The organism is Mesorhizobium sp. Root102 (genome assembly GCF_001425625.1).
GTDB lineage: Bacteria > Pseudomonadota > Alphaproteobacteria > Rhizobiales > Rhizobiaceae > Mesorhizobium.
The window spans coordinates 219,492-275,033 of record NZ_LMCP01000047.1; the positions used below are offsets into that span (position 1 = coordinate 219,492).

General features: G+C 62.2%; 53 protein-coding genes, 1 tRNA gene and 3 pseudogenes (2 of these 57 running past the window's edge). 39 read left to right on the forward strand and 18 right to left on the reverse strand.

Annotation, left to right across the window (positions count from 1 at the left end; translation table 11 throughout):
- From ASD12_RS30845 to ASD12_RS30855, 3 genes are all read left to right on the forward strand, one after another.
- Positions 1–685, forward strand: the 3' portion of a protein-coding gene (locus tag ASD12_RS30845) for a DUF6638 family protein (RefSeq protein ID WP_056595786.1). The gene continues 620 nt to the left of window position 1, outside the view; 685 of the gene's 1,305 nt are visible here — the last part of the coding sequence; the start codon falls outside the window, past its left edge; its stop codon occupies positions 683–685.
- Between the two features lie 105 nt (positions 686–790).
- Complete coding sequence (locus ASD12_RS30850) at positions 791–1,915, forward strand: DUF2333 family protein (RefSeq protein ID WP_056595789.1); 1,125 nt, start codon at positions 791–793, stop codon at positions 1,913–1,915.
- A 390-nt stretch (positions 1,916–2,305) separates the two neighbouring features.
- The gene (locus ASD12_RS30855) at positions 2,306–3,985 is read left to right on the forward strand and encodes a formate--tetrahydrofolate ligase (protein ID WP_056595792.1); all 1,680 of its coding nucleotides are present in this window, start codon (positions 2,306–2,308) and stop codon (positions 3,983–3,985) included.
- A 66-nt stretch (positions 3,986–4,051) separates the two neighbouring features.
- Here the strand turns inward: ASD12_RS30855 and ASD12_RS30860 are convergent, their stop codons facing one another.
- Complete coding sequence (locus tag ASD12_RS30860) at positions 4,052–4,696, reverse strand: cysteine hydrolase family protein (RefSeq protein ID WP_056595796.1); 645 nt, start codon at positions 4,694–4,696, stop codon at positions 4,052–4,054.
- A gap of 127 nt (positions 4,697–4,823) precedes the next feature.
- Here ASD12_RS30860 and ASD12_RS30865 point away from each other — a divergent pair, with 127 nt between their 5' ends.
- Complete coding sequence (locus ASD12_RS30865; RefSeq protein ID WP_056595799.1) at positions 4,824–5,813, forward strand: helix-turn-helix domain-containing protein; 990 nt, start codon at positions 4,824–4,826, stop codon at positions 5,811–5,813.
- Between the two features lie 4 nt (positions 5,814–5,817).
- Here the strand turns inward: ASD12_RS30865 and ASD12_RS30870 are convergent, their stop codons facing one another.
- The gene (locus tag ASD12_RS30870) at positions 5,818–6,375 is read right to left on the reverse strand and encodes a sugar O-acetyltransferase (protein ID WP_056595802.1); all 558 of its coding nucleotides are present in this window, start codon (positions 6,373–6,375) and stop codon (positions 5,818–5,820) included.
- Positions 6,376–6,559: 184 nt separating this feature from the next.
- Here ASD12_RS30870 and ASD12_RS30875 point away from each other — a divergent pair, with 184 nt between their 5' ends.
- The 4 genes from ASD12_RS30875 (at position 6,560) to ASD12_RS30890 (ending at position 10,834) form a co-directional block, all read left to right on the forward strand.
- On the forward strand, positions 6,560–7,021 hold the full coding sequence (locus ASD12_RS30875) for a hypothetical protein (protein WP_056595805.1): 462 nt from the start codon (positions 6,560–6,562) through the stop codon (positions 7,019–7,021).
- Positions 7,018–8,394 (forward strand): FAD-containing oxidoreductase, encoded by a 1,377-nt coding sequence (locus tag ASD12_RS30880; protein WP_056595808.1) that lies wholly within the window; start codon positions 7,018–7,020, stop codon positions 8,392–8,394. The genes ASD12_RS30875 and ASD12_RS30880 overlap by 4 nt, the downstream gene beginning before the upstream one ends.
- 121 nt (positions 8,395–8,515) lie before the next feature.
- Positions 8,516–9,694, forward strand: coding sequence for an MFS transporter (locus ASD12_RS30885; protein ID WP_056595811.1), 1,179 nt, complete (start codon positions 8,516–8,518; stop codon positions 9,692–9,694).
- Positions 9,695–9,778: 84 nt separating this feature from the next.
- Positions 9,779–10,834, forward strand: coding sequence for a succinylglutamate desuccinylase/aspartoacylase family protein (locus ASD12_RS30890; protein WP_056595814.1), 1,056 nt, complete (start codon positions 9,779–9,781; stop codon positions 10,832–10,834).
- Between the two features lie 7 nt (positions 10,835–10,841).
- Here ASD12_RS30890 and ASD12_RS30895 read toward each other — a convergent pair whose 3' ends face one another.
- The gene (locus tag ASD12_RS30895) at positions 10,842–11,612 is read right to left on the reverse strand and encodes an isocitrate lyase/phosphoenolpyruvate mutase family protein (protein ID WP_056595817.1); all 771 of its coding nucleotides are present in this window, start codon (positions 11,610–11,612) and stop codon (positions 10,842–10,844) included.
- 317 nt (positions 11,613–11,929) lie between these two features.
- On the opposite strand from ASD12_RS30895, the gene ASD12_RS30900 reads away from it, so the two are divergent.
- Together ASD12_RS30900 and ASD12_RS30905 are read left to right on the forward strand one after the other, a co-directional pair.
- Positions 11,930–14,119 (forward strand): anthranilate synthase, encoded by a 2,190-nt coding sequence (locus tag ASD12_RS30900; protein WP_056595820.1) that lies wholly within the window; start codon positions 11,930–11,932, stop codon positions 14,117–14,119.
- Between the two features lie 5 nt (positions 14,120–14,124).
- A complete protein-coding gene (locus tag ASD12_RS30905) occupies positions 14,125–15,072 on the forward strand; it encodes a cation diffusion facilitator family transporter (protein ID WP_056595824.1) in 948 nt (315 codons plus the stop codon).
- A 156-nt stretch (positions 15,073–15,228) separates the two neighbouring features.
- On the opposite strand, the gene ASD12_RS30910 is transcribed toward ASD12_RS30905, so the two are convergent.
- Positions 15,229–16,332: a hypothetical protein gene (locus ASD12_RS30910; protein ID WP_056595827.1), complete on the reverse strand. Its 1,104-nt coding sequence runs from the start codon at positions 16,330–16,332 to the stop codon at positions 15,229–15,231.
- A 102-nt stretch (positions 16,333–16,434) separates the two neighbouring features.
- Between ASD12_RS30910 and ASD12_RS30915 the strand changes: the two genes are divergently transcribed.
- The 6 genes from ASD12_RS30915 (at position 16,435) to ASD12_RS30940 (ending at position 20,071) form a co-directional block, all read left to right on the forward strand.
- Positions 16,435–16,872: a DsrE family protein gene (locus ASD12_RS30915; RefSeq protein ID WP_056595829.1), complete on the forward strand. Its 438-nt coding sequence runs from the start codon at positions 16,435–16,437 to the stop codon at positions 16,870–16,872.
- A gap of 62 nt (positions 16,873–16,934) precedes the next feature.
- Positions 16,935–17,714: an SDR family oxidoreductase gene (locus ASD12_RS30920; RefSeq protein WP_056595832.1), complete on the forward strand. Its 780-nt coding sequence runs from the start codon at positions 16,935–16,937 to the stop codon at positions 17,712–17,714.
- Positions 17,715–17,776: 62 nt separating this feature from the next.
- Positions 17,777–18,085: a putative quinol monooxygenase gene (locus tag ASD12_RS30925; protein WP_056595835.1), complete on the forward strand. Its 309-nt coding sequence runs from the start codon at positions 17,777–17,779 to the stop codon at positions 18,083–18,085.
- Between the two features lie 161 nt (positions 18,086–18,246).
- Positions 18,247–18,492, forward strand: a complete 246-nt coding sequence (locus ASD12_RS30930) for a type II toxin-antitoxin system prevent-host-death family antitoxin (RefSeq protein ID WP_056595839.1) — start codon at positions 18,247–18,249, stop codon at positions 18,490–18,492.
- Positions 18,489–18,875: a type II toxin-antitoxin system VapC family toxin gene (locus ASD12_RS30935; protein ID WP_056595841.1), complete on the forward strand. Its 387-nt coding sequence runs from the start codon at positions 18,489–18,491 to the stop codon at positions 18,873–18,875. The genes ASD12_RS30930 and ASD12_RS30935 overlap by 4 nt, the downstream gene beginning before the upstream one ends.
- Before the next feature lie 95 nt (positions 18,876–18,970).
- Positions 18,971–20,071 carry an AbrB family transcriptional regulator gene (locus ASD12_RS30940; RefSeq protein WP_056595844.1) on the forward strand — a complete coding sequence of 367 codons (1,101 nt, stop codon included), beginning with the start codon at positions 18,971–18,973 and terminating at the stop codon, positions 20,069–20,071.
- Between the two features lie 320 nt (positions 20,072–20,391).
- Here the strand turns inward: ASD12_RS30940 and ASD12_RS30945 are convergent, their stop codons facing one another.
- On the reverse strand, positions 20,392–21,168 hold the full coding sequence (locus ASD12_RS30945; RefSeq protein WP_056595849.1) for an esterase family protein: 777 nt from the start codon (positions 21,166–21,168) through the stop codon (positions 20,392–20,394).
- A gap of 4 nt (positions 21,169–21,172) precedes the next feature.
- Positions 21,173–22,339, reverse strand: a complete 1,167-nt coding sequence (locus ASD12_RS30950; protein WP_056595852.1) for an ATP-grasp domain-containing protein — start codon at positions 22,337–22,339, stop codon at positions 21,173–21,175.
- 424 nt (positions 22,340–22,763) lie between these two features.
- Between ASD12_RS30950 and leuA the strand changes: the two genes are divergently transcribed.
- The 4 genes from leuA to ASD12_RS30970 all read left to right on the forward strand — a co-directional run bounded on the left by leuA (position 22,764) and on the right by ASD12_RS30970 (position 28,165).
- Positions 22,764–24,503, forward strand: coding sequence for a 2-isopropylmalate synthase (gene leuA / locus ASD12_RS30955; RefSeq protein ID WP_056595855.1), 1,740 nt, complete (start codon positions 22,764–22,766; stop codon positions 24,501–24,503).
- 184 nt (positions 24,504–24,687) lie between these two features.
- Positions 24,688–26,439, forward strand: coding sequence for a hypothetical protein (locus ASD12_RS30960; protein WP_056595857.1), 1,752 nt, complete (start codon positions 24,688–24,690; stop codon positions 26,437–26,439).
- Positions 26,440–26,634: 195 nt separating this feature from the next.
- Positions 26,635–27,438: an alpha/beta fold hydrolase gene (locus ASD12_RS30965; RefSeq protein WP_056595861.1), complete on the forward strand. Its 804-nt coding sequence runs from the start codon at positions 26,635–26,637 to the stop codon at positions 27,436–27,438.
- Positions 27,439–27,547: 109 nt separating this feature from the next.
- Positions 27,548–28,165, forward strand: coding sequence for a hypothetical protein (locus ASD12_RS30970; RefSeq protein ID WP_056595864.1), 618 nt, complete (start codon positions 27,548–27,550; stop codon positions 28,163–28,165).
- Here ASD12_RS30970 and ASD12_RS30975 read toward each other — a convergent pair.
- Positions 28,149–29,072, reverse strand: a complete 924-nt coding sequence (locus ASD12_RS30975) for a metallophosphoesterase (RefSeq protein WP_082525775.1) — start codon at positions 29,070–29,072, stop codon at positions 28,149–28,151. The genes ASD12_RS30970 and ASD12_RS30975 overlap by 17 nt on opposite strands.
- Before the next feature lie 71 nt (positions 29,073–29,143).
- Between ASD12_RS30975 and ASD12_RS30980 the strand changes: the two genes are divergently transcribed.
- Complete coding sequence (locus ASD12_RS30980) at positions 29,144–29,641, forward strand: NUDIX domain-containing protein (RefSeq protein ID WP_056595870.1); 498 nt, start codon at positions 29,144–29,146, stop codon at positions 29,639–29,641.
- Between the two features lies 1 nt (position 29,642).
- On the opposite strand, the gene ASD12_RS30985 is transcribed toward ASD12_RS30980, so the two are convergent.
- On the reverse strand, positions 29,643–30,635 hold the full coding sequence (locus ASD12_RS30985; protein ID WP_056595873.1) for a glutathione S-transferase family protein: 993 nt from the start codon (positions 30,633–30,635) through the stop codon (positions 29,643–29,645).
- A 272-nt stretch (positions 30,636–30,907) separates the two neighbouring features.
- Here ASD12_RS30985 and ASD12_RS30990 point away from each other — a divergent pair, with 272 nt between their 5' ends.
- From ASD12_RS30990 to ASD12_RS31015, 6 genes are all read left to right on the forward strand, one after another.
- Complete coding sequence (locus ASD12_RS30990) at positions 30,908–31,444, forward strand: N-acetyltransferase (RefSeq protein ID WP_056595876.1); 537 nt, start codon at positions 30,908–30,910, stop codon at positions 31,442–31,444.
- Positions 31,445–31,505: 61 nt separating this feature from the next.
- A complete protein-coding gene (locus ASD12_RS30995; RefSeq protein WP_056595879.1) occupies positions 31,506–32,267 on the forward strand; it encodes a 3-hydroxyacyl-CoA dehydrogenase in 762 nt (253 codons plus the stop codon).
- A 6-nt stretch (positions 32,268–32,273) separates the two neighbouring features.
- Complete coding sequence (locus ASD12_RS31000) at positions 32,274–33,449, forward strand: CaiB/BaiF CoA-transferase family protein (protein WP_056595882.1); 1,176 nt, start codon at positions 32,274–32,276, stop codon at positions 33,447–33,449.
- 30 nt (positions 33,450–33,479) lie between these two features.
- Positions 33,480–34,268: a HugZ family protein gene (locus ASD12_RS31005; protein ID WP_056595884.1), complete on the forward strand. Its 789-nt coding sequence runs from the start codon at positions 33,480–33,482 to the stop codon at positions 34,266–34,268.
- Between the two features lie 145 nt (positions 34,269–34,413).
- Positions 34,414–34,758, forward strand: a complete 345-nt coding sequence (locus ASD12_RS31010) for a metalloregulator ArsR/SmtB family transcription factor (protein WP_056595887.1) — start codon at positions 34,414–34,416, stop codon at positions 34,756–34,758.
- Between the two features lie 313 nt (positions 34,759–35,071).
- Positions 35,072–35,875, forward strand: coding sequence for an RNA methyltransferase (locus ASD12_RS31015; protein WP_056596018.1), 804 nt, complete (start codon positions 35,072–35,074; stop codon positions 35,873–35,875).
- A gap of 2 nt (positions 35,876–35,877) precedes the next feature.
- Here the strand turns inward: ASD12_RS31015 and ASD12_RS31020 are convergent, their stop codons facing one another.
- Together ASD12_RS31020 and ASD12_RS31025 are read right to left on the reverse strand one after the other, a co-directional pair.
- Positions 35,878–37,008 (reverse strand): hypothetical protein, encoded by a 1,131-nt coding sequence (locus ASD12_RS31020; protein ID WP_056595891.1) that lies wholly within the window; start codon positions 37,006–37,008, stop codon positions 35,878–35,880.
- 251 nt (positions 37,009–37,259) lie between these two features.
- Entirely contained in the window at positions 37,260–37,796 is a 537-nt protein-coding gene (locus ASD12_RS31025; protein WP_244483028.1) for an EipA family protein, read from the reverse strand.
- 389 nt (positions 37,797–38,185) lie between these two features.
- On the opposite strand from ASD12_RS31025, the gene ASD12_RS31030 reads away from it, so the two are divergent.
- Positions 38,186–38,815: a histidine phosphotransferase family protein gene (locus tag ASD12_RS31030; RefSeq protein ID WP_056595897.1), complete on the forward strand. Its 630-nt coding sequence runs from the start codon at positions 38,186–38,188 to the stop codon at positions 38,813–38,815.
- A gap of 237 nt (positions 38,816–39,052) precedes the next feature.
- The gene (locus tag ASD12_RS31035; RefSeq protein ID WP_056595900.1) at positions 39,053–39,457 is read left to right on the forward strand and encodes a response regulator; all 405 of its coding nucleotides are present in this window, start codon (positions 39,053–39,055) and stop codon (positions 39,455–39,457) included.
- A gap of 108 nt (positions 39,458–39,565) precedes the next feature.
- Here ASD12_RS31035 and ctrA read toward each other — a convergent pair whose 3' ends face one another.
- Complete coding sequence (gene ctrA / locus ASD12_RS31040; protein WP_006203583.1) at positions 39,566–40,261, reverse strand: cell cycle two-component system response regulator CtrA; 696 nt, start codon at positions 40,259–40,261, stop codon at positions 39,566–39,568.
- Positions 40,262–40,712: 451 nt separating this feature from the next.
- Between ctrA and ASD12_RS31045 the strand changes: the two genes are divergently transcribed.
- Positions 40,713–41,090, forward strand: a complete 378-nt coding sequence (locus ASD12_RS31045) for a hypothetical protein (RefSeq protein ID WP_056595903.1) — start codon at positions 40,713–40,715, stop codon at positions 41,088–41,090.
- Positions 41,091–41,184: 94 nt separating this feature from the next.
- On the opposite strand, the gene ASD12_RS31050 is transcribed toward ASD12_RS31045, so the two are convergent.
- Positions 41,185–41,583 carry a helix-turn-helix domain-containing protein gene (locus ASD12_RS31050; RefSeq protein ID WP_023809911.1) on the reverse strand — a complete coding sequence of 133 codons (399 nt, stop codon included), beginning with the start codon at positions 41,581–41,583 and terminating at the stop codon, positions 41,185–41,187.
- 91 nt (positions 41,584–41,674) lie between these two features.
- Between ASD12_RS31050 and ASD12_RS31055 the strand changes: the two genes are divergently transcribed.
- Complete coding sequence (locus tag ASD12_RS31055; RefSeq protein WP_056595907.1) at positions 41,675–42,601, forward strand: NADP-dependent oxidoreductase; 927 nt, start codon at positions 41,675–41,677, stop codon at positions 42,599–42,601.
- A 71-nt stretch (positions 42,602–42,672) separates the two neighbouring features.
- On the opposite strand, the gene ASD12_RS31060 is transcribed toward ASD12_RS31055, so the two are convergent.
- Positions 42,673–42,948, reverse strand: a complete 276-nt coding sequence (locus ASD12_RS31060) for a DUF1153 domain-containing protein (protein WP_013529904.1) — start codon at positions 42,946–42,948, stop codon at positions 42,673–42,675.
- Positions 42,949–43,235: 287 nt separating this feature from the next.
- Between ASD12_RS31060 and mnmA the strand changes: the two genes are divergently transcribed.
- Positions 43,236–44,426: a tRNA 2-thiouridine(34) synthase MnmA gene (gene mnmA / locus ASD12_RS31065; RefSeq protein WP_056595910.1), complete on the forward strand. Its 1,191-nt coding sequence runs from the start codon at positions 43,236–43,238 to the stop codon at positions 44,424–44,426.
- A gap of 185 nt (positions 44,427–44,611) precedes the next feature.
- On the opposite strand, the gene ASD12_RS31070 is transcribed toward mnmA, so the two are convergent.
- A complete protein-coding gene (locus ASD12_RS31070) occupies positions 44,612–45,571 on the reverse strand; it encodes a Gfo/Idh/MocA family oxidoreductase (RefSeq protein WP_056595914.1) in 960 nt (319 codons plus the stop codon).
- 240 nt (positions 45,572–45,811) lie between these two features.
- Here ASD12_RS31070 and ASD12_RS31075 point away from each other — a divergent pair.
- Together ASD12_RS31075 and ASD12_RS35005 are read left to right on the forward strand one after the other, a co-directional pair.
- A tRNA-Met gene (locus tag ASD12_RS31075) sits at positions 45,812–45,888 on the forward strand.
- A gap of 178 nt (positions 45,889–46,066) precedes the next feature.
- Positions 46,067–46,159: pseudogene (locus ASD12_RS35005) on the forward strand (ATP-binding protein); the annotation flags it as partial.
- Positions 46,160–46,691: 532 nt separating this feature from the next.
- On the opposite strand, the gene ASD12_RS31080 reads toward ASD12_RS35005, so the two are convergent.
- On the reverse strand, positions 46,692–47,285 hold the full coding sequence (locus tag ASD12_RS31080; protein ID WP_056595917.1) for a hypothetical protein: 594 nt from the start codon (positions 47,283–47,285) through the stop codon (positions 46,692–46,694).
- Complete coding sequence (locus tag ASD12_RS31085; RefSeq protein ID WP_056595920.1) at positions 47,275–47,571, reverse strand: hypothetical protein; 297 nt, start codon at positions 47,569–47,571, stop codon at positions 47,275–47,277. Before ASD12_RS31085 ends, ASD12_RS31080 begins: the two co-directional genes overlap by 11 nt.
- 260 nt (positions 47,572–47,831) lie before the next feature.
- On the opposite strand from ASD12_RS31085, the gene ASD12_RS31090 reads away from it, so the two are divergent.
- Positions 47,832–48,743: a site-specific integrase gene (locus tag ASD12_RS31090; RefSeq protein ID WP_244483025.1), complete on the forward strand. Its 912-nt coding sequence runs from the start codon at positions 47,832–47,834 to the stop codon at positions 48,741–48,743.
- Positions 48,744–49,437: 694 nt separating this feature from the next.
- Here ASD12_RS31090 and ASD12_RS33845 read toward each other — a convergent pair.
- Positions 49,438–49,668: pseudogene (locus tag ASD12_RS33845) on the reverse strand (Tn3 family transposase); the annotation flags it as partial.
- Positions 49,669–50,145: 477 nt separating this feature from the next.
- Here ASD12_RS33845 and ASD12_RS31095 point away from each other — a divergent pair.
- The 3 genes and pseudogenes from ASD12_RS31095 (at position 50,146) to ASD12_RS31105 (ending at position 53,396) form a co-directional block, all read left to right on the forward strand.
- Entirely contained in the window at positions 50,146–50,421 is a 276-nt protein-coding gene (locus ASD12_RS31095; RefSeq protein ID WP_156398684.1) for a hypothetical protein, read from the forward strand.
- Positions 50,417–50,584, forward strand: a pseudogene (locus ASD12_RS35670) (SOS response-associated peptidase family protein); the annotation flags it as partial. The gene ASD12_RS31095 and the pseudogene ASD12_RS35670, both read left to right, overlap by 5 nt.
- 238 nt (positions 50,585–50,822) lie before the next feature.
- A complete protein-coding gene (locus tag ASD12_RS31105; RefSeq protein ID WP_056596021.1) occupies positions 50,823–53,396 on the forward strand; it encodes a membrane-bound PQQ-dependent dehydrogenase, glucose/quinate/shikimate family in 2,574 nt (857 codons plus the stop codon).
- Between the two features lie 778 nt (positions 53,397–54,174).
- Here ASD12_RS31105 and ASD12_RS31110 read toward each other — a convergent pair.
- Complete coding sequence (locus ASD12_RS31110) at positions 54,175–54,912, reverse strand: Crp/Fnr family transcriptional regulator (protein ID WP_056595934.1); 738 nt, start codon at positions 54,910–54,912, stop codon at positions 54,175–54,177.
- A gap of 234 nt (positions 54,913–55,146) precedes the next feature.
- Here ASD12_RS31110 and ASD12_RS31115 point away from each other — a divergent pair, with 234 nt between their 5' ends.
- Positions 55,147–55,542: the start of a substrate-binding protein gene (locus ASD12_RS31115; protein WP_056595937.1), read on the forward strand. 957 nt of this gene lie beyond the right edge of the window; the window shows 396 of its 1,353 coding nt (coding positions 1–396); the start codon lies at positions 55,147–55,149; its stop codon lies off the right edge, out of view.

Here is a 55,542-nt window from a genome sequence, read left to right on the forward strand (position 1 = left end):
CTTCCGCCACAACGCCTACTGGACCAGCCATTTCGGCGGCCTCTATGTGTTCGTCGACCCTGATATGACGACGGTGATCAGCGATCCGGCAGCACCCGGCTTCCGCCGTTCACGGCCGTGGCAGGTCAGCTATCTCCCGATCAACGACGCCGACAAGGTGTTCAAGTTCCTCGCCACCACCGGCCGCATCGAGCTGCCTCGTGCCTCCTGGGTCGAGGCCTCGGGCTATCTCGAGCACCGCGCCGAGATGGTGGTGCGCGCGCTGATCCGCGATGCCGAGCCGGACCGCAACCTGACCGATGTCGACAAGGTCTGGCTGCAGACCTGGATCCAGAGCCATGCCGACCTGATCACCAGGGACGGCAATTTCCCCTTCCTCAACGCCGCCAAGCGCGAGATCGCCCAGCTCGGCCACCTCAAGATCGAGGATGTCTTCCCGCAGCAGCGCTTCCTGGTGATCCGCGCCAAGCCTGATCATCCCGACGCCTGGCTGACCAATCGGCTGATCTCGGATTTCGTGCCGTCGGACTTCGTCTCGCGCTACGTCTTCAACAAGCAGGGCTTCTACAAGGACTATGACGGCTTCAGCGACGCCTGGCGATCGCATGTTGTGGACGTTCTCAAAACCACATATTTGAAGGACAAGGCGGCGTTTCGCACACGCCTCTACGGCCTGACTGACTAGAACGAAATGAACCGCCATTTCGTTTTAATTTATTGTTTCGGCGCATGATGTTATCCAAGAAGTCTGCAACTTTTTGGCATCGTGCTTTGAGGGGGTGACATCGCCATGCTCGATCCGATCGTGAACTTCTTCACCCGGATTTTCCAGTGGATCGGCCGCGGCATCGGGCTTGTGATCGGCGTGATCCTGTGGCCGTTCCTGTGGGCCGGGCGCTGGTACACGCAGCGCGGCTGGATCCTCAAGGCGGCGGTCGGCGTCGCTCTGCTGGTGCTGATCGGCCTCTACGCCAATTTCTTCTACGCCACCCAGTGGTGGAACAATTTCAACCCGAACTATCCTGACACCTACACGTTCGAGAAGCGCAATGTCTCCGCCGGCGAACAGGTTGCCGCAGGCGCCGGCACGGACACCGCCAAGACCTGCGGCAACTCTGGCATTGCCCAGATTGCCGCCGACCTGACCGACTTCAACGTCAACCAGAATGCCTGGATCTCGTCGATGATCCTCTACAAGCTTGGCCTGTTCGGCATCGACTGGGACCACACGCCATGGATGGACAACAAGGCCTCGTTCCAGCGCGGCATCAACCAGGCGGTGCGACGCACCGCGACCGAACTCGCCGACAATCTCGGCCGCGTTCGCACCACATCGCAGATCGACAGCGATCTGCAGAATGCCCGCGGCAACCTGCAGTTCGACGAGGAGACCTGGTATTTCGGCCTGAACCCGTTCGGCCCCAAGACGCCGACGCCAAGCTATTACCGCGATGCCGTGCGCATGTTGCGTTCCTTCAACGCTCGCCTTGCCACCTGCCAGGCGACTTTCGACGCTCGCGCCGACAATCTGAAACAATATATCGACCGTATCTCGTCCGACATCGGCTCGACGTCGGCGATCCTCAAGGAACGCGCCGAGAACCACAACAATGGCTGGTTCGACTTCCGCGCCGACGACCGCTACTGGTTCGCTTATGGCCAGTTGTATGGCTATTACGGCCTGATGAAGGGCGCCCAGGCCGACTTCGAGGACGTCATCAAGGAAAAGCATCTGCAGAACCTGTGGGACACGATGGACTCGCAGTTCGTTTCGGCGCTGAAGATCCAGCCCTTCATCATCGCCAATGGCCGCGAGGATGGCTGGCTGTTGCCGACGCATCTAACGACGATGGGCTTCTACGTGCTCAGGGTGCGCTCCAACATGGTCGAAATCAGCAACGTTCTGATGCAATAAGACTGTTCAGCCCAATGCATGTCGCCCAAAAGTGGTCCCGGTTTCGGGAGAACGACATGCATAAAATAAGAGCCTGAAGCGCGAGGCGCTTTAGGCATGCGATGGCGAATTTGCGCCGTCGCCTCTGTCGCATTCCGTGCATTGTGCGGCTGTTTTGAGACGGCGGAGCGACGCGTCCTCTGGCTTCTATACGGCGCGGCAACGGAGCCAGGAAGAACCGATGACAGGTCGGCCGGTCCGCGGAGGAATTTTCTCTATAGGAAACATAGTTGCATGCAAGTTGACGCCGCGGCAGCGACAGGGTTAGAACATGCCCGCGCCCGGTTCCAACCTGCTTGCCAGTAAGATCAAACCCGTCCCCTCCATCGTCCAATCCAGAGGAAAGCCGTCATGGCCGAAGTGAAGTCAGACATCGAGATCGCGCGCGGCGCCAAGAAAAAGCAGATCCAGGAGATCGGCCAGAAGATCGGCATCCCGACCGAACATCTACTGCCCTACGGCCACGACAAGGCCAAGATATCAGCCGAATTCATCAAGTCGGTGAAGGGCAACAAGGACGGCAAGCTGATCCTCGTCACCGCCATCAACCCGACGCCAGCCGGCGAAGGCAAGACCACGACCACGGTTGGCCTCGGCGACGGCCTGAACCGCATAGGCAAGAAGGCGATCGTCTGCATCCGCGAGGCCTCGCTCGGCCCGAATTTCGGCGTCAAGGGTGGTGCCGCCGGCGGCGGCTATGCGCAGGTCGTGCCGATGGAGGACATGAACCTCCACTTCACCGGCGACTTCCACGCCATCACCACGGCGCACAACCTGCTTTCGGCGCTGATCGACAACCACATCTACTGGGGCAATGAGCTCGGCATCGACACCCGCCGCGTCGTCTGGCGCCGAGTCATGGACATGAACGACCGGGCGCTGCGCGAAATCATCTGCTCGCTCGGCGGTGTCGCCAACGGCTTCCCGCGTGAAGCCGGCTTCGACATCACCGTCGCTTCGGAAGTGATGGCGATCCTGTGCCTGTCCACTGACCTGAAGGACCTTGAAAAGCGCCTCGGCGACATCATCGTCGCCTACCGCCGCGACAAGTCGGCGGTCTATGCCCGCGACCTCAAGGCCGACGGCGCCATGGCCGTGCTGTTGAAGGACGCCATGCAGCCCAACCTGGTGCAGACGCTGGAGAACAACCCGGCCTTCGTCCATGGCGGCCCGTTCGCCAACATCGCCCATGGCTGCAACTCGGTCGTCGCCACCACAACGGCGCTCAAGCTCGCCGACTACGTCGTCACCGAAGCCGGATTCGGCGCCGACCTGGGTGCGGAAAAGTTTTTCGACATCAAGTGCCGCAAGGCGGGCCTGAAGCCGGCGGCGGCCGTCATCGTCGCCACAGTGCGCGCCATGAAGATGAATGGCGGCGTCAAGAAGGAAGACCTCGGCAAGGAAAACGTCGATGCGGTGAAGAAGGGCTGCGCCAACCTCGGCCGCCACATCGAGAATATCCGCCAGTTCGGTGTGCCGGCGGTGGTTGCCATCAACCACTTCTATTCCGACACCGACGCCGAGATCCAGGCGATGAAGGACTATGTCGCCTCGATGGGCGAGGAGGCGATCCTGTGCAAGCACTGGGCCCATGGCTCGGCCGGCATCGAGGATCTCGCCAACAAGGTGGTGGCGCTGGCCGAATCCGGCGCCTCGCAGTTCGCGCCGCTCTATCCCGATGCCATGCCGCTGTTCGAGAAGATCAACACCATCGTCCAGCGCATCTATCGCGGCTCGGAAGCGATCGCCGACAAGTCGGTGCGCGACCAGTTGCACGCCTGGGAGCAGGCCGGCTATGGCCACCTGCCGGTGTGTATGGCCAAGACGCAGTACTCGTTCTCGACCGACCCCAACCTGCGCGGCGCGCCGACCGGCCACACCGTGCCGGTGCGCGAGGTCAGGCTTTCGGCTGGCGCCGGCTTCGTCGTCATCATCTGCGGCGAGGTCATGACCATGCCCGGCCTGCCCAGGGCGCCGTCCTCGGAGAAGATATTCCTCAACGAGGCCGGCAAGATCGAAGGCCTGTTCTAAAATCCTTCAATTCAAAACAGAAAGGGCGCCGCAGCGATGCGGCGCCCTCTCTGTTTTCGGATAGTCCTACGCGGCGCTGCGCGACAGCGCCCGCTGGTTGGAGCCGAAGATCGTGTCGCGTTCCGGCAGTGTGCCGGTTTTCAGGCACTCGACCCATTCGGCGGTCTTGAGCACGGCGGCGAAGCGCGACTGCAGGATGATCGTCACCACGCGGTGGATCTCCTCGGCCGAGGCGTAGCCGGCGCTGTTGGCGTAAGGCACCGAGCCGGTCGCATCCGACAGGAACTCGACGGCAAAGCCCATATGCACCGCGTGGATGACGGTCGACAGGTCGCAATTGTGCGTCATGTAGCCGACCACCGTGATCGTATCGATGGCATTGGCGCGCAGCCAGTCCTCCAGATCGGTGCCGGTGAAGGCGGAGGGCAGGTTCTTCTCGACATAATGGTCGCGCTCACGCCTGGCGATTTCGGGGTGCAACTCGCCGCCATGGCTGCCCTTGGCGAAGATCGGCGATGTCTCGGGGGCCATCTGCTTGACGACCACCACCTTGATGCCGGCCGCGGCTGCTGCATCCATCGCCCGCGCCACATGGACGACGCTGTCACGGAACGGCGGATGCTGGATGGCGAGATTGCCGCCGTCATAGTCATTCTGCACATCGACGACGATCAATGCCCGGCGCGGCGTGGTGTTGGCTGGGTCAGACATGGTGTTTTCCTTTCCGGCTTGAATGCGATGGGGCGAAAATAGGCGGGTTGCCAGACAATCAAAAGTGGCCTGATTGACATCGTTCGAAAGAATTGGGACAATCCGCTTTCAACTGCCGGAAGCGCCCATGACCGACCCGATCATTGCCGTCCTCGCCTTCGACGGCATCAGCCCGTTCCATCTCTCCGTGCCGTGCCTGGTCTTCGGCGAGAACAGGACGGCGCTTGGCCTACCGCGCTTCGACTTCCGCATCTGCGGGGTCAAGGCCGGGCCGATCCACACCGAGGCCGGCTTGACCGTTGCCGCGCCGCATGGGCTCGAAGGGCTCGACGACGCCGACATCGTCATCATTCCAAGCTGGCATCATCTGGGCGAACCGGTATCGCCGCTGTTGATGGAGGCGCTGCGCCAGGCGCACGGGCGCGGTGCCTTGATTGTCGGCCTCTGCCTGGGAACCTTCGCCATTGCCGCGGCTGGGCTGCTTTCTGGCCGCCGTGCCGCGACGCATTGGGCCTATTCAGAGCAGCTGCAAAAACTCCATCCCGACATCTCTGTTGATGCCACGGTGCTTTATGTCGACAATGGCGATGTCGTGACGTCGGCCGGCGTCGCCGCCGGCCTCGACTGCTGTCTCCACATCGTGCGCGCCCGCTATGGCGCGGAAGCTGCACTGCGGCTCGCCCGCCAGATCGTGCTTTCCCCGCATCGGCAGGGCGGGCAGGCGCAATTCATCGAGCATCCGGTGGCGAGGAGCGCGGACGCCGACCGTTTCACCCAGGCCCTCGACGCGGTTCGTGCGGCGCTCGGTGAGACGCATAGCCTGGACAGCGTCGCCGAGGCCGCCGGCCTGACGCGGCGCACTTTCACCCGCCGCTTTCAGAAATCGATCGGCAGCAGTTTCGGCGAATGGTTGACCGGCCAGCGGATCGAACTGGCGCAAAGGTTGCTGGAGGCAACGGAGAAATCGATGGACATGGTGGCCTTCGAAGCCGGCTTCGGCAGCGCCACCTCGCTGCGACAGCATTTCGCCGCAAGGCTGAGGACATCGCCGGCGCAATATCGGCGCGAATTCTCCAGGCAGGCCGACCAGGACGAGCGCATGGCGCTGTCGTCTTGATCCCTTAATCCCGCTTGACCGCCCGCGCCGGATTGCCGACCACCGTGGCGTTCGCGGCCACGTCGCGCGTCACCACCGCGCCGGCGCCGACAATGGCGCCTTCACCGATGCTGACGCCGCCAAGGATGACGGCTGAGCCGCCGATCCAGGCATTGGCGCCGATCTCGACCGGCCTGGCGATCTCCAGTCCCGCCCGCCGCCCAATGGCCTCCTTGTGATGCTCGGCGCAATAGATCTGCACATTGGGGCCGAGCAGCGTTCCCTTGCCGATGCGCACGCTCGCTGTGTCGAGGATGGTGCAGCCGGCATTGAGGAAGACGCCGTCTCCGAGAAAGATGTTGAAGCCATAGGCGCAGTGGAACGGCGCCTCGATGCGGGCGCCCTCGCCGGCTTTGCCGAGCAGTGCTCTCAAACCTGGCCCGAGGTTGCCGCGCTGCAGCGGCGGCAGGCAATTGTGTTCGAACACCGCGTCGCGCGCTATTACCCGCAATGCCTCCAGTTCGTCATCGAGGCACGTGTACCATTCGCCGGCCGCCATCTTTGCGCGCTCGCTTCCAGCCATGACGATGTCTCCCTGTGACGTCTTTGCCAAAGCACAATTGCGGTGAACGGGAAAGTGCCAGCATCCGGCAGCACCGCGCAAAAATCCATTCGCATTTTCGAAGTCATGCGCTGGTCAAATGCCGGACCTATGCTAGCCTGCTTTTTCCGGACTGTCCTGGCCCGGTGATCGAGGGGGATCAACCATGCTGTATGTTCTCGCACTTCTGATCGGCGTCATTGCCGGTCTTCGCGCCATGACCGCGCCGGCCGCCGTCGCCTGGGGCGCCTGGCTCGGCTGGCTGCCGGTTGCCGGCACCTGGGCCAGTTTCATGAGCCATTGGGCCGCCGTCGGCATCTTCACCATCCTGGCCATCGTCGAGCTGGTCACCGACCAACTGCCGTCGACGCCGAGCCGCAAAGTGCCGCAGCAATTCGGCGCCCGCATCATCATGGGCGCTTTCACCGGCGCGGTGATCGGCGCCACCAGTGGCGCCACCATCGGCGGCCTGATCGCCGGCGCCATCGGCGCTGTCATCGGCACGCTGGGCGGCGCCGAAGCACGCGGCCGGCTGGCGGCCGCCTTCGGCAAGGATCAGCCCGCCGCCTTCATCGAGGACGCGGTGGCGATCATCGGCGGCCTGCTGATCGTAGCGGCGGTGGCATGACGGCCGAAACCTTCGACGCCATCATCATCGGCGCCGGACAGGCCGGCCCTCCGCTGGCCGGCCGGCTGAATGCCGCCGGCATGAGCGTGGCGCTGATCGAGCGCAAGCTGGTCGGCGGCACCTGTGTCAACACCGGCTGCATGCCGACCAAGACCATGGTTGCCAGCGCCTATGCCGCGCATCTCGCCCGCCGCGCCGCCGACTACGGCGTGACGCTCGGTGGCCCGGTCGGGGTCGACTATGCCAGGATCAAGGCGCGCAAGGACAAGGTGACGATCGACGCGCGCACCGGGCTCGAAACCTGGATCGCCGGCATGGACAAATGCACGCTCTATCGCGGCCACGCGCGTTTCGAATCCACCAACACGGTGCGCGTCGGCGACGACCTTTTGATCGCCGAAAAAATCTTCCTCAACACAGGCGGCCGCGCCTCGGTACCGGACCTGCCCGGCATTCACGACATCGACTATCTGACCAATTCCTCGATGATGGATCTCGACGTGCTGCCGCGCCATCTCGTTGTCGTCGGCGGCAGCTACATCTCGCTCGAATTCGCGCAGATGTTCCGCCGCTTTGGCTCAGAAGTCACCGTCATCGAGAAGAGCCCGCGCCTGACCGGCCGCGAGGACGAGGACGTCTCGGCCGCCATCCTGTCGATCCTCGAAAACGAAGGCATCGCCGTTCACCTTGGCGCCGACGACATCGCTTTCGCCAAACAGGGCAAGGACATTGCCGTAACCTTCTCGGCCGGCAAGCCACCGGCTGTCGGCTCGCACGTGCTGCTGGCTCTGGGACGGACGCCCAACACCGACGACCTCGGCCTCGACAAGGCCGGCGTCGATGTCGACAAGCGCGGCTTCGTCACCGTCGACGACCAGCTGCGCACCAGCGTGCCCGGCATCTGGGCGATGGGCGACTGCAACGGCAAGGGCGCCTTCACCCACACCTCCTACAACGACTATGAGATTGTCGCAGCCAACCTGCTCGACAACGATCCGCGCAAGGTCAGTGATCGCATCGAAGCTTATGCGCTCTACATCGACCCGCCGCTCGGCCGCTGTGGCATGACCGAGGCCGCGGTGAAGAAGTCCGGCCGTCGCGCACTGGTCGGCCAGCGGCCGATGACCCGCGTCGGCCGCGCCGTCGAAAAAGGCGAGACGCAGGGCTTCATGAAGATCCTGGTCGATGCCGACACCAGGCAGATTCTCGGCTGCTCGGTGCTCGGCCCCGGCGGCGACGAGGCGGTGCATTGCGTCCTCGACCTGATGTACGCCAAGGCACCCGTCGACACGCTGGCACGCGCCGTGCATATCCACCCAAATGTCTCGGAGTTGCTGCCGACCATTGCCCAGGAGCTGAAGCCGCTGGTTTGATGGCCCGCAGCCATTTCCAAGCTATTCCCTTTCTGCATCGCTGCAATGCGGCAATGCCGCTTGCGTATGGCGCCGTTCCTTCGTTCAGTCTCAAGTTGAACCGATTCAGTCTGGACGCTCCATGCCCTTGCCGATCCTTGCGCTTGCCATTGCGTCCTTCTGCATCGGCACCACCGAATTCGTCATCATGGGCTTGCTGCCCGAGGTCGCCGCAGACCTAGGCGTGTCAATCCCTTCGGCGGGCTTGCTGGTCACCGCCTATGCGCTCGGCGTTGTCTTCGGCGCTCCGATTGTCGCCATGGCCACCGCGCATTTGCCGCGCAAGCCGGTGCTGGTCGGGCTGGCCGCACTGTTCGTCGTCGGCAACCTGTTCTGCGCCATCGCCCCCAACTACTGGCTCTTGATGGCGGCGCGCGTCTTCACCGCCTTCGGCCACGGCGCCTTCTTCGGCATCGGCTCGGTTGTTGCCGCGAGCCTGGTGCCACGCAACAAGCGCGCCAGCGCCATGGCGATGATGTTCGCCGGCCTGACCCTTTCAAACATCCTGGGCGTTCCCGCCGGCACCGCGCTTGGCGAAGCTTTCGGCTGGCGCTCCACATTCATCGCCGTGGTCGGCATCGGCCTGATCTCGGTCGCGGCCATCGCCTGGCTGGTGCCGTCCGATGTCGCTGAACCGAGCAGCGGCGGCCTGCGCGGCGAGCTGCGCGTGCTGGGCAAACTGCAGGTGTGGCTGGCGATGTTGATCGCAGCCCTTGCGTCGGCCAGCCTGTTTGCCGTCTTCACCTTCATCAAGCCCTACCTCACCGACGTCTCCGGCCTGTCAACCTCTGCGGTCACCTGGGTGCTGCTGCTGTTCGGCGCCGGCATGACCATCGGCAACATCATTGGCGGCAGGCTCGCCGACTGGAAATTGATGCCGACGGTGATCGGCACGCTGATTTCGATGGCGTTCCTATTCGTCGGTTTCATGCAGTTCGGCGCCATCGCGAATGTCGCTGTCGGCATCGTCTTCCTCTGGGGTCTGCTGATCTTCGTCGTCGTCCCGCCGCTGCAAATCCGCGTCGTCGAGGCGGCCTCGGACGGGCCGAACCTCGCCGCCACGCTGAACCAGGGCGCCTTCAATGTCGGCAATGCCAGCGGCGCCTGGATCGGCGGCGTGGCCCTTTCCGCCGGCGTTTCCTATGCGAGTCTGCCGCTGGTCGGCGCAGCACTTGCCCTGTTGGCGGTCACCGTCGCAGTGCTGTCGCAGGCGCTGGACCGGCGCGCGCCGGTCATTCCGGTTCAGGCTCCCGCGGAATAGCTGCGCCCATATCGCGAGAGGCTGGACCAATCGACATCGGCAGCTTCAAATGGGCATGTCTTCTCGCTCTTGAAGGAGAAAGTCATGCAGAAATCGATCGAGCGCATCGCCGGCCAAAGCGAAGGGGTTTCTTACGAATTCCCGCTGTTCCGCTTCGCGGGCGCGGACAAGGCGGCCCCTTCGGCCTATCTGCAGGCAGCGCTCCATGCCGGTGAGTTGCCGGGCGTCATCGCCATCGACGCGCTGATGCCGATGCTCGATAAGGCGCAAGCCGAAGGCCGTATCAAGGGTAACCTCACCATCGTGCCCTGGGCCAACCCGATCGGCCGGGCGCAATATCATTTCGGCGAGCATCAGGGCCGCTTTCATCTCGGTACCCGAACCAATTTCAACCGCGGCTTTCCGCTGCTCGCCGCCCCCGACACAGCCCTGTTGCCCGACACCACCCTTGGTACGGTTGACCAGCGGCTCAAGACCCGGCTGGTGCAATTGTCGCTCGGCCATGACATCGTGCTCGACCTGCACTGCGATGACGAAGGCCTCGCCTATCTCTACATCCACACCAGCCTGTGGCCGGCCATGGCCGATTGCGCCGCCGCCATGGGCGTCGACGCGGTCGTGCTGTGGAGCGAAGACACCGACGGCACTTTCGAGGGCGCCTCGATCATGCCCTACCAGAACGTTCCCGATGGCGTGGCCAAGCTTGACCGCCGTGTCGCCACCACGGTCGAATATCGCGGCATCCTCGATGTCGACGGCGCCCTGGCCGCCTCTGATGCCGAAGGCCTCTACCGGCTGCTGGTGGCGCGCGGTGTGATCACCGACAGCGCCGTACCCGCGCCGGGTCCCTTCACCGGCACCGTCGCGCCCCTGGAGAACATCGACATGATGCCGGCGCCCCGGGCGGGTGCTGTGCTCTACGATGTGAAGCCCGGCGACCGCGTCGCCAAGGGCGCGCGCCTCGCCACCATCGTCCATGCACCGGGTGAAACCGATGGCCGCACCGAAGTGTTCGCACCGCAGGACGGCATCATCCTGACCCGGCGCTCCCGCCGCATCATCCGCGCCGGCGAGGATCTTCTTAAGCTGGTCGGCGACAAGAAGAGCACCGACGCTCGATCAGGGACGCTGGAGGACTAACTCCAGCCTATCCGGAAATCGCCAGTCGCGCCTTGGCCTCCAGCCATTCCGCCATCTGCCGGTAAGGCACCGGGCCGTGGCTGATTCGGGCGACACCCAGTTCCGCCAGCCGCCGGCGCGACGGCACATGCGCCAGCGCGATGATGTTGACCGGCAACGCAATTGCCTTGCAGAGCGTCTCGATCAGGCCCTCATCGCCAAGACCCGGCGCAAAGAAGCCGTGCGCACCGGCTTTTTCGAAGGCCTGTGCGCGCTCGATGGCCTGGTCGAGCAGGACGTCATCATGCGCATCCGGTTTCGCCTTGAGGAAGATGTCGGTTCGAGCGTTGATGAACGCCGGTATGCCGGAGGCCTTGACGGCTGCCGCCGCGGCTTCGATGCGTTTTACCTGGACAGCAATGTCATGCAGGCCGCTGCCACCAACAATCTGGTCTTCGAAATTGAAACCAATGGCACCGGCCCGCAGTGCCAACGTTACCGTGCGAGCGACGATTTCCGGATCGACGCCGTAACCACCCTCGAGGTCCATGGTCACCGGCAGGTCGACGGCAGCGACGATGCGCTTGATGTTGTCGAGCGCCAGCTCCAGCGGGATTTTCTCGCCATCGGCGTAGCCGAACACGGCCGCAACCGGCCAGCTTCCGGTGGCGATCGCCTTGGCGCCCGCCTTCTCGACGATCTTGGCCGAGCCCGGATCCCAGGCGTTGTAGAGAACGATCGGATTTCCCTTGACGTGAAGGGAATGGAACGTCCGTGCGCGCTCGATCTGCTCGGTCATGGTTGTTGTCCCGTCTTCCTGTTGTTGAATGTACAATCTAGGCGGGACTGACAACTCTGGCGATGTGCCATGAAGTGCAGAAGGGGCGGCCACCGGACAGACTTTCAAACCTGTTGCGCATCCTCCTTTTCGCAGCTATGGATTTCGCCATGAACATGCGTTCGACCAAGACCATTTGGTGGTGGGCCTGCTGACAGCGGCCTGTTCGAACACGTGCGCGTGAAAAGAGAGGGTGGCCGCAACGGAAAGTCCGGGCGGCCATTTTTTTTTCAAGCCATTCCCGGGTCCGTTGCCCCAAGAAGCTGATGGAGACGGCAATGACGATGAAGGTTCTGGAAAACGGGGCGGAAAGTTTCGTGACCGCGGGTGGCATCACCATCACCCGCGAGCGCCACGATCGGCCCTATGCTGGCGCGATCGACTCCTATGTCGACGGCCTGAATTCACGCCGCGGCGCCGTGTTTTCCTCCAACTATGAATATCCCGGCCGCTACACGCGCTGGGACACCGCCATCATCGATCCGCCGCTGGTCATCTCAGCACGTGGCCGCGCCATGCGTATCGAGGCGCTGAACGGCCGTGGCGAGGCGCTGTTGCCGGTCATCGGCAAGGCGCTCGCCAGCCTGGCCGATGTCACCATCGCCGAGACGTCGAAAAAACTCATCCGCCTCGACGTCGCCAAGCCTGGTCGCGTCTTCACCGAAGAGGAGCGCAGCCGCGTCCCCTCGGTGTTTACCGTGCTGCGCGCCATCACCGCTCTGTTCAAGACCGAGGAAGACGCCAATCTTGGTCTCTACGGCGCTTTCGGCTACGACCTCGCCTTCCAGTTCGACCCGGTCGACTACAAGCTCGAGCGCAAGCCGAGCCAGCGCGACCTGGTGCTGTTCCTGCCCGACGAGATCCTGGTCGTCGACCACTATTCGGCCAAGGCCTGGACCGACCGCTACGACTATGCCGGCGACGGGTTTTCGACCGAGGGGCTGCCGCGCGACGGAATTTCCGAGCCGTTCAAGAGCCCCGACCGCATCCCGCCGCGCGGGGACCATGAACCTGGCGAATATGCCGATCTGGTTCGCAAGGCGATGGATTCCTTCAAGCGAGGCGACCTGTTCGAGGTCGTGCCCGGCCAGATGTTCTATGAGCGCTGCGAGACGCAGCCATCCGAGATTTCGCGCAAGCTGAAGGCCATCAACCCCTCGCCCTATTCCTTCTTCATCAATCTGGCCGAAGGCGAATATCTGATCGGTGCCTCGCCGGAAATGTTCGTGCGCGTCAACGGCCGCCGCGTCGAGACCTGCCCGATCTCGGGCACCATCAAGCGCGGCGATGATGCCATTTCGGACTCCGAGCAGATCCTGAAACTGCTCAACTCGAAGAAGGACGAATCCGAGCTGACCATGTGCTCGGACGTCGACCGCAACGACAAGTCGCGGGTCTGCGAGCCGGGCTCGGTGCGCGTCATCGGCCGCCGCCAGATCGAGATGTATTCGCGCCTGATCCACACGGTCGATCACATCGAAGGCCGCCTGCGCGAAGGCATGGACGCCTTCGACGCCTTCCTGTCGCACGCCTGGGCGGTCACCGTCACCGGCGCGCCGAAACTGTGGGCCATGCGTTTCATCGAACAGAACGAGAAGAGCCCGCGCGCCTGGTATGGCGGCGCGATCGGCATGGTCAATTTCAACGGTGACATGAACACCGGCCTTACCTTGCGCACCATCCGCATCAAGGACGGCATTGCCGAAGTGCGCGCCGGCGCCACATTGCTCTTCGACAGCATTCCCGAGGAAGAAGAAGCCGAAACCGAACTGAAGGCATCCGCCATGCTCTCCGCCATTCGCGACGCCAAGACGGGCAATTCCGCCAGCACCGAGCGCACCACCGCGCCCGTCGGCGACGGCGTCAACATCCTGCTCGTCGACCACGAGGACAGTTTCGTCCACACGCTGGCCAATTATTTCCGCCAGACCGGCGCCAATGTCTCGACCGTGCGCACGCCGGTTCCGGAGGAAGTGTTCGACCGGCTGAAGCCCGACCTTGTCGTGCTGTCGCCCGGCCCCGGCACGCCGAAGGATTTCGACTGCGCCGCCACCATCAGACGGGCGCGCGCCCGCGACCTGCCTATCTTCGGCGTCTGCCTTGGCCTGCAGGCGCTGGCCGAAGCTTATGGCGGCGAACTGAGGCAGTTGCACATACCGATGCACGGCAAGCCGTCGCGCATCCGCGTCTCCAAGCCGGGCATCATCTTCTCCGGCCTGCCCAAGGAAGTCACCGTCGGCCGCTACCACTCGATCTTCGCCGATCCGGTGCGCCTGCCCGACGATTTCATCGTCACGGCCGAAACCGAGGACGGCGTCATCATGGCCTTTGAGCACCGCAAGGAACCGATCGCCGCGGTCCAGTTCCACCCGGAATCGATCATGACGCTCGGCCACAATGCCGGCATGCGCATCATCGAGAACATCGTCGCCCACCTGCCGCGCAAGGCCAAGGAAAAGGCCGCCTGACGACCATGGCTGGAGCCGAGAATACGATGGCGATCGCCGCCAAGGCGGCCGCGAGGCGCAAGGTCGCCAACCTTGCCTTCTGGTCGATCGTTGTCGCCTTTGTCGTGCTTGCTCTGAAACTTGCCGCCTGGTACGTCACCGGCTCTGTCGCGCTCTATTCGGACGCGCTCGAATCGATCGTCAACGTCATCGCCTCGGTCGCCGCCTTCTGGGCAATCCAGGTCAGCTACAAGCCGGCCGACCAGGATCACCCGTTCGGTCATCACAAGGCCGAGTACTTCTCGGCCGTGCTCGAAGGCGTGCTGATCGTGCTCGCCGCCCTTCTGATCCTCAACGAGGTCTGGCGCTCCTGGCAGACGCCGGCACCCCTCGAACAGCCTTGGAACGGCCTTGCCATCAACGGTGTTGCCACGGTCATCAATGCCTTCTGGGCCTGGACACTGATCCGCGCCGGCAGGGCCGAGAAATCGCCGGCGCTGGTCGCCGACGGCAACCACATCATGACCGACGTGGTGACCTCGATCGGCGTCTTCGGCGGCCTAGTCGGAGCGATCCTGACCGGCTGGCAGATTCTCGATCCGGCGCTTGCCGTCCTCGTGGCGCTGAACATCCTGTGGCAGGGCTGGCATGTCATCGGCTCATCGATGAACGGCCTGATGGACCGCGCCGTCGACACGGCAGAAAACATGCGCATCCGCGACGTCATCTCGGCCAATTGCAAGGGCGCTCTCGAGGTTCATGACCTCAAGACCCGCATCGCCGGCCGCGCCACCTTCATCGAGTTCCACCTAGTCGTCGACGCCGACATGTCGGTCGGCGCCAGCCACGTCATCTGCGATCGCATCGAGGACGCGCTGAAGGCCGAAATCCCCTCGGTGCGCGTCACCATCCATGTCGAACCCGACGACGAAGCCAAGCTGCCGAAGGGCACGACGGCCGTGCCCTTCGCATAGTCTTGCGCTAGCCTGAGGGCTGTCGAGATTCAGGTCAGGCCGAGCCGAGAATGGTGGCATCCGAGAACCGGAGCGGAGCGTACTTAAAGTACGTAAGCACCGGAAGCGCAGGAAGCCGCCGTTCGCAGGCCGGCATCACCTGAATATCGGCAGCCCTCAAGGCGCGCAGGCCGATTGCGGCATCGGCTGCAGCCGATAGACCTTGTCGTCGGATTTCGTCTTGCCGCCGGCGGCCTTCGAGCACAGATCGACGATCGCGAGTGCGCTGTTGGGATTGGCCAGCATCATCGTGCCGTTGGCGCCGCGCTTGAGGAAAATCTCCTTCTGCGCGATGTCGCAGGAGAAATCGCTCATCTTCGAGCTGGCCGCACAGCGCCACTGGTCGGCCTCGCCCTGGCAGGAATAGGTCTGCGTGACCTTGGTCGATTTCTGCCGCGTGGTGACGGTAACGGCAATGTCGGCGCCGTCTGGCCAGTTGGCGGCGTTGCCGCCCGAGGCGAAGGATGCCAGTTCCACCGATCCGCGGAAGACCCGGATCGACTGCGTCAGCTGGTCGGGGTGCGAGCCGAGATGCGCTGCATCATAATCGCGCCCGTAGCAGAAGGCCTGGTCCGGCTTCAGCCGCTCGCGCAGTGGGCCCCCGAGTGCAGGGGCGATCGGATCGATGCGCGCGAACTCCGCCTTGCAGGTAGCCGCCGGCATCGGGTCGAGGCGGAAATTGTCGTCCTCCGAGCCGAGCGCTTGCCTGTCATATTCCGCCGCACCAAGCTCCTCTTCCGACCCGGCATCGAGATAAAGGTCGGGCTGCACATCGGTGACGATCAGCCTGCCCTTGTCGTCGACTTTCAGCGAAGCCATGGTGCGGTCACAATCCATGCCGCAACGGATCGGGCCGGACGTGCCGTCCTCGGACCCGTGATTGCACCAGCCGCCGGCCCATTCGGGCGCCTTGGCGCCCCGCACCGTGGTGGCGATAAAGCCATTATAGGACGAGTCGGAGTTTGTCGGCGGCTCCTCGTTCGGGCGGCTGACCGGGTCGTGCCCATAGAGGAAGAAGATTCGCGCCACTTTCTGCTTCGGATGCGCCTTGAGGTGCGTGGCGTCATAGACGCGGCCGAAACAGGCATCAGCGCCGTTCGGGCTGAGTTCGATGAGCTTCAGCGCATCGTCGGCGAAGGCGGAACCGGCAAGTGCGCCAAGCAGGGCTGCGCCAAACCCTGCGCCAGCGACTGCCTTGCATTCCCCTACCCTGAACGCCATGTGACCTCTCCTCCGCATCGACAGGACGTAACGTCAATTTATGCTAGTATTGCGGCCGCAGCCACGCAATTCGCGGTGAGCCGCCAAGCGGGGGAGGATGCCATGCGCCGGCGCGATATGTTCCGCGCGGTTCTTGCCGGAACCGGAACGCTTCTTGGCCTGCGGGCGGCGCAGGCCGCGGCGACAGAGCCTGCCAGGCAAAAGGTCGCCTATCACTTGAGCGATGTCGACAAGGTCAATTTCGTGCTCGGCAACATCAAGAACCACTATGACGGCACCGGCGGCAATGTCGACATCGTGCTGGTCGTGCATGGCCCGGCCTTGGCCAGCTTCAAGTCGAAAGGCATATCGGCCGCGATTTCCGGGCGTTTCGCCGGCCTGGTGCAGCAGGGGCTGGCATCCCATGCCTGCGCCAACACCATGCAAGGCATGGACATTACGCTCGCCGACCTGCTCGCCGGTTTCCATGCCGCCGACAAGGGCGGCGTCGTCAAGCTCGCCGAACTGCAAGGCCAGGGTTACGCCTATCTGCGCCCCTGAGGCTTGAACACCGGGGTGGCAAAGGCCTACGAAGGACAGGCAGAAATCCCGGAGGAAGAACCGTGCCAGCCACCCCACTCAGCATACCCGATCTTGCCGGCAAGGCAGTGCTAGTCACCGGTGCGTCGACCGGCATCGGGGCGGCGCTCGCGCTGGCCTATGCAGCGCAGAAATGCAAGGTGGCGCTGCACTATAATTCGAGTCAAGCCGCCGCAGAGAAGCTCGGCATGACGATCGCCGACAAGGGCGGCGAGGTGTTTCTCGTCCAGGGCGATTTCTCCGTTGCCGCCGATGTCGAACGCGTCGTCGAGGACGGCGCGCAGTATTTCGGCCGCCTCGACGGGCTGGTCAACAATGCCGGCGGCATGCTCGGCCGCATCCCCTATGCCGAGCAGACCGAAGCGCATTACGACGCGGTGATGGACCTCAACGCCCGTTCGGTGCTGACCGCCTCGCGCAAGGCGATCCCGTGGCTGAAGAAACAGGGCGGCTTCATCGTCAACACCTCGTCGATCGCCGCGCGCAATGGTGGGGGCGGCGGAGCCGGGCTTTACGGCTCGGCCAAGGCCTTCGTCTCCAATGTGACGCGCGGCATGGCCAAGGAGCTGATCGGCTTCGGCATCCGCGTCAACGCGGTGGCGCCCGGCACCATTCTCACCCCGTTCCACGAGCGCTATTCGACCGACGAGCAGATGAAGGGCATGGTCGCCACCATTCCGCAGGGACGCGCCGGTACGGCTGAGGATTGCGTCGGCGCCTATCTGTTCCTCTCTTCCGATCTTCTGAGCGGCTACATCACCGGCCAGGTTATCGAGGTGAATGGCGGCCAGTTGATGCCTTGAGCGGCTATCGGCATACTGGCGATCTGCATGTTCTTGTCGAAACCTCAGAGGGAGACAACAGAATGTACGGACTGATCGGCAAGATGCGGGCGGCACGCGGCCAGCGCGACGCGGTCATGGATGTGCTGCTGAGCAGCACCGGCGCCATGCCGGGCTGCCTGAGCTACATCATCGCCCGCGACCCCGCGGATGCCGATGCGATCTGGGTCACCGAAGTTTGGACCGACGCCGAAAGCCACAAGACGTCGCTGCAGCTTCCCGAAGTCCAGGCGGCGATCGCCAAGGCACGGCCGTTCGTCGCCGGCTTTGAATTCCAGGTCGAGACCCATCCTGCCGGCGGCTTCGGCCTGGCCGGCGCCAAGACCGGCTGATGCGCACGGACGGCTTGATGCCGAGGCGCGGTTCGCACGTCGGTACAATATCGACAGGTAGACAATCTCGACCGCGGTGTCGCCAGCTCATTGCGCACCACTTGTAATTCTCTGAAAATGGACTAAGTTCTGTGGACTAAGTCCATCTGGAGCAACCTGCGATGCAGACCGTCAACATCCACAACGCGAAGACCAATCTTTCACGTCTCGTTGACCGAGCTGCCAAAGGTGAGCCGTTCATCATCGCCAAGGCGGGCAAACCATTGGTCAAAGTCGTGCCTATCGATCAGCCGGCCTCGTCGCAGGCGCGAAGGGTCGGTTTTATGGCCGGCCAGTTTTCCGTTCCCGACGATTTCGACCGCATGGGCGGCGAGGAGATTGAACAGCTGTTCGGTGTCAACACTTGAAACTGTTACTCGACACCCATTTGCTGCTGTGCGCGGCTGGCGAACCGGATCGGCTACCACTTGCGGCTCTCGCCGAGATTGAGAACCCAGAGAACGAATTGCTGTTCAGTCCTGCCAGCCTTTGGGAGATCGCAATCAAACGAGGACTTGGACGGGATGATTTCCAAGTCGACCCCCGTTTGCTCCGGCGAGGCCTATTCGACAATGGCTATCACGACTTGCCGATCACCAGTGAACATGCCCTCGCCATCGACGGACTTCCGGCGATCCACAAGGATCCCTTCGATCGAATCCTAATCGCCCAGGCAACCGTGGAAGGGATTGCCTTGCTGACGATGGACGATCTTGTCGCCCGTTATCCTGGTCCTATCCGAAAGCTCTAACACCTTGGTAAACTGCGCGACCTCGCGCGTCACACAGCTTCCTTTTCGGCAAAGCGGGGGTTCGCATCGTCTCGCTTAAAGTCTAAGACCGAAACATGGATTCCTCGGCCGAGCAGCCACCAGACCAACCGGCCATCGAACGCATGGCGCGGATGCGCAAGCTCTGGCAATGGCTGGCCCTGCTGATCGTCTCCCTGCTGTTTGCCGGCGCGCTGGAACTCGCGGCCCTGCCGGCGGCGCTGCTGATCGGGCCGATGCTGGCGGCCATCGTCGCCGGCACCAATGGCGCCACGGTGCGCGTGCCGCGCCTTCTGTTCGGCGCCGCACAGGCGATCGTCGGCTGCCTCGTCGCCAGCTCGATCTCGGCCGACATCTTTCCGGTCTTCACCCAGGAATGGCCGCTGTTTCTCGGCGTCGTGGTGGCGACCGTCACCGCCTCCAGCCTGCTCGGCTGGCTGATCAGCCGCTGGCGCATCCTGCCCGGCACCACCGCCGTCTGGGGCTCCTCGCCGGGTGCGGCCACCGCCATGGTGCTGATGGCCGGTGCGTTCGGTGCCGATCAGCGTCTCGTCGCCTTCATGCAATATCTGCGCGTCATCCTCGTCTCGATGACGGCGGCACTCGTTGCCAAGATGTGGGTAGACACCTCGGGCGTTGAAATCCCCGCCATCATCTGGTTTCCGCCGATCGACCGCCAAGCCTTCGCCGCCACCATCGGCATCGCGCTTGTCGGCGGCCTGCTGGGGAAGCTGCTGAGGCTGCCCTCGCCCTTCTTCCTCGGCACCTTCGTCTTCGGCACCGTTGTCCATCTCGGCTTGGGCGTGGAAATGCAATTGCCGCAATGGCTGCTGGCCGTCAGCTACGCCATGGTCGGCTGGTCGATCGGCCTGAACTTCACAAGGGCGATCCTGCGCCATGCGACGCGTGCCTTGCCGCAGATCATCGCCTCGATCGTGGCGCTGATCGCCCTTTGCGGCGGCCTTGCCTTCATGATCAGCCATCTCTTGGGCATCGACCCGCTGACCGCCTATCTGGCGACCAGCCCCGGCGGCATGGACAGCATCGCCATCATCGCCGCCGCCGCGCAGAACGTCGACATCTCCTTCGTCATGGCGCTGCAATCGGCCCGCTTCCTGATCGTGCTGCTGATTGGCCCGAGCGTCGCGCGGCTGGTGGCGAGAAGCGTCAGGCAATAGCCATAGCTGCCTGCGCAGACTCGCAATCTGGTCGGCGCAATCCTGACTGGCGTTGCTGCTGTGTGACAGCACCCCACAGTCTGTGCAGTGGTCGCAGAAAATACTTGATTCGCACGCTCATATTTGAGAGCGCGGAGACGCAATCAGGCATGAGACAGTGGAGACGAGTTGATGCGAACAAGCCCGGCGACATGGCGCCTGGGGATATCATTGCTGGGCGGCGCGGCGATGCTCGGCCAATCCGGCGCTGCACATGCCGAGGACAGCGTCGCCGGCATTGGTGGCCTCGACGAAACGGCGGATTGGATCAGGCGTGGTCATCAGTCAAGCCTGTGCATCAGGTCCTCATCCAGCCAGCGGCCGAAGAAATAGACCAGTTGCTTGTGCCACCACGGCCAGTCGTGGCTGACATCGCCGCCCCAATAGTCGACCCAGGCGGGAATGGATTTGTCGCGCAGGATCTGTTCCAGCTGGCGCGTTTCGACCAGCATCCGCTCTTCCCAGGCGCCCTGCCCGCAGCAGAAGATCAGCCTGAGCGCCTTCAGCCGGGCAAGCAGTTTTGGATCGACGATGCCGGGTAGATAGTCGAGCGGCGAGTTGTAGAAGATGTCGCCTTCAAGCGCCCTGCCGAAAAAGTCGCGGGCCGAATAAACGCCCGACAGCGCGATGACGCCGCTGGCCAGTTCCGGAAAGCGGAAGACGAAGTTCGACGAATGGTAGCCGCCCATCGAACAGCCTGAGAACAGCGGCTTCAGCTTGCGGCCGCCATTGGCTTGCTCTGCTGTCGACAGGAATTCCGGTAGTGCCTCCTCGCGCACATAGCGGAAATAGGCCTCGTGCCGGGCGATGCGGCGGGCGGCGTCGGCATGCTTGTCGAAGAAGGACTCCGAATCGACGCCGTCGACCGTGAACAGCTGGATGCGGCCGGTGTCGATGAATTCGGCAAGGGCGCCCACTCCGCCGGAATCCTCGAACTGGTAGAACCGGCCCTGAGAAGTCGGGAACACCACCACCGGCCGGCCGGCATGGCCGTAGCGCTTGTATTCCATGTCGCGGCCGAGCTTGCGGGCGAAGTTCTTGTGATAGGAGATGTCCATCGCCTCACGCCTTTTCCGCGTGGATATAGGCGACCGCCTCGCGCAGTGCCGCTTCGTCCTTCGAGCGCATCTGATAGGCGTAATTTCCCATGGCGCGGCTGAAAACCTCTTCGATGGCCTGATGGTGGACGATCTTGTCGCGGTGCGCCGCTAGCACCTCCTCATGGCTGTGCAAATAGCGAAGGCGCCGCTTGCGGCTGGCGTAGGCGGTAAAATACTTGCCCTCGTAAGGGCCGCCGGCGGCATCCCTGACCACCATGTCGGCCCATGCAGCATAGACGTCGATGTCGAAGGTGTAGTTGATGGCATCGGTCATCCAGGCGCCGGGCGGGCGCATGTTGACCTCCAGCGCGATGACACGGTCGTCCTTGGTCTCGAACAACTCGATGTGGAAGAAGCGCTCGCGCACGTCGAACGCCTTCAGGATCTTGCGGCCGGCCTCCTCGACCGCCGGGCTGATCCTGGGAAAGCAGGTGTAGCTCATGTGGCGGTCCTTGTTGACCACCTCCATCACGCTCTGGTCGTAGCGGTGGCTGGCGGCCAGCACCACCTCGCCGTCACGGTTGACCAGGCCGTCAAACGTCACCACCAGCCCCTGGATGAACTGCTCCATGACGAAGGTCACGTCCTCGGGCTTGTCCTTGAAGAACTGGTCGAGCTCCTTGGCGCTGGAGATCTTGAAGGTGTTCGAGGCGCCGGAGCCTGAATCCGGCTTCACCACCACGGGATAGCCGACGCGGCGGATGAAGGTCATGGCCCCAGCGCGGTCGGAGCATTTGCGCTGTGCGATGGTGTCGACGCCGCTCTTGCGGAAGAAGGCGCGCATGCGGCTCTTGCGCTTCAGATTCTTCACGAAATCAAGCTTGGTGCCGTAGATGTTGAAGTCGGTGCGGATGTTGGCTTCCAGCTCCAGCCAGTGCTCGTTGAGCGATTCAAAGCGGTCGATACGGCCCCATTTGTGGATGAAATGCCCCATCGCCCGAAACACCGGATCGTAGTCCTCCATGTCGGCGACGCGGTAATATTCCGAAAGGGCTGCTTTCAGCTTGGCGTCGAGCGCGTCATAGGGTGCGTCGCCGATGCCAAGCACCCTGGCTCCGGCCTTCTTCAAACGGTCGCAGAAATCCGCGCCATTGGCGGGAAAATGCGGCGAGAAGAACACGAAATTCATGGATGACCCCCCTCCCGGCGACGGACATCGCAACCCGTCGATGCCCAAGTCTGGCGCATTTGCCGCGCCTGGGGAAGAGCACGCACGTTCGGGATAATATTCGACAGACCACGACACCCATGGGGGGCCCCACTTGCCTCTCACAAGCCGCTCCTGTATGAGAACCGCCATGAACACGCGCGCCACCAACGCTTCCCGTCCGACCGGTTTTTCCGGCGAGACCGTGCGCGCGCTGGCTTCGACCCTGCTTCTTCTCGGCCTTATCGGCGATCGCCGGGTTCGCTGAAGGAGCGCCCGGCGGTCGAACCGCCGCGCAAGCGCATGCTCCTTGGCAATCACATCAAGCGAACGAAATTCTGGTAAAGGCGCCGCTCGCCATCAATCCACCTGAAGGTGGATCCATGAGCCGCCGGGAGAAACGACGATGAACGCACGAGAAGAGATCCGTTCCGATGCCGCGGTAGCCGGCAAGGATGCGGCTAGAGGGATGCCTGACGCAGCCCGCAAATATCAGCCCTATCCCACCGTCGGCCTCACCGACCGCACCTGGCCCTCGAAGGTCATCGACAAGGCGCCGATCTGGTGCTCGGTCGACCTGCGCGACGGCAACCAGGCGCTGATCGACCCGATGGGCCACGAGCGCAAGGCGCGCATGTTCGGCTTGCTGCTCGACATGGGCTTCAAGGAGATCGAGATCGGCTTCCCGTCGGCCTCGCAGACCGATTTCGACTTTGCCCGCTGGTGCATCGAGGAAGGCAACGTACCCGCCGATGTCTCGCTCCAGGTGCTGGTGCAGTGCCGGCCTGAACTGATCACCCGCACCTTCGAGGCGCTGAAGGGCGCCACCAACCCGATCGTCCATTTCTACAATTCGACCAGCGAATTGCAGCGCCGCGTCGTCTTCGAAAAGGACGTCGGCGGCATCAAGCGCATCGCCACCGACGCGGCCAAGATGATCACCGACATGGCGGCCAAGGCCGGCGGCGGCTTTCGTTTCGAATATTCGCCGGAGAGTTTTACCGGCACCGAGCTCGAAGTGGCGCTGGAGATCTGCAACGCCGTCACCGAAATCGTCAGGCCGACGGCGGACAACAAGCTGATCATCAACCTGCCGTCGACGGTCGAGATGTCGACACCCAACATCTATGCCGACCGCATCGAGTGGATGTGCCGCAACCTCGACAACAGGGAGAACCTGCTGGTCTCGCTGCATCCGCACAATGACCGCGGCACCGGCATCGCCACCACCGAACTCGGCCTGATGGCTGGCGCCGACCGCGTCGAAGGCACGCTGTTCGGCAACGGCGAGCGCACCGGCAATGTCGATATCGTCACGCTGGCGCTCAACATGTACACGCAAGGTGTCGATCCCTTGATCGACTGCTCCGACATCAACCGGATGAAGGACGTCTACGAATATTCCAACCAGTTGAAGATCCCCGAGCGTCACCCCTATGTCGGCGAACTCGTCTACACCGCCTTTTCCGGCTCGCACCAGGATGCCATCAACAAAGGCATGAAGGCGCTGAAAAAGGCCAACACGCCGCACTGGGAGGTGCCCTACCTGCCGATCGATCCCGCCGATGTCGGCCGCAGCTACGAAGCCATCATCCGCATCAACTCGCAGTCCGGCAAGGGCGGCATCGCCTATGTGCTGCAGGCCGATTACGGCCTCAATTTGCCGCGCAATCTGCAGATCGAATTCAGCCAGGAGATCCAGGCGATCACCGACGCCGAGGGCAAGGAAGTGCCGGCCAGGCGCATCTACGAGCGCTTTCTCGAAACCTATGTCGACCAGCCTGCCGCGCGGCTGAAATTCCTCGATCATCACACCTATCCCAGCACCGAAATCAAGGGGCGGCGCGTGGTCGAGGCGGTCATCCTCGACAGCGGCAAGGAAGTGACGATCGCAGGCACAGGCACCGGTCCGATCGACGGCTTCGTCGATGCGCTGTCGCGCCATCTCGGCGTCGAGATGTCGGTGCTCGACTATTCCGAGCACTCGTTGCAGCGCGGCTCGAACGCGTCGGCCATTTCCTATGTCGAGATGGAATATCCCGGCGGCAAGCTGTTCGGCGCCGGCATCAACACCAACATCGTCGCCGCCTCGCTGGAAGCGGTGATGTCCGCCGCCAACCGCATCATTGGCAAGAAAGCCGGCTGACGCACGACCAGAACAAGGATCGGGACCACCCCAATCGGGTGATCGGTTCCGATCTTTCGGGCTATTAACCACCGCGGAATTATCCGGTGGGGTACGTGATCGCATAATGGGTGTATACTTGTGTGGCGGTGCGGGAACTATATGATCGCGCCTCAACCTGTGCCGACTTCGAGAGGATCGACACTTGCAGCATGCCACGCCTGCCGCCCCCGCAGTGCGCGAGACACTGGAGCGACTGCTTGCCAGCCAAACGTTCGGCCGATCCGAACGCGCGCGCAAGCTGCTGCGTTACCTTGTCGAACGCGAACAAGCCGGCGAAGGCGACAGGCTCAAGGGCTTCTCCATTGCCATGGATGTTTTCGGCAAGGACGGCGATTTCGATCCGTCCACCGATGCTGTCGTGCGGGTGCAGGCGGGCAGGCTGCGCGAGCTTCTGCAGCACTATTTTGCCAATGAGGGAATTGCCGAACCCGTCCGCATCGCCATTCCGCGCGGCGGCTATGTCCCTGCCTATGAATTGAACGCGATCCGGCTGCCGGATGTTCCCGAACTCAGTCTGGACGGCGCCGCATCCGCCGATCGGCCCAACGACGTCGGCGCGGGCATGCCGGATGCGGTGTCGCTGGCTTCGCCCACCCCCTCGGTGGCGCGCCATCTCCGTTTCTTCTGGGTGGCGATCGCCCTGGTCATCGCCATGCTGGGGGTGCTGATCCTTCGTCAGGGCAGCAGTGCCTTGCTGGCAGGCGGCGACATGTCGGCGACGATCGAGACCGCCGGCGCGACCGGAAGCATCGCGGCATCGGCCATGGCAGACACCCTGCCGCAAGTCTATATCGGCCTCAAGGCGGAAGGCGCCGATGCCAACCGTGTCGCCGCGTCGCTGCGCGCCGGCCTGAGCGGCTTCGATACGATCGACTTCATCGGCCGCGACACCGCCACCGATCCGGCCGACGATGCCACGAGCTTCATATTCGACATCTTGCCTGGGCCGGACGCGGGCGACATCACTATCGAGCTGCAAAGCATGGCGTCCGGACGGGTGCTTCTTTCACGCAATCTGACCTCCGCCGACAGCGCACCTACCGCGATCGAAGACCGTATTGCCGACATGCTGAGTTCAGCCCTTCCCGCCTCGGGCACGATCTACAATTATATCGAGCAGACCGGCGCGCCGAACGGTCTGACGCAATGCCTGCTGCTCAACGACAAATATTATCTCGACCAGAACGCTAGGACCCATGAGGCAGCCTATCGCTGCCTCGAGAAGCTGGCCAATGGCGGCACGAAATCCTCGCTCGTCTATTCGGAACTTGCCTCCCTGCATCTCGAGGCGGTCTCCGATCACTACGCCTATCCACCCAATGCGACGATTGAAAAGGCCGTGGAGTTTGCCCATCGCGGCGTGCAGATGGGTCCGACCAGTCCTTATGCGCATCGCTCCTACGGCTATGTCAGTTCGCGGCTCGGCAACACGGACGAAGCGATCCGCTGGATGCGCAAAGCCTATGAACTTAATACCTACGATCTCGGCATGGCTGCCGCTTACGGCTACGGGCTGATCTTCGCCGGCCGCTACGCGGAGGGAACGCCGATCCTTGCCCATGCCGCGGAGACCTTCAGCGGGCACTCGACATGGTGGGATTACGGACTGTTCGTCGGCGAATTCATGCAGGGCGACATGAACAAGGCCATCGCGGCCAGCACGGCATTGAGGACGACGGCCACGAAATCGCACTATCTGGCGGCGCGGCTGATCGGCGCCAAGGCTGCCGGACAGGACCATCTGGTGAGCACGTTGCTGAATCAACTGACCACCGAATTCCCTAAATTTGCCGCCGATCCACGCGCGACTTTCGTCGAGCGGAAATATCCAGCCGACCTGACCGAACGGCTGGTCCAGGCCCTGCGCGCCGCCGGGCTCGGCAACCCAAGCTGACGCCAATCGAGGCCGGCGGATTGGGCGCGCCGCCGAATGGATTTCCTGTGTTCCGATCGCCGATACAGGGTGGTTGCCAAGCTCTGTCCGCAACCGTACAAATCGCGAAAATTTTACTGGCCATCGCCGTGGACTAGGAGCAATCCAGCCACAATTGGTGTTTCGCATCCTGACAACAGCAAAAACTCAGCTTTCATGACCGCATCGCTTTTTGCCGCCGAACAGGGTGTGGGCTCGAAGGCCATTGTCCTGCTGCATGGTTTCGGCGGCTGCCACGATGTCTGGCGGGAGGTGATTTCCTCCCCGGCGCCTTCCGCGCACACGCTGGCCTATGATCTGCCGGGGCATGGGTTGTCACTCGATTTTCCCGCCGCCGGCCCGGCCAAGGTGGCGGCAAGGGCCGTGCTCGCCGATCTCTCCGAGCGTCGCCTGAAGCGCGTTCATCTGGTGGGCCACTCGATGGGCGGTGCGGTGGCGGCGCTGATGGCGCTGGCCGAGCCCGACAAAATAGCCTCGCTGACACTTCTGGCACCGGGCGGTCTTGGCCCAGAGATCAACGGGCCGCTGTTGCGTCGCTATGCCGGCGCAGCCGATCGGTCCGAGATCCGGGCTTGCCTCGCCGCCATGTCGGGGCCAGGGACCCGGCCCCTCGATCGCACGGTGGACGCTCTCTGGGAAATGCGCAGGCGACCCGGCCAGCTGGAAAAATTCGTCGAGATCGCAGCCGCCATGACCGTTGACGACCGGCAAGGCGTCATCCCGCATGATCGTCTCGACGGGCTGAACATGCCGGTGATGGTGGCGTGGGGAACCGACGACGCGGTGCTGCCCTTTACCCAGGCGGATGATCTGCCGGCGCATTTTCACGTGCACCATGTGCTGGAGGCCGGCCATATGCTGGCCGAGGAAGCCCCCGACCTCGTTGCCGAGATCATTCGCCGCAACACCAACCGCCGCGCCAGGCCGCATCGCCAGAAATTCGCCGCCGCGGCCAGCTGACCGTCTCGCGCACAACACTTTCCTGAGCCTCAATCCCGTCCACCTCGCCAGTGCATTTTGCCGGCGGCTGTGTTAACCCCGTGTTAACCAAACACGCGAGGCAACGCCGATGAAGGAAGCAGGCGAGAAGACCATCGACCAGTCGAAGAAACTGTCCGATGCCATCCGTGATGTGAAAAATGCCTTCGCCGACCGCGACGACGTCGTCGTCGATATGCGCGAGGCGCATCGCATGCGCCTCGATATGCTTGCCGCAGAGCTGGCGCCGGTTTTTGCCGATGTTCCCGCCGACATCGATAATTTCGACTTTGTCGTCTCGTCAGGCTTGCAGCCGCGCCTGTGGATCGACGCCGTCAGCCATGTCGCCATGGGACGCGACCGCCGCACCTATCGCTTCCTCAAGGACACCCGCATCGGCCGGGTGGTGCTTGCCGAATCCACCGAGATGAAGCCGGTTGCCGATTCCGTGACGCGCTATGTTGCCGAGCGCATCGTCGAGCGTCAGAGGATGATGGAAGGCGGGGTCGAACCGGCTATCGCCGGCATGAAACGCGCCGATGTCCCGGAAGCCGAACCGCCGCTGCGCGCGATGACGCGCGGCAAGCGCTGGTCGGCCTTTCTGTCCGGGCTTGGCCTGGTTGCCGCCGGCGCACTGGTCGGCCTTGTGGTGTCGGTCGTCTTGTTCTGGGACCGCATCGTGGCCATGGTTGTCAATTTGCGGCCATAGCGGCCTCGGCGCCAAGCTCCAGCGTCTGTAGATCGGATGGCGGTATGGACGGCCCGGTCAGGCCGCGCCGTGTCAGCCGGATTCGCCAATTGCCCTTTTCACCGTCGATGTCGAACAGATTGTACTGCGCCGCCGGGTGCTTGCCGCCCGGCGCCTGGCCGGCGGCAGCGACGCCGACCGCCGGGATCCTGACGCCTCGACCGCCGATGAAGAACAGCGACGGCAAATGCGAATGGCCGTGCAGCACAAGTTCGGCGCCATGGCGGCGAATGATCTTGTGAAAGCGGGCGATGCCGAACAGCCGCTTGTGCTGCGGGACCGCGCCACGCACCGGCGGATGGTGGATCATGATGGCGCGGAACAGTCCCTGTCCGGCGGTATCCCTAAGGATTTTGCCGAGCCGCTCCGCCTGGCCTTCCATGAAGAACCCATTGGCCATGAAGGGGGCTGTGGCGCGTGCCGTCGAGACGCCGATCAGCGCGACATTGCCGCGCACCCGCAGATAGGGGAAGGCGTTGCGGTCGACCGGCGTGTTGACGCCGTCGCCGCTCATCCACGCCGCCCAGGATCGGCAGACCTTGTCGAAGGCGCCGGGCACATAGGCGTCGTGGTTGCCCGGAACGACCGAAACATCGTGCGGCGATCCCAGCGTCTCCAGCCAGTGCTTGGCCATCTCGATCTCGCCGTCGAGCGCCAGGTTGACCAGGTCGCCGCTGACGGCGAGGTGGTCAGGCGTGTTCGCCTTGATGTCGGCGACGATCGTGTCGATGACGGCGTCATGCATATGGCGGCGGCGGTTGCGCTGCCAGTTGACGTAGCCGAGCACACGCTTGGAGGCGAGATCGCGATAGGATACATTGGGGAGCGGCCCCAGATGGACATCGGAAATATGCGCGAGCCTGAACATGCATCCTTCATAGGCGACAGGCGTCCCGCTTTCCACTCAAGCTTTCCTTGCTATCCACGGTTTCGCACCTGATGGCGACTGACCCGGAAAAGGCCTTCCGCCAGGCCGGCTGGGCGGGCCTCAGGGCCCGGCTGTTCCATGTCTATTTCGTGTTGCGGCGGCCGATGACGCTTGGCGTGCGCGGCCTGATCCACGACACGGCATCCAATTCCGTCTTCCTCATTCGCCACACCTATGTTCCGGGCTGGCAGCTTCCCGGCGGCGGCGTCGAAGTCGGCGAGACGCTTGACCAGGCGCTGGCACGCGAACTGGCCGAGGAAGGCAACATCGCACTGACTTCACCGCCAACACTGAAGTCGATGCATTTCAATCGCCGTTCCAGCCGGCGCGACCATGTCGGCTTCTACCTGATCGAGCATTTCAGCCAGACGGCGCCGAAGCTGCCAGACCACGAGATCGCCGAAGCCGGCTTCTTCCCGCTCGACCGCTTGCCGCAAGGCACGACGCCGGCAACGCTGCGGCGGATCGCCGAGATTTTTGGCGCCGAGCAGCCTTCGCCCTACTGGTAGATCAGGCCGCCGCTTTCTCGAACCGCGCCCGGTCATGCCGTGCGCCGTAATCCAGTTCCGGCCCGACCGGAACGATCCGCGTCGGATTGATCGTTTCGTGGCTGCCGTAGTAATGCGCCTTGATGTGATGCAGGTTCACGGTCTCGGCGACACCAGGCACCTGATAGAGGTCGCGCAGATAGTTCGACAGGTTCGGATAGTCGGCGATACGGCGCAGATTGCATTTGAAATGGCCGACATAGACCGGGTCGAAGCGCACCAGTGTGGTGAACAGCCGCCAGTCGGCCTCGGTGATACGGTTATCGACGAGATAGCGCTGTTTTGACAGCCGCTCCTCCAGCGTATCCAACGCCGCGAACAATTCGCCGAACGCCTCTTCATAGGCGCGTTGCGTGGTGGCGAAGCCGGCGCGGTAGACGCCATTGTTGACCGCGGGATAGACCAGCGCATTGATGCGGTCGATCTCGCGGCGCAGGTCCTGGGGATAGAAGTCGAGGTTGGCGTCACCCCATTCATCGAAGGCTGAATTCAGCATGCGGATGATCTCGGAAGATTCGTTGGAGACGATGGTCTGTTCCTTTTTGTCCCACAGCACCGGTACCGTCACCCGGCCCGAATAGGCGGGATCGGCTCTGGCATAGATCTGGTGCAGGAAGTCGAGGCCGTAGAGCGTGTCGCCGGTAGCGCCGTCCTCAGCCAAAAACGTCCAGCCATTGGCGCCCATGAAATGATGCACCACCGACACCGATATGATGCCTTCCAGCTTCTTCAGCGCACGAAAGATCAACGTCCGATGCGCCCACGGACAGGCAAGCGAGACATAGAGATGATAGCGGCCGGGCTCGGCCTTGAAGCCGCGCGTCCGGCCTTCGGCCGGCGCCCCGTCAACGGTGATCCAGTCGCGCCATTGCGACTGCGTCCGCACGAACCTGCCGCCATTGTCGGCCGTATCATACCAGCGATCCTGCCACCTGCCTTCAACCAGCAATCCCATGCAAATCTCCTTGCGTCCTGTTCCCTTATGTAGGCGCAAGGTTGCCCTGTCGAAGACGTCAGGTACTGAACAGACCGTCACTTGGCCGAAACGGCGGGCAAAAACGTCCGATTGCAGCGGCGGGAAATTGATGCTAGCGGACAATCCGCATGTTCGACTTTGCTTTGATCCGGTTTGACCGACGACGAAAGGGCGCCCGCGCTTGATGAAGCGCTGACTGGCGAATGCTGCCGTTTGCAGCAACCTTTCCTCCTTACCGGAACGCAAAGACCATGAGCCTTGCCGACGTGAAATACCTGCCGGAAACCCCGGCGCATGACCCCCAGATCGAAGCCATCAACGACGAAGCCTTCGGACCAGGCCGCTTTGTGCTGGCCGCCTACAAGATCCGCGAAGCCGGAGGGCACGAACGCTCGTTGTCCTTTGTCGCCGTCGACGGCGACCTTGTCGTCGCCTCGGTGCGCATGACCCGCGTCGCCGCCGGCGCCGGTCGTGCATTGATGCTCGGGCCGCTTGCGGTGCGTCCGGCCTTCAAGAATCTCGGCATTGGCCGCCGGCTGGTGGCGATCGCGCTGGAGGCGGCCGCCAAGGCCGGTGAGCCTGCCGTCATGCTGGTCGGTGACGAACCCTACTATGGTCCGCTCGGTTTCAAGCGGATCCCACGCGGCCAGATTTCAATGCCGCGTCCCGTCGATCTCGACCGGCTGCTGTCACACGAGATCGCGCCGGGCGCGGTCGCCAGGCTCTCGGGCGAGGTCTGCCACGCCGATCAAGCCAGGATTGCCGATCCTACCGCGGCGATGGCTTGACCTTTCCCGTGGATCCGGCGCCTGATCCGTCCCACCGTTCCTGAGATCAAAGGATGTCGGCATGAATCCGAATGGCCAGATCGCGATCATCACCGGCGGCGGCTCCGGTCTTGGCGAGGCAACGGCGCGCGCGCTGGCCGCCAAGGGCGCCCGCGTCGCCATCTTCGACGTCGGTATTGATCGCGCGGCCAAGGTCGCGGCCGAGATCGGCGGCATTGCCATCCAATGCGACGTCAGCAGCGCCGACAGCGGGATTGCTGCATTCACCGACGTCGCCGCCAAGCTTGGCGAACCGCGTATCCTGGTCAATTGCGCCGGCATTGCCATTGGCGTGAAGACGATCGGCAAAGATGGCCCCCATCCCCTCGATCAGTATCGCAAGGTGATCGAGGTCAATCTGATCGGCACGTTCAACATGATCCGCCTCGTCGCCGAGCGCGCGTCAAAGCTGGAGCCGCTGCAAGGTGGCGAGCGCGGCGTCATCGTCAACACCGCTTCGGTTGCCGCCTATGATGGCCAGATCGGCCAGGCCGCCTATGCGGCGTCCAAGGGCGGCGTCGTCGGTATGACGCTGCCGGTGGCGCGCGACCTTGCCCGTTCCGGTATCCGCGTCTGCACCATCGCCCCCGGCATCTTCAAGACGCCGATGATGGCCGGTATGCCGCAAGAGGTGCAGGATTCTCTGGGCGCCGCCGTGCCCTTCCCGTCGCGCCTGGGCGAGCCATCCGAATATGCCGCTCTCGCCCTGCACATCATCGAGAACCAGATGTTGAATGGCGAGACCATTCGTCTCGACGGTGCCATCCGCATGGCGCCGAAATAGCCGGTCATGAGCACCGGCCTGGTCGCTGCCGGGAAGGCCGGTCCGCTTGCCGGGCTGAAGGTGATCGAGATGGCCGGGCTCGGCCCCGTGCCGCTGGCCGGCCTGTTGCTGTCGGAGATGGGCGCGCAAGTGCTGCGCATCGAACGGGCGGGGACGGGCCAACTCCCGTCGCTGCCGCATGAGTACAACATCGACCGCCACGGTCGCGCCCTCCTGCGCCTCGACCTGAAGCGCCGGGAAGGCACCGATCTGCTGCTGCGCCTGGCGGAAAAAGCCGACATGTTGCTCGAAGGGTTTCGTCCCGATGTCATGGAACGGCTTGGCCTCGGCCCCGAAGCGGTGCTGGCTCGCAATCCGGCGCTGATCTACGGCCGCATGACCGGCTTCGGCCAGGACGGCCCGCTCGCCGGCCGCGCCGGCCATGACATCACCTACCTCGCCCATTGCGGCGTGCTGCATGCAATTGGCCACGCCGACAACCGCCCGATCCCGCCGCTCAACCTTGTCGCCGACTATGGCGGTGGCGCCATGATGCTGATTGCCGGGATGCTGGCCGCCTTGTTCCAACGCTCGCGCACCGGCAAGGGGGAGGTCATCGACGCCGCGATGGTCGAAGGCGCCTCGATGCTGGCAGTGCCCCTGCACGCCTTGATGGCCGCTGGGTTGTGGAGCGAAAAGCGCGGCACGAACCTGCTCGATTCCGGCGCCCCCTTCTACGACACCTATGAGACGTCGGACGGGCGCCATATCGCAATCGGCTGCCTCGAGTCGCAATTCTTCGCCGAATTCGCCAATCTGCTGCCGCTTGACGAGCGCTTTGTGTCCGGCCGGTACGACAAGGCATTGTGGCCGCCGATGCGCGCGGCCATTGCCGATCGGGTCCGGCAGAAATCGCGCGACGACTGGGACCTTCTGTTTGCCCAGACCGATGCCTGCGTCGCCCCCGTCCTGTCGTTGCAAGAGGCGAAGCACCACCCGCACAATCGGGCGCGCAACGCCTTTGTGACGGCTGGTGCATTCGAGCGCCCTGCCCCGGCGCCGCGTTTCTCCGGCTCGCAGCCGACACCGGTTACTATGCCCGGCGATGAGGATTTGTCGCCGGCGACAATACTGGCACGTTTCGGCTTTGCGAAAGCCGAGATCGACGACCTTGTCAAATCCGGTTTGCTGATCGACAACTAGACAAGAACATCAACTTATTTCGGTGATGCCTTGGTCGAACCGAAGAAGGACGTGATCCGCGAGACGGACGCCGAGGCGATCCGGCTGGCGAAGACGCTTCTGCGCAGCGCCCGCTTTGGCGCGCTGGCGGTGATCGAACCGCAAACCGGCTCGCCGCTGGCCAGCAGGGTCGGCGTGGCCACCGACATCGACGGCGTGCCGCTGATCCTGGTGTCGATGCTCTCGCCGCACACCGGCGCCCTGCTTGCCGATCCGCGCTGCTCCCTGTTGCTTGGCGAACCCGGCAAGGGTGACCCGCTGGCACACCCGCGCCTGACACTGGTCTGCCAGGCGGTAAGGCTTCAGCGCGGCTCAAGCGAACACGCCCGCACCGAGCGCCGTTATCTCAACCGCAATCCCAAGGCGAAACTTTACGCCGGTCTCGGCGACTTTTCGATCTTTCGCCTCGAGCCGCAACGCGCCAGCCTCAACGGTGGCTTCGGCAAGGCCTATCAGCTCGACCAATCGGATCTGCTCACCAGCGGACCGATCGTCGAGGAACTGGCGGCGAGCGAACAATCCGCCATCGACCACATGAACGCCGACCATCTCGACGCGATCGCCGTTTATGCAAAGCATTTCACGAAAGTGTCCGGCAACGGCTGGAGCGTTGCCGGATTCGATGCCGATGGTATGGATCTGGTATGGGGCGACGAAGTTTGCCGGGTCTTCTTCCCCCAACCCTTGGCAGCAGCACGCGAATTGCGACACGTTCTGGTCGAAATGGTCAGGGTCGGCCGGGCCTCGGTCGACACCGGGACAGGACTTAATTATATTTGATCAAAAGCAACACTTGAGATTTAAATGAAATGCTCTACCTTTTGCCAGTGACGTTGAATCGCCTGCGCCGATTCACGAGTGAGTTTATGGAATCAGACGCCATTGCCCCCATGGCGTCAGGATGAACAAGAAGCATGGGGGATCGATGGTCTCGACAAAGCTAATCGTCAACGCCGAATCGGCGGCCGAATTTCTCATGCTGATGGGCAATGAGAAACGGCTGTTGATCATGAGCTATCTCGCCGACGGTGAAATGTCGGTCGGCGCCATCGCCGAGAAGGTGATGCTCAGTCAATCCGCCCTGTCCCAGCATCTGGCCAAGTTGCGGGCGCTCGATCTCGTCGACACCCGCCGCGACCGGCAGATGATTTACTATTCCTGCAAATCCGACGCCGTGCGCGAACTGCTCGACATGCTGGACGGCATTTTCGGCAGTGGCAAGGATGACCTGTCCCAGATGGCGCACCGTTTGCGCCGTGCCGGAACCTGACCATCCATAGCCGCTGACCTCGCCGGCGATTTCAAAGCGACATGCGCCTATCCGGGCGCACAGAGGTAGCTGGTCGTTTTCAGAGCGACGTGCGCCCATTCGGACGCACAGAAGGTAGCCGGTCGTTTTCAGAGCGACGTGCGCCCATTCGGGCGCACAGAGGTAGCCGGTCGTTTTCAGAGTGACGTGCGCCCATTCGGGCGCACAGAGGTAGCCGGTCGTCCCGAATTGTCGCATCGTGCTTTCCGAACCAAAGGTGAGCGCCGGCAATCGGCTCGGATTTTCGGGCCGATGCGACGGCCGCGAGGAATGCATGGATCCCATTCGCATCGACGACCCGCAAGATCCGCGCGTCGCTGCCTATCTCGACATCCGCGAGCGTGACCTCGCCGGCCGGCAAGGTCGCTTCGTCGCCGAAGGTAAGGTGGTGTTGGACCTGCTTCTCTCGGCTGGGCGCTTTGCCGCCGAATCGGTACTGGTCCTCGAAAACCGGCTGGCCGGCCTTGAGGATATCCTGCGCAAGGCGCCGGCCGGTCTCCCGGTCTATGTCGCCACCAGCGCGGTGATGGACGCAATCGCCGGGTTTCACATGCATCGCGGCATCCTGGCCATGGGACGCAAGGGGGCGCCGCAGTCAGCAGAGGCTTTGCTCGATGCCTTGCCGGCCCGGGCGCTTGTCGTGGTGCTCGTCGGCATCGCCAATCATGACAATGTGGGCTCGATCTTCCGCAACGCCGCTGCCTTTGGCGCCGACGCGATACTGCTGGATGCGACATGCTGCGATCCGCTCTACCGCAAGGCGATCCGCGTTTCCGTCGGCGCTGCGCTCAAGATCCCGTTCGCTTCGTTCACCGACACCGCCGGCTTCACGACGATGCTCACCCGGCGGGGCTTCGAACAATTCGCGCTGTCGCCACGCGGGCGAACCGTCATCCGCGATGCGCAGCGGAGCGAGCGCCTGGCGCTCTATCTCGGTACCGAGGGCGAAGGCTTGCCGGACAGCCTGCTCACAAGCCTGCACACCGTGCGGATCGCCATGTCGGAAGGCTTCGACAGCCTGAACGTCGCAGCCGCCTCAGCCATCGCGCTGCACCATTTTTCCGCAAAAGAGAGCTGATCTCAGCTTGTCGCGTCTGCCTTCTGCAAATCCCGCACGCGGTCGGCAAGACTGCGGTTGCCGGAGCGTGCATCCGAAGGTGACGCCAGCGCCCTGGCGATCGGTGAACCAGGCCCCTCGAGCTTGGCCGTCAGATGGACGACCTCCGCCGCGAGTTCACTCATCTGCTCGCGCAGGGCGGAGCTGCCGTCCGTGGGATTGGACGCGGCCAGCGCGGTGACATCCGCCTTCAGCCGCTTGTTCTCGCGCGCCAGCGCCGTCAGCCTGGCCTCAAGCCGCTCACGGTCGCTGTCGAGCTTGGCAATTGCCTTGTCGAGGTCGTCGCTCTTGGCCGTTTCGTCGCCTTTGCCGACCAGCCGCAAGGCCGGCGCGCTGTCCCCAGCTTTCGATTTTTCGCGCATGCGCGCCAGTTCCTTTTCACGGCGGTCGAGCTTGTCCTCGCGATCGGCAAGCGTGGCCAGCAGCCGTTCGACCTTCTTGTCGAGCTCGGCGGTCCTTTTCTTCTCGGCTTTCAGCGCGTCGCGCGCTGCCTTGCTTTCGGCCGCGATCTCCTGGCCGCGCCTGTCCGCTTCCTTGCGCTGACCGCGCAGCAGCGCAATGTCACTGGCGAGTTTCTGCATTTCGGATTCACGCGCCACGAGTTCGATCTGCCGGCTGCTGGAGGAAAAACTGGCGTCGTCATACATGCGCTCGAGCTTCTCCAGCTCGAGCGCGCGCTTTTCCAGCTTGCGTTCGGTTTCCTTCAGTCGCTCCGAAAGCTGCTGCAACTCGCCCTCGCGTTGGCGCAACGCTTCGTTCTTGGCGCCGAGTTCGGTCAGCGCATGGTTCTTGTCCATGCGCTCGACCGCCAGCCCCTTCAGGGCCTCGCGACCGCGATTGATCTCGACGAGTTGTTCGGCGGCCTTCTCGCGCAACGCCTTGACGCTGATTTCGAGGCGGCGCGTCGACATGGCGTACTCGGCGCGGATGCGGTCCTTGTCCGCCTGGATCTCGGTTTGCGTCAGGGGGATCGAGCCTTCGATGCGTCTGCGCGTCAGGGCGACGGCGCGGCGCCATATGGCCGGAGCCACCATAAGCGCCAGAAAGCCGGCGCAGAGAAAGCCAAGGACGAAGAACAGGACCGACTGGACCAAGTGACTACCCGTTGTGGACGGCAACCATCAAACCAATGCATGTCGCCCAAAAGTGGGAACCGGTTTTGGGGCAACGACATGCAGCAAGACAAAACAAAAGCGCGTCGAGCGCTTTTGACTGTGCCACGTTGACATGGCGGAAATCCAGCGCTGCGGCAAGGATTTGCCGCAAGGAGACGGGTTTAATGCATGTCGCCCAAAAGTGGTCCCGGTTTTGGGGGAACGACATGCATAAGCCAAAGACCCTTAGCTCAGAACGGATTCCAGGTGGCGCGCTCGGTAAGCTTCAAATAGCCGAGATTGACGCCAAGCCGGGCACCGACACCAGTGCGGATCGGCACCAAAATCACATTGTTGTTCTTCAGCACATTGAAGCCGACACCAGCCACCACATAGGCCGAACCGGCTACGCCGCCATAGCGGTTGTAGAGGCTGCCCACATCGTCGAGATTGTAGACTAGCATCATCACCCGTGACCCTTCGCCGCCGAAATCCCAGCCGAGCGACGGGCCTTGCCAGAACACTTTGTGATCGCCGGCATTCTTGGTGTAGAGCGTGCCTTCGCCGTAGGTCAGGCCGCCGATCAGCGCGCCCGAGCCCTCTTCGCCCAGCAGATAGCCGTTGGGCAGGCCGTAGGAAGCAAAGATCTTCTCGACGACGGTGGCGAGCCCGCCTGATGTAGCGCCGAAGAACTTGTGACCGGAATCGACAATCTCCTGAGCGGTGTATTCCTGGGCCCGCAGGGCTGAAGTCGAGAAGACGAGAACGCCCAGGAGCGCGACCGCCATTGAGAAGACACGGAGAAAGCTCCGGTCGTAGTATCGGGAAAACATGCTTCCAATCTCCGTCAGGGAGCACCTTCGCCGACGCCTCGCACCCCGTACGGCTCTTTTAGCCGGCCGTTAAGGGTAACTGTTACGGGCAAACTATGCCGTAATCCTTTTTCAACCATTAAACTCCCACATGAACATGGCGGTTCGAAGGCTGTTTGGGGTCGCACAAGTGGGGTCGGGGCCTGCGTGAACACGCCATTTGCCACATCCACAATTTTGGATTTGTTGCTGCACGCACGGGTGCTGTGTATTCAGAAAGCCCGAGGAGAGAGCGTGATTCGTGTGGGCAGGCGACGATCGATCGCTCGGCCATGAGTAGTGAAATTTTGCAGGGATTTTCGCCGATGGCCGATTTGTTCACCCTTTCCGCACCCGATCTGGCAGCGCTTTTGTGCAGCCGGGTCTGCCACGACATCATCTCGCCGGTCGGCGCGATCAACAACGGGCTCGAACTGCTAGATGAAGGCGGCGCCGACGAAGACGCCATGAAGCTGATCCGTCAGAGCGCCCGCAACGCTTCGGCCCGCCTGCAGTTCGCCCGCATCGCCTTCGGCGCCGCCGGCTCGGCCGGCATGCTGATCGATACCGGCGATGCCGAAGCGGTCGCCATCGCCTTCCTCAAGAACGAAAAGCCGGAACTGATCTGGAACGGGACCCGCGCGCTGCTGCCCAAGAACAAGGTCAAGCTGCTGCTCAACCTGATCCTCGTCGCCAACGCCGCCATTCCGCGCGGCGGCAAGCTTTCGGTGACGTTGGAAAACCTCGAGACCGAACCGCGTTTCGCGCTTGCAGCGGCTGGCCCGATGCTGCGTGTGCCGCCGAAATTCCTCGAACTGCATTCCGGCCACAAGCCGGAGGAACCGATCGACGCGCATTCCGTGCAGCCCTATTACACGCTGCTTCTGGCGCGCGAAGCCGGCATGACGATATCGATCCACGCGACGCCGGAAGAAATTGTGCTTTCGGCAGCCTGATAGCGCAGTCGAGAAGCCGAAGTATTTTTGCATCGAAATCTGTAATTGCGGCCCATCGACATGAAATGCGTTTGGTCGCCCAGGCAGCGTTGAAGCATTCGCGAATAAAAGCAAGCAGCCGCCATCTTTGTAAAAATTTTACCTAACGCCTTTTCGGCTTCTTTACCAGATTGGCCTATGGTGCGACTGGATGCCCCCGACGCTACCGGATTGCCAGACGGCAAAGAGGACCCGGAAATGAAACGCTGCATGTTCGTCGACGATTCAAGCGTCATCAGGAAGGTTGCAAAACGCATCCTGGGCGGCTCCGAAATGATTGTCATAGAGGCAGCCAGCGGACTTGACGCGCTGGAGATGTGCGCCGCCGACATGCCCGACATCATCGTCGTCGACGGCGCCTTGCCTGATGTGCCGGCTGTCGATCTCATCCGTCGCGTGCGCGCCATGGAGAGCCCGATAAGGCCGCAGATCCTGGTTTCACTGGTCGAGCTCGATATCGCTTCGATCATGCGGGCCAAGCGCGCCGGCGCCCAGGGCTATCTCTTGAAGCCGTTCAACCGGCCGCAACTGCTCGAACGTTTTCGCGCCTTGAAGATAGCAACCGATTCGGCGGCGTTGAGCAATTCCAGGAAAAGCGCATGACGGTCTACCTTCCGGAATTGCGTAAAAAAGATAGTTACCAGCCCATCATGCAAAAAACCCGGCCAGAGCCGGGTTTTTATTGAAAAAAGTTCTGACGATGTCCGTCGCTCAGGCGCTGACGCGGATGTCTTCCGGTTCGCGCAGCACATAGCCGCGACCCCAGACCGTCTCGATGTAATTCTGGCCGCCGGATGCCGCGTCGAGCTTCTTGCGCAGCTTGCAGATGAAAACGTCGATGATCTTCAGCTCAGGCTCGTCCATGCCGCCATAAAGGTGGTTGAGGAACATTTCCTTGGTCAGCGTCGTGCCCTTGCGCAGCGAGAGCAGCTCCAGCATCTGGTATTCCTTGCCGGTCAGATGCACGCGCTGGCCGCCGACTTCGACGGTCTTGGCATCGAGGTTAACCACCAGGTCGCCGGTGGTGATGACCGACTGGGCGTGCCCCTTGGAGCGCCGCACGATGGCATGAATGCGGGCAACCAGCTCATCCTTGTGGAACGGCTTGGTCATGTAGTCGTCGGCGCCGAAGCCGAGGCCGCGCACCTTGTCCTCGATGCCGGCCATGCCGGAGAGGATAAGGATCGGCGTCTTTACCTTGGAAAGGCGAAGCGTTCTCAAGACCTCGTAACCCGACATGTCAGGCAGGTTGAGATCGAGAAGGATGATGTCGTAATCGTAGAGCTTGCCTAGATCGACGCCCTCTTCACCGAGATCGGTCGTGTAGACATTGAAACTTTCCGATTTCAGCATCAGCTCGATGCTTTGTGCGGTTGCACTGTCATCTTCTATCAGCAGAACACGCATTTCATTCCCCTTTTCTGCTGCCGGACCATTTCACGACCCGTCCGGACCCGGAGCAGTGGTTGCCCTTGTACAGAGGCTGCCATCAAATGGTTAACAAAACCTAATTTCCCGTCCATGACGGTACCAGATTTTTTAACCTCTTTCTACACCCTCTTGAATCTAATAACGAATCTCAGAACCAAATCCTAATGTAACACATCAACAATCTGGACTAAGTGACTCCAGAGACTCATCGACGTCGCTTCCGCATCGGCGGCCGGAATTTTTACCCGGCCTTAAGTCCTGACCCGTATGATTAACAATGCCCGTAAACGAATGGTTACCGCCGGCAAAAAACTTTAGGGTTTTGTTTCCCATAGTTCGGGGAAAGCCGGTGGACACGGGTGCGGCCTGGGCTCTTCCAGGTGGTTTGGACGATAAGTGCGGGTGTGCGTTTCCGGGAGTACGAATCATGAAGTCACGTGAAAACCTCGTTCGGCTGAAACAGTTTCAGGTGAATGAGAAGCGGCGGCAGTTGCTGCAGCTCGACATGATGATCGCCGAGTTCGAACGCATGGCCGTCGAGCTGGAGCTTCAGATCACCGCTGAAGAAAAGAAGGCCGGCATCACCGACATCAACCATTTCGCCTATCCGACCTTCGCCAAGGCGGCGCGTTTGCGCCGCGACAACCTCAGAAATTCGCAAAGCGACCTCGCGCAGCAGCGAAGCACTGCCGAATCATTACTCGGCGAAGCTGAAGCGGAGCTTTCCAAGGCGGAAATGCTGGAATCGCGCGACACCAAGATCCGCGAAGCCGAAGTCGGCGGCCGTAGCGCCATGATCGGCTGAAGCCGGCCTGTCCGCGACATTGGCGCTTGTCACCCGGCGAGTGCATGATCTCGGCCGCCTTGGTGGAAGGCCGCCAAGAAAACTGAGAGCCGCCCTAGGCGGCCCAATCCCCTTCACTTTCGGCAATTGCCCTAGCACGGGCATCCTTGATGTCCGGTGCATGCTGCTCCGCCCATGATCTGATCTGGGTAAGCAGTCCCGCCAGGTTCTGGCCGAGTTCGGTCAATTCGTATTCGACACGCGGCGGGATGACCGGAAAGATCTCGCGCCGCACCAATCCGTCGCGCTCGAGCACGCGCAGCGTCTGCGTCAGCATCTTCGGTGTGATGCCCTCGAGCTTGCGGGCAAGCTCGCCATTGCGCAGACGGCCTTTGCGCAACGCGCAAACCACCAGATAGACCCATTTGCTGGCCAGCATCTCCAGCACGGTGTGCGAGGGGCACGTCCGCCGGAAAGCATCATAGCCGAAACCACAGTCGTCTTCACTATCCATAAGGTGTGTATATATCATAAAGGTACATACTGGACAAGAAACTATTACTATCCAAATGATAGTGGCACCCAACCCAGCAGGAGAAATCGCAATGCGTGCCGCTATTCAGAATTCCGTCGGCGGACCCGACGTCCTTGTCATTGCCAATCGGCCCGACCCAACGCCAAAGGCCAGCGAAGTGCTGGTCCGCGTCAAGGCGGCCGGCATCAATCCGGTCGATGGCGCCGTCCGAGCCGGTTATTACCCATTGCTCGGCGAGCCGCCTTTCATACTGGGTTGGGATATCTCGGGAACTGTCGAAGCGCTGGGCGCCGGAGTTTCCGGCTTCCGGGTCGGCGACGAGGTGTTCGGCATGCCGCGCTTTCCCAAACAGGCGGCGGCCTATGCCGAACTAACTGCGGTTCCTGCCGATGAAATCGTACTGAAGCCGAAGCGTGCGGGCCACCTCGAGGCAGGCGCCTTGCCGCTGGCCGGCCTCACCGCCTGGCAAGGGCTTGTTCGCCACGGCGGGTTGAAATCGGGCCAGCGCGTGCTGATTCACGCCGCAGCCGGCGGCGTCGGCCATCTCGCGGTACAGATCGCCAAGGCGCACGGCGCTTACGTCGTCGCCACAGCCAGCCCGGCCAAGCTCGATTTCGTCCGCAACCTCGGCGCCGACGAGGTCATCGACTACACCAAGGGCGATTTTACCGACCAGGTTCGCGACATCGATCTGGTGCTGGAGCCACTGGGCGGCGAGCATGCAGAACGCTCACTGAAGGTGCTCAAGCGCGGTGGCGTGCTGGTGTCATTGCTCAATGTCAGCGACGCTACCAGGGGGCGGGCCAGCGCGCAGGGCATCCGGGTCGAGCGCATGTCCGTCGTACCCGACAGGGAGGGCCTGCTGGAACTGGCTAAGTTGATCGATGCGAAAAAGCTCGCCGTCCATGTGGCGAAGAGCTTCCCGCTCGACCAGGCGGGGGCTGCTCACGCTTTCCTCGCCACCAAGCCAGTCGGCAAGGTTGTGCTGTCGGTCTGAGCGCTGGAACAGTGACTGTGAAAGCAGAAGGGCGCGGGGTTACCCGCGCCCTTCGACTAGATTCGCAACGGTCAGTGCCGATATTGCTGGATGCGCGTCGTGCGCAGCCCGGCAAGGCCATATTCGTCGATCGACGCCTGCCAGGACAGGAATTCCTCGGTGGTGAGCTTGTAGCGTTGGCATGCCTCGTCCAGGCTCAAAAGCCCGCCGCGCACGGCCGCAACCACTTCCGCCTTGCGCCGGATAACCCAGCGACGCGTATTCGTCGGCGGCAGATCGGCAATCGTAAGAGGGCTGCCGTCAGGCCCGATAACATATTTGACTCTCGGTCTAACAAGATCGGTCATCGTACTCTCTACAAAAAACTCAAAGACCCAATCCCCGCCACGTTACCGCCACAGCTTTAAAAATTGCCTAAGCAGACCCTAATGACTAGGTAAGGATCATGAACGCCGCGTTAGTCTTTTCACCGGCATTTGAAACATCCGCCTGGAAGCGGCAGCGACGCGCGGAAAATCCGCCCATTCACGGACCGGTCGCTGCCTGTCGATCGGCCCTGCAAGCTGGCGTAGCCGCAAAGCTTGACCTATATTCGCCTCATTGGCATTCAGTCGCCGTGCAGAACGAAAGAACCATGAACAGCCTCGATCTTCCCGGACGTCCCGAAAACACCCGCATCGTCGTCGCCATGTCGGGCGGTGTCGATTCATCGGTCGTCGCTGGCCTGCTGAAGCGCGAAGGCTATGATGTCGTCGGCGTCACCTTGCAGCTGTACGATCATGGCGCGGCGACGCACCGGGCCGGCTCATGCTGCGCCGGGCAGGACATCGACGATGCCCGCCGCGTCTCCGAGACGCTCGGCATCCCCCATTATGTGCTCGACTACGAGGAGCGCTTCCGCAAGGCGGTCATCGATCCCTTTGCCGAGAGCTACGTCGCCGGCGAAACGCCGATCCCGTGCGTTTCCTGCAACCAGACGGTAAAGTTCGCCGACCTCCTGGCTACCGCCAAGGAACTCGGCGCCGACGCGCTGGCCACCGGCCACTATATCCGCTCCGGCGCTAACGGCGCCCACCGCGCGCTCTACCGGCCAGTCGACGCCGACCGTGACCAGAGCTATTTCCTGTTCGCCACCACGCAGGCGCAGATCGATTATCTGCGCTTTCCGCTTGGCGGCCTGTCGAAGCCGCAGGTTCGCGCCATCGCCGAGGAGATGGGGCTGACGGTTGCCGCCAAGCAGGACAGCCAGGACATCTGCTTCGTACCGCAGGGCAAGTATTCCGACATCATCGCCAAGCTGAAGCCGACCGCCGCCAATCCGGGCGACATCGTCCACATCGACGGCCGCGTGCTCGGCCGCCATGAGGGCATACTGCGCTATACGGTCGGCCAGCGCCGCGGCATCGGCATCGCTTCCGGCGAGCCGCTTTATGTCGTCCATCTCGATGCCGACCGCGCTCGCGTCGTGGTCGGCCCGCGCGAGGCGCTGGAGACGCACAAGATCTATCTGCGCAACATGAACTGGCTGGGCGACGGATCGCTCACAGACGTCCCTGCTGGCGGCCTGGAGCTGTTCGCCAAGGTCCGCTCGACGCGACCGCCGCGTCCGGCCGTGCTACATCACGGCAATGGCGCCACATGGGTGGAACTGGTCGACGGCGAGTCCGGCATCGCGCCCGGGCAAGCCTGCGTGCTCTACTCCGACGACGGCAACGAAGCCCGTGTGTTTGGCGGCGGCTTCATCGAGCGTTCGGAGCGTGGCGCCGAGGCCGAGGCCATGCTGACCCGGCTTGCCGCAAGGCCGGCGCAGATTCCCGCCGAATAGGGGCTCCGCCCTCTCGGAGACCGTTTCGAAATTCGCTCTGGCGAGTCATATAGTGGTGTTTTCGAGAACCGGAACGGAGCGGACATTTGGGTCCGTGAGCACAGTTCGACTGCGTCGACGCAGTAGAACGGGGAAGCACAGAAAACGCCACAAGATGGCCGCCGGAGTAGAATTTCCAAACAGTCTCAGGATTTGGTGTGGGTGACCGTGCCGGCGGTCAGGATGCGCAGCACCCTGATCGCTTCCTCGCCGCTGGTGCGCGGCTCGGCGCGCGTCTCGATGCACTGGATAAAATGCTCCAACTCGCGCGTCAGCGGCATGCCCTGCGCAACCGAGACATAGGACGGCTCATTGGTGGTGAAGGCCCATTGGCCGCTGTCCTGCCAGACCGCGTGGCGGTAGACGGCAAGCTTGCGTTCCCATGGCTCGACATCGTCGAACACCGCCATCGCCTTGGTGCCGACCACGGTCAGCCGCCGCTCGCGATAGGGATTGAGCCGCGAGGTGAAAAGATGGCTGCGCAGGCCGTTGGGAAAGCGCATATGCAGATGTGCGAAGTCGCTGAGATTGTCGAGGAGCGCTGCACCCTCGCCGCGCACCTCGATCGGCTCTGTGCCGGTGATCGCCAGGATCATCGACAGATCGTGCGGCGCCAAGTCCCACAGCGCGTCGTTCTCGGTGTGGAACTTGCCGAGGCCGAGCCGGTGCGAGTGGATGTAGCGGACTTCGCCGAGTTCGCCCTTGTCGATCAGCCCTTTCAGCGTCTCGAAGGCAGGATGGAACCGCAGGACATGGCCGACCATGAAGACGCGGCCGTTGTCCTTGGCCGCCTGCACCGCACGCTCGGCGTCGGCAACCGTCAGCGCGATCGGCTTTTCCACCAGCACGTCCTTGCCTGCCTCGACGGCGCGCACGGCAAGGTCGGCATGGAATTGCGGCGGCAGTGCCATGACGATGGCGTCGATATCGTCACGGACGAACAACTGGTCCGGCTCGATCGCCAGGCAGTCCTGTTCGCTGGCGAAGCCTTCGGCACGGGCCCGGTTGGTGTCGGAGACCGCGTGCAGCGCGCCGAGCGCCTTGAGGGTACGGATGTGGTTGCTGCCCCAGTATCCGCAACCGAGGACTGCAATGCGCGGCTTCATCTGTTTCAAACTCTAAAAACTCGTGGCCGAGACATAGCGACGTGCCCCCTCGAACTCAACCCCGGCGGCAACAACCAAATGTCCGCGCGGCAAAGCTTTTCGATAATGACGATAAGCCGGCAAGCCGGTTGCTTCGAAGCTTGACAGGCTCACCCTCCCAACCTTATATCCGCGCGACCTTGGCGAACGCCCCCGACATGCCTTTCGATTTGAGGCGGATTTCGGACCTTTCGCCGCCCTGGCGGGGTAGCTCAGTTGGTTAGAGCACGGGAATCATAATCCTGGGGTCGGGGGTTCAAGTCCCTCTCCCGCTACCACTTCAAACCCACTATCGTGTCCGATGGCCGCATCACAGCGGCCGCCTATTGGGGTGGGCTTTCCAGCATACCGTGCTGTGGGGAATGCTGCTACGCCAATAAGGGCGGCAAGCTTGCCCTTGACCTCGATCTCGAAGCCTTCGCGTGCAGGTTTTGGGTGCACCGTAACGCTGTGAACAAGCTGACGACAGCGCTGCTCGACCGTCTCACCCATCATTGCGAGATCATCGAGACCGGAAACGAATCCTGGCGCTTCAAGAACCGCGCCTGATCACCCCATCAAGCTCCCAAGCGCCATCCGCGCTCGCCCGGGCTGCGCAACCCTAACCAGCTCCGCCCGGGCGAACGCTGACCGCCGCGCATTACATAAGGGGGTCAAAATTGGACGCCGATCGGGGGTCAGTTTTGGAAGCCGTTTGACAGACAAGCTTTCTTCTACCCACTGGCGTTCTCCCTCGGAACACCAAATTCCAAGGGAAGTGGTTCGCCATCGGCCGGAGGCTTTCAACCGGCCCGGAGGCTTCATCTACAGATCAATGCGCATGTTCGCGCTTCGTTCGGTCTTAGCGTGTCTGCGGGAACAGTTCTTGTTCCGATCCCTCAATCGGGCTTCCGGACGAAATCGAAAGCTCCTGGTGCGGACGGATGAACCGGAATTCATGAGACTACGGCTCTGCAGCACGCAGTGTCAGCATTTCTGTATCGGTAGATTGAAAGCAAATGACCGCCAGTCTCGAAACAGGTCTGCTGACACTTTCCTGCGACGACGATTACGGTGTACGGGCATTCTGCCACTGACACTTTCAACCCTGCGGGCGCAAGTCTGTCACCGGCCGGTAGAAGATCACACGTACCGACGGAACAAGCTGGTTGAGGTAATCGAAATCCCGAACGTTGCCGGTCAGGACCGTCGCCCCCAGCAAGCCGGCCTGGTGAAAGATCAGCGCATCATTAAGAAAGCGGCGTTCGTGCCCCTCCCCTTTCGGCAGACGGTTCAGCCGGAACAGCAGGCCGGCAACCATACCGGCGCGTCCCCAGGCGGTGGCGTCGGGAGCATGTAATCGGTGCGAAGGGATATCTTCGATCGTGTCCGCAACCACTTTCAGGGTCGACTTCGTCGTGGGATGCAATGGGTCGAGCCGGCCGAACACATGGCTAAGCTCGGCAAGACAAACGGCGGAGTGGTGGCAGAGCCGATAGGTGAGAAGGTCATCGACCACTTCGGGCGTGCGTCCCTGCAGGACATCCAGATAGACGCTCGTGTCGAGAAGCAGGGCACCACCGACCGACGGCTGGTCCCCTGCCCAGGACAGAGCGGAATCTGGCCGCCGTTCCAGCCCTCCGGTACGCCGCTGTGGCTTGAGGGAACGCAGCGCGCTCCCTAGATCAAACGCCAAGATCAATGTCCGCGGGGATGCTGCCCTTGCGGCCGACGAGCCGGGCGCCAAAATCGTCCTCAATGGCAAGCCGCGACAAGGCGAGTTCAAGCAGCTCGGTGTCGGAGGTCACATGCGCGCGTTTCTTTGCCGCCTCGATCAGTTCCGACGGCACCCTGCCGGAGAGGCGTGTGTTCTTAGCCGCGCCAAGAAGGCCGACCGCCCTCGCCTGCTCAAGCACAAGGCGGTTCCGGGCGCGGGCGATCCGCTCCTCGCTTTCGGCTGCCGTTGCGCCACGTATGCTCATCCTAGATTCTCCGCTGTTGAACGAAACATAAATGGTGTTGAACATGAAAGCAAGGATCGGCACGCAGAAAGAAGGCCCAAAGAGTGTCATCACTGGATCCGGCAGGGCACGTCGCCCGACCCAGCCGGTCGTCGTAGGCGACCGGATGCAAATCTTGGAGCAATTCCGTCAGGCAGCTCGCGGTGGACAATCGGGCGCTTTGGCTGCACGTTGGGTGACAAGAATCGCAGCGCTGCGACATAAGAACGGACGAAAGTTTGATGGGCACTGCCCGTGATTTAATGACCACCGGCAGCGCCTGGTGCCGGCGCCGGTCGTTTGATCCGGTGCCGCCGGACCCACAAATCGTCGGCCTCTACATCACAGCACAAGCCTCGGGATCGGCAAGGGACAAAAAGTCGGTGTCGACCATTGAGCGCCGCCTGTCGTCGCTGACGTGGAACTATACGCAACGCGGTCAACCGCTCGACCGGAAGGACCGGCATATCGCCACCGTGCTCGCCGGCATCCGCAACAAACACGCCTCCCCTCCACGTCAAGAGGAAGCCATCCTGCGCGACGATCTTGTCGCCATGCTGGAAACGCTCGACCGTGGCACGCTGCGCGGTCTGCGCGACCGTGCCATGCTGCTTGTGGGCTTCGCCGGCGGCTTGCGCCGGTCCGAAATCGTCGGCCTTGATGTTGCGCGCGATCAAACCGAGGACGGTCGCGGCTGGATTGAATTTTTCGCGGACAAGGGCGTGCTGGTTACGTTGCGGGGCAAGACCGGCTGGCGCGAGGTCGAGATTGGTCGCGGCTCGTCCGACGCCACCTGCCCGGTCGTCGCCCTGCAGACCTGGCTGAAGCTGGCAAGGATAGGCCATGGCCCCCTCTTCCGCCGCGTCACCGGGGAAGGCAAACCGGTGGGAGCCGAGCGGCTCAACGATCAGGAGGTGGCGCGGCTGGTCAAACGCGCGGCCTTGGCCGCCGGCGTGCGCGGGGATCTTTCCGAGGGTGAGCACGGCCAAAGGTTTTCTGGCCATTCCTTGCGTGCAGGTCTTGCCTCGTCGGCCGAGGTCGACGAGCGTTACGTTCAAAGGCAGCTTGGCCACGCCTCGCTGGAGATGACGCGCAAGTATCAGCGACGGCGTGACCGTTTTCGAGTCAATCTAACTAAGGCGTCAGGATTGTAGGGTGCGGTACGCCCCCCAGCAGCAAGTGACTCTGGACGCGCCAATCCACTGGAAAGCCACAGGCCCAGCCATCAGGTTGATGGGTGTCTAAGGTTTATTGGTGCCGTGCAAGCCTCCAACTGAAGAGCGGTTCCCAGCTGGGAACTCAAAGTGCGGGTGGTGCGTGCTCGACTGGGAGTTGTGCGAGTAGTTTGCTTCTCGATGCGTGCTCCAGGATACTTCGCCCACACTTGGACTAGCCCCAGAGGGAAGTTGCCCAGCGACTGCAGGAGCCTCTTGCTTGCGTCATCCTCGACGCACTGAAGGAAGGTGCGCGTGGACAGTACGCCCACGTGCCAAACTGTGCTGATTTGCTGTCAAATCGCGTGGGACGCCTAGCGACAAATCCTAGCCGTGGAGTTGCCACTCGCGAGAATCGGTCGACCCGGAATGCCTTGTTGGAGGGAAGGGGGGCCGTGGGGCGTCTAGCTGGTCAGCCTGGTAGGGGCGATCATCGAAGTGACATCGGAGGCGGCGCGGCATGGCTGCATCACAAACACAACCGATCGTCTCCGTCGCAAAGGATGGTGACTCCCCCTGGGGACTGCGCGAGCTCAGTGCCGCCGTCACAACGGGAATTTCGCCGCCGCGCCAATATGGGGTCGGAACAAGAACTGCTCCCAGCGACACGCTAAGGTCGAACGGAGCATGAACGTCATGCCGCGTGGCGTAACCGAGCAGGAAGTCTGAGCAACCGGAAGCCTTCAGGCATGTGATGTTCTGCATCCCAAGTGTAGATGCCGGTCAGATTGATGTGTCCCCAGCTCAGCGGCGATACGTGCTTGAGCAGGTGATCCGGAATCTCGCGATGCATTTTGCGCAAGTGGGTGATGGACCGTTCGATATAGACCGTGTTCCAGTGTACGATCGCGCTGACGACGAGGTTGGCCGGCTATCCAGATCGACCGGCTATGTCCTATCAGGCGCGCCGAGCCCAACCTGGGAAACTACACATGGCCTTGGCGACTTTCTTGCATCGGTCTGGCTCGGCAGCCAACAACGTGGTGCCTCCGCGAGTGAGCGCTTAAGACCAATTTCGGCCTCGGTCGCGCCTGCTTCCAGGAAGCGAATCGAACCTGTCCAATGACCAAATTGCGGATCACCTCGGTCGTGGAGTCAATTTTGCAGTTGCCCGAAAGTTCTCCAGCGAACACGCTGGGGGTCGCGGTCGCAAAAAAAGAAAGAAGTCGGTTTGCGTTTAAACAGCGAAACCGCACGTCAGAGGCAAAAGCTCGAAATTAGACTGACGCCCCTGACGCCCAAAGGTTCACCCCATGGCCGAAGCCCACTAACCGAATGGAGAAGGCGGCACAGACTGGATTTCATCGAATTTGTGCCTCGCCAGCTAAGAGGCCGTGCCTGCATGAGGTTCATTGCCTTACAAGATCCGACCGACAACTGGATGGTCTATGACCTGCTTTTCGAGACCCCGGCGGGTTTCTCCGGCGGAGTGCTTTATGGCCTTTCGCGAGAAGAGGCCGAGCATCTTACAAACCCGGCGAACATGAAATTCGGATCGACGGCCGTATTCGGCGGGTCGAATCTCGGCCATCTGGCGCTCCGCTCGAATATTCATCCCTTCGCCACACCCCGGATGTCGAATCAAGAGGCGGCAGTGAGCGATGCCGCCCATCTGTGAGTCGAACGAGCAGATGGCCACTATCCATGATCGTATGCCCGTCATCCTTGCGCCGTCCGATTACAAGCGATGGCTCGGTCCCGAGCCCGATCCGCGCGACCTTATGAAGCCCTCTCCGTCAGAGTTGATGACGATGCCGATCGACAGCAAGGTTGGCAGCCCCGGTGAAAAACAATTCTCAGTGCGCTCGTCTCGAAATGAGGCACCAGGCAGTGCGGTCAAGAGCCATATTGGCTTCAAAGAATGCCCACTGGATGATGAACGGACGGTCGAGTTTTTTGACATGACAAATTGTTGATATCTGTCTTGGGAACGTTATCAGGCGGCGTCAGTTCCAGAGAGGTTTTAGAACAGCAACCCGCGCCCGACGATCCATGCGGCAAGCAGCCATGGTGAACTTCATGTATCGGATAGTCCTCTCCATCGCGATCTTTGTTATCGGCGCCGCGCTGCTAGCTGGCGGCGTCTGGCTCGCACTGCTCGGCGGATCGTGGTTCTACATTGTGCTCGGCGCTGCCCTTGTGGTTTCGGCAGCGCTAACCTTCTGGCGCAACTCTGCCGGGCTGGCGCTATACGGCGCAACGCTGCTGGTGACCCTCGGCTGGTCGATATGGGAAGTTGGCTTCGACTGGTGGGCGCTTTCCGCGCGAGGCAGCCTGCTCATCTTGCTCGGCGTCCTCCTGCTACTACCGCCGATGGTGCGGTCACTTCACAGAATTGACATGGGCTCCGCCCGATACAACGGCCGCAGCGGGCTTTTGGCCGGCTCCCTCGTAGTCGCGGTGCTTGCCGGTGTCTATGCGATGTTCCAGATCCCGCACGATCTCGCCGGCACGTTCGCCGACGACCGCATGGCCGCGTCGCGCGAGTTGAACAGCTCGATGCCGGACGGAGAATGGCAGGCCTACGGCCGAACCGCCGCCGGGGACCGCTATTCGCCGCTCAGCCAGATCACGCCGAAGAACGTCAGTAATCTGAAAGTTGCCTGGACTTACCACACCGGCGACATACGCGGTCCAAACGATCCCGGCGAGGCGACCTATGAGGTGACGCCACTGATGATCGACAGCACCGTGTACGTCTGCACGCCGCACAATCTGGTGATTGCGCTTGATGCGGTGTCCGGCAAGGAGAAGTGGCGCTTCGATCCGCACCTCAAACAAACAGTAAAGCAAACAACCCAACACCTCACCTGCCGTGGTGTCGCCTATTTCGACGGTTCAGCGGTTGCGAGCCCGCCCGCCGGCGGTGCAGAACAGCCGGCTGGGGCTGCGAACGGCCCCGCAACCGGCGCGCCACAGGCGGCATCGACCGAAGAACAGCGCCTCGCGGCAAGTGTGGCCGAAGTGACCACACAAGCGGCAGGCGTGCCTCAAAACGTGGTGACCGGCCAGGCGAAGCGCGGCGACCCCAATCCCGAAATTGACCGCAAAGATCCCACGACCACAGCCTCGATCGAACCATCCTGCGTCAAACGGCTCATTGCGCCGACGTCCGATGGTCGGCTGATCTCGATCAGCGCTGAGACCGGCAAAATCTGCCCCGGTTTCGGCGGCGACGATGGCACCTTAAATCTGTGGGCCAACATGCCCAACGTCACGCCCGGTTCGGTCTATTCAACATCCCCGCCTGTCGTTACCGACCATCTGGTGATTGTCGGCGGCGCCGTCAACGACAACGCGTCGACCACCTCACCATCTGGCGTCATCCGGGCCTTCGACGTCAACACTGGGGCGCTTGTCTGGAACTTCGATTCCAAGAAGCCCGATGCAACCGCACCAATTGCCAACGGCCAGACCTATTCGGAAAACGCGCCGAATTCTTGGAGCGTTTCGAGTTACGACCCAAAGCTCGGGCTGATCTATCTTCCGATGGGCAACCAATCGCCTGATCAGTATGGCGTCAACCGCAGCGCGGAAGTCGAGAAGTTCTCCTCCTCGATCCTCGCGCTGGACGTGAACACGGGCAAGGTCGCCTGGGTCTTCCAGGGCGTGCACCACGACCTATGGGACATGGACGTGCCGGCGCAGCCGAGCCTTGTCGATCTGACGATTGGCGGCAAGGTCGTGCCGGCGCTGGTAGCGCCCACCAAGCAAGGCGAGGTCTATGTGCTGAACCGCAAGACCGGCGTGCCGGTTCTGCCGGTTACCGAGGAACCCGCCCCGAGCGGTGCTGTCAAAGGAGATACCACCGCGCCGACACAACCAGTCTCGGCGATTTCGTTCAAGCCTGAGCCGCTTACCGAAAAGGATATGTGGGGCGCAACGCCGCTTGACCAGCTCGCCTGCCGCATTGAATTCCGCAGTCTCGACTACAGGGGCCGCTACACGCCGCCTACGGAAAAGGGCTCGATCATCTATCCCGGGAATTTCGGCACGTTCAACTGGGGCGCGGTGGCCGTAGACCCGGACCGTCAAGTGATGTTCGCCATGCCGGTCTATCTCGCCTTCACATCCAAGCTTGTACCGCGCCCTGATCAGTATGCCCGCGTCGTCAGCAAGGATGGGGAGGACGTTTTCAATGAGAATTTTGGGGCGCCTTACGCGGCGAAAATGGGCGCCTTCCTGTCTCCGCTCGGCCTGCCATGCCAGTCGCCGCCCTGGGGCTACGTCGCCGGCGTCGACCTGACCACCGGCAAGGTCGTCTACAAGCACGTCAATGGCACCGTGCGCGACCTGTCGCCGCTCCCCCTGCCATTCAAAATGGGGGTGCCCGGTATCGGCGGGCCGATCATCACCAAGGGCGGCGTAGCCTTTCTCAGCGGCACTCTCGACTATTATATCCGCGGCTATGACCTAAAGACCGGTGCGGAAATTTGGCGCGATCGGTTGCCGGCGGGCGGACAGGCGACCCCCTCCACCTACAAGGGCGCCGACGGACGGCAGTACCTCGTCGTGGTTGCCGGCGGCCACGGATCGACGGGAACAGAGGCTGGCGACTCGATCATCGCCTACGCCCTGCCGAACGCGAGTTAACAAGAAGGAACAGTCCCTTCGGACTGGTATACAAGCAGAGTGTTTGACGGTCGCTATAGGGTGGAAAGCGGAAATGCTGTGCTCGTTTTGACGTTTACCGCTTTTGACCCGAAGCTGAAGTAATCGGAGGGCAACGGGTGAAGCCTCGATAACGCTGAACGGCGATTTGGCCACGACTACGCGTTCGAGTCGAAAGCCGGCGCGGGTGAGCAACTGGCCGTATTGCGGCTCACTGCGTTCGATGCCGCCTGTCATCACCATCATGTTCAGATCAATTGGCGGCCCGACATGCGGCTCGTTTCCGAGCGGGAGGACGATCTCGACGACGACAGACGACCCCCAGGTGCGCGATTGCCCTGCGGACGTTCGCGAGGATCGGTGCGGCGCGCTCGTCGTCCCAATCGTGCATAATAAATTTGAGTAGGTAGAGATCGGCGCCCTCGGCACGTCCAGAAATCCCCCCTCATAATGCGGATGCGATCCCGCCTTCCGGCAACGAATGCGTCGTTGTCGGCGTTATCGATCACCTCCGCGACGCTTTTATCGAAGCAGCGCGGGAGGCACGCATATTGGTGGAGCGAGTAGCGCGTGGGACAGGAGGATGTATCGGGTCCCAACGGCCGGGACCTCGGTCCGGTCATGCCTATGAAGCGCTGCGCAACTACAACCGAAGCGACTACGATCGGCAACCAAAAGGACCGAATGGCGCCGAAGGCTTCCCGAAGGTCCTGTACGCAATCGCTCCGCGTTCGGTTACGGCATGATCAAGATCACGTGATTACTCCCGGTGCTTTGGCACGGGGATTGGGGCGAGATCCATCGGCTGGTACTGAGCCAGTTTCCGCAGGCCCGCAAGGTCGGTCAACTCGATGAGCCGCGAGTTGCTGGTGATAAGCTGTTCGGCGCGCAGCTGCTGAATTACGCGATTGAGATGTGGCACGCTCAACCCAAGCACGTCCGCTATGACTTCCTGCGAAAACGGCAGATTGAAACTTGTCTCGTCCGCCCGTTCCACCTCCAAAAGACGCGCGTGAATCTCAAGCAAAAGGTGCGCCAGCCTTTCGATCGGCGTGCGCCGACCGAGATTGACAATGTGTTCCGCATAAGTCGCTGCCTCTTGGGCGGCCAGCCAGCTTAACACCAAACCAAATTGTGGCTGCTCATAGCAAAGACGAATATAGGAATCGAACGAGCAAACTGCGTAAGTCAGTTCGGTCACAGCAACGACCGCGTAGGTCGACCGATCGAAAAAGCTGACTGGAAATCCAATAACATCGCCAGGTAGGATGACCTTCAGAATCTGCCGCTTGCCGCTGCGAAGCAATCTGTAGCGAATGGCGAAGCCATCTTTGACAAAGCACAGGTTTCGGAACTCCGAGCCTTGAACAATAAGTTCCTCCCGCTTCCGGACGGATAGATCGCGTTCGAAGATTGCCTCGAGACTTTTGACATCGACCGCACTCAGCTTCATCACACGGGTCAACCGGGCCACGATCGGATGGCCGGTCAGCGGCATACCGCGTTCCCAACGTTCATGAACTCTATCTCCGACGAACTTGCGTACGCTTATTAACTTAGATCAATGAATAGAATCATCAAACGAAAGTTGTATTGACTAGACTCTTTATACGGCCGCGAATGCCCATAGAAGCAGGCGTGCTTCCAATGTCCCGCTCGGAAAAACCAGTCAAAATTCGGGCACAACAACGAGAGCCACCAGAGGGCTCCAACGCCAAGGAGGAACTGCTGAATGCCGCTCGATAATCAAAAGCATGCCACTATTTCCCGCCGCACCTTGCTGCATACGGGCGCCGGTTTTCTCGGCAGTGCGGTTCTGCCCTGGTTCAGCCTTGAGGCCTCTGCGGCCGATGAGAAGGCCGCGATAGGCACCTGGCCGGCCGGATCAGAAGGCCAAACCGTCTATATCGGGGCTGCGGTGCCGCTTACGGGCGCCTATGCAGCGCAGGGTGCTGATGAGCTTAAGGGGTGGCAGCTCGCGGTCGAGCACATCAACAACGGGCACGACTTGATGAAGGCGTTGGCGCCAAAGGTCGACAAAGGCCTGCTTGGCAAAAAAGTGGAGCTGTTATCCGCCGACAGCGCGGCGAAGCCGAACCAGGGCGTCGAGCTCGAGCAGAATTTCATA

Excerpts from the sequence above, each read along its gene's own strand:
- ASD12_RS30880 (WP_056595808.1), top strand. The coding sequence starts at position 7,018 with ATGACGGCCGAAACCTTCGACGCCATCATCATCGGCGCCGGACAGGCC.
- ASD12_RS31050 (WP_023809911.1), bottom strand. The coding sequence starts at position 41,583 with ATGGATAGTGAAGACGACTGTGGTTTCGGCTATGATGCTTTCCGGCGG.
- ASD12_RS31055 (WP_056595907.1), top strand. The coding sequence starts at position 41,675 with ATGCGTGCCGCTATTCAGAATTCCGTCGGCGGACCCGACGTCCTTGTC.
- ASD12_RS30950 (WP_056595852.1), bottom strand. The coding sequence starts at position 22,339 with ATGAATTTCGTGTTCTTCTCGCCGCATTTTCCCGCCAATGGCGCGGAT.
- ASD12_RS30995 (WP_056595879.1), top strand. The coding sequence starts at position 31,506 with ATGAATCCGAATGGCCAGATCGCGATCATCACCGGCGGCGGCTCCGGT.
- ASD12_RS30975 (WP_082525775.1), bottom strand. The coding sequence starts at position 29,072 with ATGTTCAGGCTCGCGCATATTTCCGATGTCCATCTGGGGCCGCTCCCC.
- ASD12_RS30860 (WP_056595796.1), bottom strand. The coding sequence starts at position 4,696 with ATGTCTGACCCAGCCAACACCACGCCGCGCCGGGCATTGATCGTCGTC.
- ASD12_RS30865 (WP_056595799.1), top strand. The coding sequence starts at position 4,824 with ATGACCGACCCGATCATTGCCGTCCTCGCCTTCGACGGCATCAGCCCG.
- mnmA (WP_056595910.1), top strand. The coding sequence starts at position 43,236 with ATGAACAGCCTCGATCTTCCCGGACGTCCCGAAAACACCCGCATCGTC.
- ctrA (WP_006203583.1), bottom strand. The coding sequence starts at position 40,261 with ATGCGTGTTCTGCTGATAGAAGATGACAGTGCAACCGCACAAAGCATC.
- ASD12_RS30980 (WP_056595870.1), top strand. The coding sequence starts at position 29,144 with ATGGCGACTGACCCGGAAAAGGCCTTCCGCCAGGCCGGCTGGGCGGGC.
- ASD12_RS30930 (WP_056595839.1), top strand. The coding sequence starts at position 18,247 with ATGCAGACCGTCAACATCCACAACGCGAAGACCAATCTTTCACGTCTC.
- ASD12_RS31010 (WP_056595887.1), top strand. The coding sequence starts at position 34,414 with ATGGTCTCGACAAAGCTAATCGTCAACGCCGAATCGGCGGCCGAATTT.
- ASD12_RS31085 (WP_056595920.1), bottom strand. The coding sequence starts at position 47,571 with ATGAGCATACGTGGCGCAACGGCAGCCGAAAGCGAGGAGCGGATCGCC.
- ASD12_RS31110 (WP_056595934.1), bottom strand. The coding sequence starts at position 54,912 with ATGCCGCTGACCGGCCATCCGATCGTGGCCCGGTTGACCCGTGTGATG.
- ASD12_RS31070 (WP_056595914.1), bottom strand. The coding sequence starts at position 45,571 with ATGAAGCCGCGCATTGCAGTCCTCGGTTGCGGATACTGGGGCAGCAAC.
- ASD12_RS30900 (WP_056595820.1), top strand. The coding sequence starts at position 11,930 with ATGACGATGAAGGTTCTGGAAAACGGGGCGGAAAGTTTCGTGACCGCG.
- ASD12_RS30875 (WP_056595805.1), top strand. The coding sequence starts at position 6,560 with ATGCTGTATGTTCTCGCACTTCTGATCGGCGTCATTGCCGGTCTTCGC.
- ASD12_RS31105 (WP_056596021.1), top strand. The coding sequence starts at position 50,823 with ATGTATCGGATAGTCCTCTCCATCGCGATCTTTGTTATCGGCGCCGCG.
- ASD12_RS30925 (WP_056595835.1), top strand. The coding sequence starts at position 17,777 with ATGTACGGACTGATCGGCAAGATGCGGGCGGCACGCGGCCAGCGCGAC.
- ASD12_RS31090 (WP_244483025.1), top strand. The coding sequence starts at position 47,832 with ATGGGCACTGCCCGTGATTTAATGACCACCGGCAGCGCCTGGTGCCGG.
- ASD12_RS30885 (WP_056595811.1), top strand. The coding sequence starts at position 8,516 with ATGCCCTTGCCGATCCTTGCGCTTGCCATTGCGTCCTTCTGCATCGGC.
- ASD12_RS30850 (WP_056595789.1), top strand. The coding sequence starts at position 791 with ATGCTCGATCCGATCGTGAACTTCTTCACCCGGATTTTCCAGTGGATC.
- ASD12_RS31015 (WP_056596018.1), top strand. The coding sequence starts at position 35,072 with ATGGATCCCATTCGCATCGACGACCCGCAAGATCCGCGCGTCGCTGCC.
- ASD12_RS30985 (WP_056595873.1), bottom strand. The coding sequence starts at position 30,635 with ATGGGATTGCTGGTTGAAGGCAGGTGGCAGGATCGCTGGTATGATACG.
- ASD12_RS31000 (WP_056595882.1), top strand. The coding sequence starts at position 32,274 with ATGAGCACCGGCCTGGTCGCTGCCGGGAAGGCCGGTCCGCTTGCCGGG.
- leuA (WP_056595855.1), top strand. The coding sequence starts at position 22,764 with ATGAACGCACGAGAAGAGATCCGTTCCGATGCCGCGGTAGCCGGCAAG.
- ASD12_RS30945 (WP_056595849.1), bottom strand. The coding sequence starts at position 21,168 with ATGGACATCTCCTATCACAAGAACTTCGCCCGCAAGCTCGGCCGCGAC.
- ASD12_RS30870 (WP_056595802.1), bottom strand. The coding sequence starts at position 6,375 with ATGGCTGGAAGCGAGCGCGCAAAGATGGCGGCCGGCGAATGGTACACG.
- ASD12_RS31045 (WP_056595903.1), top strand. The coding sequence starts at position 40,713 with ATGAAGTCACGTGAAAACCTCGTTCGGCTGAAACAGTTTCAGGTGAAT.
- ASD12_RS30855 (WP_056595792.1), top strand. The coding sequence starts at position 2,306 with ATGGCCGAAGTGAAGTCAGACATCGAGATCGCGCGCGGCGCCAAGAAA.
- ASD12_RS31060 (WP_013529904.1), bottom strand. The coding sequence starts at position 42,948 with ATGACCGATCTTGTTAGACCGAGAGTCAAATATGTTATCGGGCCTGAC.
- ASD12_RS30890 (WP_056595814.1), top strand. The coding sequence starts at position 9,779 with ATGCAGAAATCGATCGAGCGCATCGCCGGCCAAAGCGAAGGGGTTTCT.
- ASD12_RS31095 (WP_156398684.1), top strand. The coding sequence starts at position 50,146 with ATGAGGTTCATTGCCTTACAAGATCCGACCGACAACTGGATGGTCTAT.
- ASD12_RS30990 (WP_056595876.1), top strand. The coding sequence starts at position 30,908 with ATGAGCCTTGCCGACGTGAAATACCTGCCGGAAACCCCGGCGCATGAC.
- ASD12_RS30965 (WP_056595861.1), top strand. The coding sequence starts at position 26,635 with ATGACCGCATCGCTTTTTGCCGCCGAACAGGGTGTGGGCTCGAAGGCC.
- ASD12_RS30915 (WP_056595829.1), top strand. The coding sequence starts at position 16,435 with ATGCGCCGGCGCGATATGTTCCGCGCGGTTCTTGCCGGAACCGGAACG.
- ASD12_RS31030 (WP_056595897.1), top strand. The coding sequence starts at position 38,186 with ATGGCCGATTTGTTCACCCTTTCCGCACCCGATCTGGCAGCGCTTTTG.
- ASD12_RS30910 (WP_056595827.1), bottom strand. The coding sequence starts at position 16,332 with ATGGCGTTCAGGGTAGGGGAATGCAAGGCAGTCGCTGGCGCAGGGTTT.
- ASD12_RS30895 (WP_056595817.1), bottom strand. The coding sequence starts at position 11,612 with ATGACCGAGCAGATCGAGCGCGCACGGACGTTCCATTCCCTTCACGTC.
- ASD12_RS31025 (WP_244483028.1), bottom strand. The coding sequence starts at position 37,796 with ATGGCGGTCGCGCTCCTGGGCGTTCTCGTCTTCTCGACTTCAGCCCTG.
- ASD12_RS30940 (WP_056595844.1), top strand. The coding sequence starts at position 18,971 with ATGGATTCCTCGGCCGAGCAGCCACCAGACCAACCGGCCATCGAACGC.
- ASD12_RS30905 (WP_056595824.1), top strand. The coding sequence starts at position 14,125 with ATGGCTGGAGCCGAGAATACGATGGCGATCGCCGCCAAGGCGGCCGCG.
- ASD12_RS31035 (WP_056595900.1), top strand. The coding sequence starts at position 39,053 with ATGAAACGCTGCATGTTCGTCGACGATTCAAGCGTCATCAGGAAGGTT.
- ASD12_RS30970 (WP_056595864.1), top strand. The coding sequence starts at position 27,548 with ATGAAGGAAGCAGGCGAGAAGACCATCGACCAGTCGAAGAAACTGTCC.